At 35.2% G+C, this 57,671-nt stretch carries 44 protein-coding genes (2 of these 44 running past the window's edge); 16 read left to right on the top strand and 28 right to left on the bottom strand.

The features are described 5' to 3' along the window. The 4 genes from Q5N69_RS08150 to Q5N69_RS08135 all read right to left on the bottom strand — a co-directional run. On the bottom strand, positions 1–2,809 hold the 5' portion of the coding sequence (locus Q5N69_RS08150; protein ID WP_304368377.1) for an efflux RND transporter permease subunit. The gene continues 332 nt to the left of window position 1, outside the view; the window shows 2,809 of its 3,141 coding nt (coding positions 1–2,809); it begins with the start codon at positions 2,807–2,809; its stop codon lies off the left edge, out of view. Positions 2,810–2,826: 17 nt separating this feature from the next. After that, the gene (locus tag Q5N69_RS08145; RefSeq protein ID WP_304368376.1) at positions 2,827–4,383 is read right to left on the bottom strand and encodes an efflux RND transporter periplasmic adaptor subunit; all 1,557 of its coding nucleotides are present in this window, start codon (positions 4,381–4,383) and stop codon (positions 2,827–2,829) included. Next, the gene (locus Q5N69_RS08140; RefSeq protein ID WP_304368375.1) at positions 4,383–5,858 is read right to left on the bottom strand and encodes a TolC family protein; all 1,476 of its coding nucleotides are present in this window, start codon (positions 5,856–5,858) and stop codon (positions 4,383–4,385) included. Before Q5N69_RS08140 ends, Q5N69_RS08145 begins: the two co-directional genes overlap by 1 nt. A 138-nt stretch (positions 5,859–5,996) precedes the next feature. Then, positions 5,997–6,401: a CopL family metal-binding regulatory protein gene (locus Q5N69_RS08135; RefSeq protein ID WP_304368374.1), complete on the bottom strand. Its 405-nt coding sequence runs from the start codon at positions 6,399–6,401 to the stop codon at positions 5,997–5,999. 288 nt (positions 6,402–6,689) lie between these two features. On the opposite strand from Q5N69_RS08135, the gene Q5N69_RS08130 reads away from it, so the two are divergent. Continuing rightward, positions 6,690–7,883 carry a hypothetical protein gene (locus Q5N69_RS08130; protein ID WP_304368373.1) on the top strand — a complete coding sequence of 398 codons (1,194 nt, stop codon included), beginning with the start codon at positions 6,690–6,692 and terminating at the stop codon, positions 7,881–7,883. 35 nt (positions 7,884–7,918) lie between these two features. After that, positions 7,919–9,388: a hypothetical protein gene (locus Q5N69_RS08125; RefSeq protein ID WP_304368371.1), complete on the top strand. Its 1,470-nt coding sequence runs from the start codon at positions 7,919–7,921 to the stop codon at positions 9,386–9,388. A 282-nt stretch (positions 9,389–9,670) separates the two neighbouring features. Here the strand turns inward: Q5N69_RS08125 and Q5N69_RS08120 are convergent, their stop codons facing one another. The 6 genes from Q5N69_RS08120 to Q5N69_RS08095 all read right to left on the bottom strand — a co-directional run bounded on the left by Q5N69_RS08120 (position 9,671) and on the right by Q5N69_RS08095 (position 15,019). Beyond that, a complete protein-coding gene (locus Q5N69_RS08120) occupies positions 9,671–10,138 on the bottom strand; it encodes a prepilin-type N-terminal cleavage/methylation domain-containing protein (protein WP_304368370.1) in 468 nt (155 codons plus the stop codon). 187 nt (positions 10,139–10,325) lie between these two features. Next, entirely contained in the window at positions 10,326–10,652 is a 327-nt protein-coding gene (locus Q5N69_RS08115) for a hypothetical protein (RefSeq protein ID WP_304368369.1), read from the bottom strand. A 128-nt stretch (positions 10,653–10,780) separates the two neighbouring features. Further along, positions 10,781–11,812, bottom strand: coding sequence for a porin (locus Q5N69_RS08110; protein ID WP_304368368.1), 1,032 nt, complete (start codon positions 11,810–11,812; stop codon positions 10,781–10,783). 283 nt (positions 11,813–12,095) lie between these two features. Next, positions 12,096–13,376, bottom strand: a complete 1,281-nt coding sequence (locus Q5N69_RS08105) for a TRAP transporter large permease subunit (RefSeq protein WP_304368367.1) — start codon at positions 13,374–13,376, stop codon at positions 12,096–12,098. After that, positions 13,376–13,894 carry a TRAP transporter small permease subunit gene (locus tag Q5N69_RS08100; protein WP_304368366.1) on the bottom strand — a complete coding sequence of 173 codons (519 nt, stop codon included), beginning with the start codon at positions 13,892–13,894 and terminating at the stop codon, positions 13,376–13,378. The genes Q5N69_RS08105 and Q5N69_RS08100 overlap by 1 nt, the downstream gene beginning before the upstream one ends. A 63-nt stretch (positions 13,895–13,957) precedes the next feature. Further along, positions 13,958–15,019, bottom strand: coding sequence for a TRAP transporter substrate-binding protein (locus Q5N69_RS08095; RefSeq protein ID WP_304368384.1), 1,062 nt, complete (start codon positions 15,017–15,019; stop codon positions 13,958–13,960). 329 nt (positions 15,020–15,348) lie between these two features. On the opposite strand from Q5N69_RS08095, the gene Q5N69_RS08090 reads away from it, so the two are divergent. Both Q5N69_RS08090 and Q5N69_RS08085 read left to right on the top strand, forming a co-directional pair. Further along, entirely contained in the window at positions 15,349–16,704 is a 1,356-nt protein-coding gene (locus Q5N69_RS08090) for a cache domain-containing protein (protein WP_304368365.1), read from the top strand. Next, complete coding sequence (locus tag Q5N69_RS08085; protein ID WP_304368364.1) at positions 16,694–17,344, top strand: response regulator transcription factor; 651 nt, start codon at positions 16,694–16,696, stop codon at positions 17,342–17,344. Before Q5N69_RS08090 ends, Q5N69_RS08085 begins: the two co-directional genes overlap by 11 nt. A 664-nt stretch (positions 17,345–18,008) precedes the next feature. Here the strand turns inward: Q5N69_RS08085 and Q5N69_RS08080 are convergent. Further along, the gene (locus Q5N69_RS08080; RefSeq protein ID WP_304368363.1) at positions 18,009–18,998 is read right to left on the bottom strand and encodes a GGDEF domain-containing protein; all 990 of its coding nucleotides are present in this window, start codon (positions 18,996–18,998) and stop codon (positions 18,009–18,011) included. Positions 18,999–19,544: 546 nt separating this feature from the next. On the opposite strand from Q5N69_RS08080, the gene Q5N69_RS08075 reads away from it, so the two are divergent. After that, complete coding sequence (locus tag Q5N69_RS08075; RefSeq protein ID WP_304368361.1) at positions 19,545–20,504, top strand: DnaJ C-terminal domain-containing protein; 960 nt, start codon at positions 19,545–19,547, stop codon at positions 20,502–20,504. 47 nt (positions 20,505–20,551) lie between these two features. Here the strand turns inward: Q5N69_RS08075 and Q5N69_RS08070 are convergent, their stop codons facing one another. After that, positions 20,552–21,154 (bottom strand): DNA-J related domain-containing protein, encoded by a 603-nt coding sequence (locus tag Q5N69_RS08070; protein ID WP_304368360.1) that lies wholly within the window; start codon positions 21,152–21,154, stop codon positions 20,552–20,554. Positions 21,155–21,191: 37 nt separating this feature from the next. Continuing rightward, the gene (locus Q5N69_RS08065) at positions 21,192–21,995 is read right to left on the bottom strand and encodes a Crp/Fnr family transcriptional regulator (RefSeq protein ID WP_304368359.1); all 804 of its coding nucleotides are present in this window, start codon (positions 21,993–21,995) and stop codon (positions 21,192–21,194) included. Positions 21,996–22,350: 355 nt separating this feature from the next. On the opposite strand from Q5N69_RS08065, the gene dnaK reads away from it, so the two are divergent. The 3 genes from dnaK (at position 22,351) to Q5N69_RS08050 (ending at position 26,859) form a co-directional block, all read left to right on the top strand. Next, positions 22,351–24,228: a molecular chaperone DnaK gene (gene dnaK, locus Q5N69_RS08060; RefSeq protein ID WP_304368358.1), complete on the top strand. Its 1,878-nt coding sequence runs from the start codon at positions 22,351–22,353 to the stop codon at positions 24,226–24,228. Positions 24,229–24,975: 747 nt separating this feature from the next. Then, positions 24,976–25,836: a TIGR00730 family Rossman fold protein gene (locus Q5N69_RS08055; protein WP_304368357.1), complete on the top strand. Its 861-nt coding sequence runs from the start codon at positions 24,976–24,978 to the stop codon at positions 25,834–25,836. Positions 25,837–25,860: 24 nt separating this feature from the next. Next, positions 25,861–26,859, top strand: a complete 999-nt coding sequence (locus tag Q5N69_RS08050; RefSeq protein WP_304368356.1) for a 2-hydroxyacid dehydrogenase — start codon at positions 25,861–25,863, stop codon at positions 26,857–26,859. A 115-nt stretch (positions 26,860–26,974) separates the two neighbouring features. On the opposite strand, the gene Q5N69_RS08045 is transcribed toward Q5N69_RS08050, so the two are convergent. From Q5N69_RS08045 to Q5N69_RS08035, 3 genes are read right to left on the bottom strand one after another with little or no spacing between them, the layout of a single operon-like run. Further along, positions 26,975–27,658, bottom strand: a complete 684-nt coding sequence (locus Q5N69_RS08045; protein ID WP_304368355.1) for an SCO family protein — start codon at positions 27,656–27,658, stop codon at positions 26,975–26,977. Continuing rightward, complete coding sequence (locus Q5N69_RS08040; RefSeq protein WP_304368354.1) at positions 27,627–28,328, bottom strand: toxin-antitoxin system YwqK family antitoxin; 702 nt, start codon at positions 28,326–28,328, stop codon at positions 27,627–27,629. Before Q5N69_RS08040 ends, Q5N69_RS08045 begins: the two co-directional genes overlap by 32 nt. Next, a complete protein-coding gene (locus tag Q5N69_RS08035) occupies positions 28,315–29,139 on the bottom strand; it encodes a YHYH protein (RefSeq protein ID WP_304368353.1) in 825 nt (274 codons plus the stop codon). The genes Q5N69_RS08040 and Q5N69_RS08035 overlap by 14 nt, the downstream gene beginning before the upstream one ends. A gap of 345 nt (positions 29,140–29,484) precedes the next feature. Between Q5N69_RS08035 and Q5N69_RS08030 the strand changes: the two genes are divergently transcribed. After that, complete coding sequence (locus tag Q5N69_RS08030) at positions 29,485–31,035, top strand: cryptochrome/photolyase family protein (protein ID WP_304368352.1); 1,551 nt, start codon at positions 29,485–29,487, stop codon at positions 31,033–31,035. A 188-nt stretch (positions 31,036–31,223) separates the two neighbouring features. Continuing rightward, positions 31,224–31,469 carry a TIGR03643 family protein gene (locus Q5N69_RS08025; protein ID WP_304368351.1) on the top strand — a complete coding sequence of 82 codons (246 nt, stop codon included), beginning with the start codon at positions 31,224–31,226 and terminating at the stop codon, positions 31,467–31,469. A 95-nt stretch (positions 31,470–31,564) separates the two neighbouring features. On the opposite strand, the gene Q5N69_RS08020 is transcribed toward Q5N69_RS08025, so the two are convergent. Next, on the bottom strand, positions 31,565–32,692 hold the full coding sequence (locus Q5N69_RS08020) for a YbfB/YjiJ family MFS transporter (RefSeq protein ID WP_304368350.1): 1,128 nt from the start codon (positions 32,690–32,692) through the stop codon (positions 31,565–31,567). 454 nt (positions 32,693–33,146) lie between these two features. Further along, positions 33,147–35,525: a phosphoenolpyruvate synthase gene (gene ppsA, locus Q5N69_RS08015; RefSeq protein ID WP_304368349.1), complete on the bottom strand. Its 2,379-nt coding sequence runs from the start codon at positions 35,523–35,525 to the stop codon at positions 33,147–33,149. 236 nt (positions 35,526–35,761) lie between these two features. On the opposite strand from ppsA, the gene Q5N69_RS08010 reads away from it, so the two are divergent. After that, complete coding sequence (locus tag Q5N69_RS08010) at positions 35,762–36,571, top strand: pyruvate, water dikinase regulatory protein (RefSeq protein WP_304368348.1); 810 nt, start codon at positions 35,762–35,764, stop codon at positions 36,569–36,571. A gap of 117 nt (positions 36,572–36,688) precedes the next feature. On the opposite strand, the gene Q5N69_RS08005 is transcribed toward Q5N69_RS08010, so the two are convergent. Continuing rightward, on the bottom strand, positions 36,689–39,445 hold the full coding sequence (locus Q5N69_RS08005) for a methyl-accepting chemotaxis protein (RefSeq protein ID WP_304368347.1): 2,757 nt from the start codon (positions 39,443–39,445) through the stop codon (positions 36,689–36,691). A gap of 350 nt (positions 39,446–39,795) precedes the next feature. Between Q5N69_RS08005 and Q5N69_RS08000 the strand changes: the two genes are divergently transcribed. Next, entirely contained in the window at positions 39,796–41,016 is a 1,221-nt protein-coding gene (locus Q5N69_RS08000) for an endonuclease/exonuclease/phosphatase family protein (RefSeq protein WP_304368383.1), read from the top strand. 65 nt (positions 41,017–41,081) lie between these two features. On the opposite strand, the gene Q5N69_RS07995 is transcribed toward Q5N69_RS08000, so the two are convergent. Continuing rightward, positions 41,082–42,605 carry a DEAD/DEAH box helicase gene (locus Q5N69_RS07995; protein ID WP_304368346.1) on the bottom strand — a complete coding sequence of 508 codons (1,524 nt, stop codon included), beginning with the start codon at positions 42,603–42,605 and terminating at the stop codon, positions 41,082–41,084. A 785-nt stretch (positions 42,606–43,390) separates the two neighbouring features. Between Q5N69_RS07995 and Q5N69_RS07990 the strand changes: the two genes are divergently transcribed. Both Q5N69_RS07990 and Q5N69_RS07985 read left to right on the top strand, forming a co-directional pair. Further along, on the top strand, positions 43,391–44,551 hold the full coding sequence (locus Q5N69_RS07990) for a polysaccharide lyase family 7 protein (RefSeq protein WP_304368345.1): 1,161 nt from the start codon (positions 43,391–43,393) through the stop codon (positions 44,549–44,551). 883 nt (positions 44,552–45,434) lie between these two features. Then, entirely contained in the window at positions 45,435–46,595 is a 1,161-nt protein-coding gene (locus Q5N69_RS07985) for a polysaccharide lyase family 7 protein (RefSeq protein ID WP_304368344.1), read from the top strand. 171 nt (positions 46,596–46,766) lie between these two features. Here the strand turns inward: Q5N69_RS07985 and Q5N69_RS07980 are convergent, their stop codons facing one another. The 5 genes from Q5N69_RS07980 to zapE form a co-directional block, all read right to left on the bottom strand. After that, entirely contained in the window at positions 46,767–47,378 is a 612-nt protein-coding gene (locus Q5N69_RS07980) for a trimeric intracellular cation channel family protein (protein ID WP_304368343.1), read from the bottom strand. Between the two features lie 525 nt (positions 47,379–47,903). Further along, a complete protein-coding gene (locus Q5N69_RS07975; RefSeq protein ID WP_304368342.1) occupies positions 47,904–48,761 on the bottom strand; it encodes an RNA polymerase factor sigma-32 in 858 nt (285 codons plus the stop codon). A gap of 2 nt (positions 48,762–48,763) precedes the next feature. Next, positions 48,764–48,958 (bottom strand): hypothetical protein, encoded by a 195-nt coding sequence (locus Q5N69_RS07970; protein WP_304368341.1) that lies wholly within the window; start codon positions 48,956–48,958, stop codon positions 48,764–48,766. 127 nt (positions 48,959–49,085) lie between these two features. Next, positions 49,086–49,571, bottom strand: coding sequence for an Hsp20 family protein (locus Q5N69_RS07965; protein ID WP_304368340.1), 486 nt, complete (start codon positions 49,569–49,571; stop codon positions 49,086–49,088). Positions 49,572–49,726: 155 nt separating this feature from the next. Further along, positions 49,727–50,953 carry a cell division protein ZapE gene (gene zapE, locus Q5N69_RS07960; RefSeq protein ID WP_304368339.1) on the bottom strand — a complete coding sequence of 409 codons (1,227 nt, stop codon included), beginning with the start codon at positions 50,951–50,953 and terminating at the stop codon, positions 49,727–49,729. 184 nt (positions 50,954–51,137) lie between these two features. On the opposite strand from zapE, the gene Q5N69_RS07955 reads away from it, so the two are divergent. Further along, the gene (locus Q5N69_RS07955) at positions 51,138–51,743 is read left to right on the top strand and encodes a peptidylprolyl isomerase (RefSeq protein ID WP_304368338.1); all 606 of its coding nucleotides are present in this window, start codon (positions 51,138–51,140) and stop codon (positions 51,741–51,743) included. A 127-nt stretch (positions 51,744–51,870) separates the two neighbouring features. Here the strand turns inward: Q5N69_RS07955 and Q5N69_RS07950 are convergent, their stop codons facing one another. From Q5N69_RS07950 to Q5N69_RS07940, 3 genes are all read right to left on the bottom strand, one after another. Then, positions 51,871–54,003: a TonB-dependent siderophore receptor gene (locus tag Q5N69_RS07950; RefSeq protein ID WP_304368337.1), complete on the bottom strand. Its 2,133-nt coding sequence runs from the start codon at positions 54,001–54,003 to the stop codon at positions 51,871–51,873. Positions 54,004–54,317: 314 nt separating this feature from the next. Continuing rightward, positions 54,318–56,291, bottom strand: a complete 1,974-nt coding sequence (locus Q5N69_RS07945) for a hypothetical protein (protein ID WP_304368336.1) — start codon at positions 56,289–56,291, stop codon at positions 54,318–54,320. A 212-nt stretch (positions 56,292–56,503) separates the two neighbouring features. Next, positions 56,504–57,049 (bottom strand): hypothetical protein, encoded by a 546-nt coding sequence (locus Q5N69_RS07940; protein WP_304368335.1) that lies wholly within the window; start codon positions 57,047–57,049, stop codon positions 56,504–56,506. A gap of 438 nt (positions 57,050–57,487) precedes the next feature. Here Q5N69_RS07940 and Q5N69_RS07935 point away from each other — a divergent pair, with 438 nt between their 5' ends. Continuing rightward, positions 57,488–57,671, top strand: the 5' portion of a protein-coding gene (locus tag Q5N69_RS07935) for a hypothetical protein (protein WP_304368334.1). 50 nt of this gene lie beyond the right edge of the window; the window shows 184 of its 234 coding nt (coding positions 1–184); it begins with the start codon at positions 57,488–57,490; its stop codon lies off the right edge, out of view.

Below are 57,671 nucleotides of genomic sequence, written 5' to 3'. Positions count from 1 at the left end.
CAACAGCGACACCTGCTAAGGCAATAAAACCAACGCCAACAGCTACCGAAAAGTTAAAGCCCTCAAGGTACATTAACCAAATACTGCCTACCATGGCTAAAGGTAAAGTCCCCATGATCATCGCGACTTCAATCACATTTCTAAAGTTTAAATATAGTAAGATGATAATAATGAATAAGGTTAATGGCACAACGTAAGCTAACTTAGCTTTAGCGCGCTCCATATATTCATACTGGCCTGCCCATGCAATTGAATAACCTGCTGGAAGTTTTAGTTTATCTGCAACAACTTGCTGAGCAGCTTCAACATAAGTACCTATATCGACACCTTCTATATCAACAAACGACCAACCGTTTAAACGTGCATTTTCAGATTTGATCCCTGGCGGTCCATCTTCAATAAAGACATTAGCTACATCGCCTAATGAAATACGCTGCCCTGTAGGTGTAACAATAGGCAACAAAGATATTTGCTCTGGTGAATCACGGTAATCTTGAGGATAACGTAAATTTACAGGATAACGCTCTAGCCCTTCAACTGTGTTTGTTACATTAATACCGCCAATAGCTGTTGATATAACTTGCTGTATCTCCGCTATATTTAACCCATAACGTGCAGCCTTCGCACGTTGAATATCAATTTTCACATAACGTCCGCCAGCAACACGCTCTGAATAAACGGATGCCGTACCAGGTACATCTTTAAGAATAACTTCTAGCTGCTTCCCTATATCTTGAATAACAGAAAGATCTGCCCCTGCCACTTTGATCCCAACAGGTGTTTTGATGCCTGTGGCTAACATATCAATTCGGGTTTTTATTGGCATAACCCAAGCATTAGTCACGCCGGGGAATTTAACGAGTGCGTCTAATTCTGCTTTCAAACTTTCAGGAGTAACGCCAGCTCTCCATTGATCTTGCGGTTTAAACTGAATGAAGGTTTCGATCATAGTTAATGGTGCAGGATCTGTAGCTGTTTCTGCCCGTCCCATTTTACCAAATACAGTTTTCACTTCTGGTACTGTTTTGATCAATTTATCCGTTTGTTGTAATAGATGTCGAGCTTGCCCGATAGATATTCCAGGATACGTTGTTGGCATATACATTAAATCGCCTTCATCGAGCGGTGGAATAAATTCACTGCCAATTTTATTTAGTGGATATATTCCAATAGCCAGTACAACCAAGGCTGCTAATAAAGTGATTTTAGGAAAACGTAACACAGTTTTTAAAGCTGGCATATAAAGATAGGTTAGAAATCTATTTACTGGATTTTTATGCTCCGGTAATACTTTTCCGCGAATAAAGTAGCCCATAAGAACAGGAACTAAAGTAATAGCTAATGCAGCAGAAGCAGCCATGGCATAAGTTTTAGTAAAAGCTAATGGCGCAAACATTCGCCCTTCTTGTGCTTCTAAGGTAAAAACTGGGATAAAACTAACAGTAATGATCATCAAACTGAAAAATAATGCAGGTCCAACTTCACTGGCTGAATCAATAACCACTTGCCAGCGGTTTTCATTGGTTAATTTTTTCCCTTGGGATGTTAGCTTTTCCATATGCTTATGCATGTTTTCTATCATAACGATTGCACCATCTATCATGGCACCAATCGCAATCGCAATACCACCAAGCGACATAATGTTAGCGTTAAGCCCTTGAAAATGCATAACGATAAAAGCTGTTAAAATTCCCACAGGTAAACTTACAATAGCAACCAAAGATGAACGCACATGAAACAGAAAAACAATACAAACTAAAGCGACAACACCAAACTCTTCTAGCAGTTTGAAACCTAAGTTATTTACCGCACGTTCAATCAACGCTGAACGATCGTAAACAGGAATAATTTCAATGCCTTCAGGGAGGCCTTTTTTAAGTTCTTCAAGTTTTGCTTTTACGCGATTAATTACTTGTTGAGCATTTTCACCAAAGCGCATAACCACAATACCGCCAACAGTTTCGCCTTCACCATTAAGTTCGGCAATACCTCGACGCATTTGTGGACCTGTGCCAATATCGGCGACATCTTTTAACTGCAAAGGTGTACCATTTTCGTTAACACCTAAGGGAATATTTTCTAGATCATCAATACTTTTTAAATAACCTGTAGCTCGCACCATGTATTCGGCTTCAGCCATCTCGATAACTGAAGCCCCAATTTCTTGATTGCCTTGTTGAATAGCCCTTTGAATATGAGAAAGCGGAATACCAAAAGCGCGTAGCTTTTCAGGATCAACATTGACTTGATATTGTTTAACCATACCACCTAAAGCGGTGACTTCTGATACACCTGAAAGGGTTTGTAACTCATATTTTAAAAACCAATCTTGTAAACTACGTAGCTCGCTTAAATCGTGTTGCCCTGTTTTATCGATAAGGGCATATAAATAAACCCAGCCTACACCTGTGGCATCAGGGCCTAATTGAGATTTAGCATTACTGGGTAAATTAGGTACAACCTGACTTAAATATTCAAGTACGCGTGAGCGAGCCCAATATAAGTCGGTATCTTCATCAAAAATCACATAAACATACGAATCACCGAAAAAAGAATAACCTCGCACAGTAACAGCACCAGGTACTGACAACATAGCGGTAGTCATAGGATAAGTGACTTGCTCTTCCACCACTTGAGGTGCTTGGCCTGGATAACTTGTTTTTATTATGACTTGTACATCAGACAAGTCTGGCAAGGCATCAATCGGCGTTTTATTAACAGAATATAACCCTGCAGCCACCAATAAACAGGTTGCTAGTAAAACAAAAAATCGGTTTCCAACGGACCAACGAATTATAGAAGCAATCATAAATATAAACTCCTAAATTAGTGGTTTGAATGATCAATGACAGTATTGTCATTAGACATTTGCTGATCAAGCATTTCAGTATCAGATACATCAATGTCTATAACCTGATAACCTCCTGTTACTTTTTTACTTATTTTAACGCGAACATGTCGACCTTCTGTTAGCTGAGAAAAATCTACCGCATCTATAGCCGTAAAATCCATGGTCATTTCTGGCCAGCTCCATTCAGGGATAGGATCATGAATTAGGGTTAACATTCTATGATCAGCCATAGTGCTTTCTACTTCAGCGTTTACCCAAACGGATGATAATTCTGGAGTTTCTTCTTCAATGTTTTCAGGTTCCATACGTTTAAAATCAGAAGTTTTACTTGATTCAGAATCCAATAAGAATTGAGCTGAACTTACAACATTCTCACCTTCAGCTAAGCCTTCTAATATTTCAACGCTGTTTTCATTATAGCGCCCTACCTTAACTTCAATAGACTTGTAGTTACCTTCGCCTAATGCAAGAACAACACGATTTTGTGTGCCTGTTCTGATCAGTGCTTCTTTCGGGATAAGTAGCGCACTTTCATTACCAGAGGTTTGAATGGTGATTTGTCCAAACATGTTAGGTTTAAGTTCGTTGTTGGTATTATCAAATCGTAAACGTGCAATTGATGTTCTAGTTTTAGGGTTGAGCATGGGATGTATGTGTTCGATTTTTCCTTGCCACTGTTTATTAGGTAAATAATCTAACGTCATCACAACATCATTACCCATAGCGAGTAACGAAGATTGACGTTCGAATACTTCTGCTTTTACCCACACTTGGCTCAAATCGATAATTGATAACATCATGGTTTCAGGTTTAACAAATACACCTTCTCTAACACTTAAACTTTCAACAACACCACTTTGTATTGCATAGAAAGTTACATTCTGTTGAATTTTTCGTGTAGCACGTAACTTTTCAATTGCTTGTTGGGGTAAATATAATGCTGCTAAACGATTTTGAGCTGCACTAATAAGTCGATTATTCTTACGATCTAACGCCAGTAAGAATTCTTCTTGTGCATTTACTAATTCAGGAGAATAAATATCGTACAGAGCTTGCCCTTTTGTTACTTGATCGCCTACGGCTGAGACATAAAGCTTTTCAATCCAACCTTGTACACGAGAATGAACATTAACCAATTGTTCTTCGTTGTAAGTGACATAACCAACGGTATTAATCACTGTGTTTAAAGGTTTTATTTCTGCTTTAGCAACTCTTACACCTAAGTTATTTTCAACATTGGAAGAAATGCGAATTGTACCAGCACCTTCATCAGGACCTGAGCCGTCGTCATCATAAACAGGAACAAGATCCATCCCCATTGGTGACTTACCAGGTTTATCTTTTCTATAGTTTGCATCCATTGGTGCAACCCAATAAATAGGTTCTTTTGAGTCTTTAGTACTACTCGACATTTCATGGCTAGCTGATTGAGTAGGCATAATAAAATGATAAGCAACAAAACTTATTATGCTACCTAAAACTAACCCAATAATAACGCCAGCTTTCATTCGTGTATTTTTACTATTAGTCATTATCTTTCTCCCCAAATAGTTCTAGATTGTGAACTATTGGCCATACTTTTCTGGTTTTCGTAGCGAGTCGATTTAACACTGGCAACTTTAACACTACCAACAAACAAGTAATTTAACTCAAGATGTATCTTCTGCTCTTCTACATTAAGGGATAGATCTTCAATTTCAGTATTCAATACGGCAATCCTTGAACGAACAACTTCAGAAAAATCACCATCATTATTTGTATAAGCTGCTAATGCGGCCTCTACTTGATCATGCATTTGCGGAAGCAATTTTGTTTTATATAAATGTTGTCTGGTTTTAAGGCGCAGCAATCGAGCTTTCGCGCTAGCAAAGCTACCAATAAATTGTTTTAACATTAAAAGCTTTTCTGTTTTAACGGCTTCAGTTTGGTGAATAGCTGACTTTACTTCTTTATCCTGCTTATTCTCGGTGAATAAAGGTAAATCGAAAGTAACACCTACTGAAAATAAATCAGCTCGGCTGCGCCCATCAAAATCATCCGCACGGTAGCCATAACTTGCGTTAACTCCCCACTCTGGTTTGTATTTTTGTTTTGCTAACGAAATACCTGTTCTACTCGCATCAACCTTTTTTTCAATAGCAATTATAGAAGGATGATTAATAAACAAAGCAACAACTTGATTAGGTTTAAGGGGATCACTTTGATAGATAACCTCATGGTTAAGTAAATCGATATCTGGAAGCTGAGGGCTCAAATTAAAATGAGACAGAGCTAAGTCCGCAATGATTGAATCATAAGAAGTATCTGTAATGTCGTTTGAGTTACCCGAATCACTTTCTTGAGATAAGTTAACCAACCATTGCGATAACAAGCCATCAAAACTGCTTTTTTGTTGATGAAGAATATCTAATCTATCGTCTAAGCGTGTTAACTCTAATTGTGCTCTAACAATATCTTGTTGTCTGGTTTTACCTAACGCTGAAGAGTAACTTGCTTCGCTAATTTGTACTAACTGCTCAAAAAGCTTCCTGTTGGTTTCTATTAAAGTAATGCTCTCTTGTACTCGAAAAGCATCTAGCCATAAGCTACCTACCGTAACCGCTACCTGAGATTTTCTATTTTCTCTTTGATAAGGGTACATTTCACTTTCAGTTTTTAGCTGGTCACTTTTGATTTTTAAGCTATCGCCACGAGGAAAAACTTGCGATATCCCCACTTGCGCTTGCGTCATCGCTTCTTGAGAGAAATCAAAACCATTAACAGGCAAATTCGCCATGTTAATGGAGATTTTAGGATCAGGTAATGACGTTGCCGCCTGACTCATATATTCAATAGAACGTTGCTGATTTACATTACCCGTTAACCAAGGATCGTTAGCTTGCGCGGTACTGATCGCTTTGTTGAAAGATAAAGCCTTCTGCGTTGTATTACTGAATGGTTTTGTGGCATTAGCATGGAAAAAAGTAAAAGCTAAAAGCCCATTTAACATTAATTTATTGATAAACATAACCGCCCCAATAGGGATAAAAAGTTTAGTTCATAAGGTTATTTTGAAATGGTTATAGAGAGTAAACCGAGATCAAAAAGCCAAATACAGAGATAAAATAGTTTAGTGAGCCAAATTTTGGACACACTGAGTCTGTAGTTAACTTAGTATAGGAGGTCGATATAAAGAGGTTGGGAGCTGACTTTGAATTTGAACAGGTATAGCGTAAATTTTTGCAGCGATATCGATAACGACATCATTATTTATATTTTGGTGGATTGAGAATAAAGGTGAACAACCGCTGGTAAAACAATTACAAAAACTATCACAGCAATCGTCATCTTTAGATTCCGGCTCATTACTCGTACCATTTCCCATCGTATGTTGGCTATGGTCCATCATTGACATGTTAGTACTTTGATCTGAGCTTTGTTGCTGATGCATGCTCTTCATATTTTCCATACTCATCATATGATAAGACATAACAGTAGACGCCATTGCCTGACCGAAAAAGGTCAAACAGATAAGCAATACCATTAATGTTTTAGAAAAGTGTTGGAACACAAGTCACCAAGAAATAATTTAATTGATGTAATGATACATTAAAATTCTAGTGATTCAATGCAGATAACTGATTAGAGTTTACAAAAATCAATTTTCCCTTCTAATAAAACAACTAACTTACCATCATATTAATTATCACAGAGTTGTGATTCATTTAATTCATAACCGTGTCTTTTTCGTGACGAATTCGTGATAACTAATCCATAGAATTTACCTAGATAAAAAAAATGATGAAATAAAAAACACATATAAATTTCAATCTAACTTACATTTGAAAAGGTAAATAGTATGTACAAAAAATTTAATAAGACGCTAGCTAGTCTTTTTGTAATATCAAGCTTATGCGCTGCCGTAGCAATAGCAGAAGAGTCAGGTGATGATGAAGTAAGACCTTCACCTCCTTCTATAGGTACAGATATTCCAGTGACTTACTTTGGTCCGCCACCGTCAAGTGTAGAACCAGAACTTATTGGCCCAGTACAACTTTTACGTTCTGGAGTGTTAGATGAAGATGCTGGCACCATAACCATGCCACTTTATTACGGTAAATTAAAAGAAACAGGTGAAGCTGTTTGGTATGTCATAACAGATACTACCGATGCAGAAGTAGCTGTTGCTCTTGGTGTTAACCATGCAGGTAAATTAGCTTTTGCTGATAACTCTCGTTCTGCTCGTATTGCTGAAACCGATGTTGATGGCACCTTAATGTTCCATTGGGGAGCTGTAGACTTTTCACCAGAGCGTATTGTTACACCGGGTGAATTACCGAATGCATTCCCACCTGCTGCTTTTCAACCAGGTTCTGTTGGCGACGAACTATATTCGCCATTAGTTAAAATTATTAGTGCTGGGGATCATATATACAACGCCCCAATGATTGCATTTAACACACCAGCAGAAGATTTAGATTTTTGTGATACAACACCTGATTATTCATTAGTACACGATAAAGTTGTTCATATTTGCCCTGAAGAAGGCACAGTTACACTAGCATTAACACCTGGTTTTAGTTTTGCTAAACCTGTTTTATACCTTTCAACAGATACAAACGACCCATTACCAGCAGCACTTGAAGGCGCAACTTATGCACCAGGTTTAAGAGATGTAGCCGTTGGTGCTGATGATTCACTATTTAGTGCAGTTGAACGTATTTTCGGTTTTGTTAATGGACCGGTTAACCTTGAAGAAGGAGTAACTAATCCACAACGTCAAGGTTTTGAAAGTGCGCTTAGAGGTGAAGGCGATACCTTAAACGTATTAGGTGGAATTCCTACTGTTGCGACAGATTATAGCCCTCTTTGGGATCTTAACTTAGGTGAATGGAGCCAAGCAGCTATTGATAGAGGATATGTTTCTCGATTAACTGAAGAATTTCAAATTTTAGGCCTAGTTGAACGTGGCTTTATTACCGGCCCTGGTGGAGCTCCTTATGGTTCGACAGGATTTATTATTAACTGTCCAATTGTTCACCGCTTTCTGTAGCACGCAACGAAACTAACAAATTAAGGTTTATTATTATGAAAATTACTACTCAAAAATTACTATTAGTGACAGCAATGTCAATTGCCTTGTCAGCATGTAATGGAGACGATGGTAGCGTTGGTGCTCAAGGTCCTGCAGGCCCAGCAGGTCAAGACCTAACCTTACCTGAGCCTTCAGAAATCACCATTGAATTTGGTGGACGCTTAGCTCAAGATTTCGCTGATGCAACTGAATCTAGTACAAATGCATTTGAATTAGTTGCTGGCACTCCTGCTGAATTTGAAGAAGATGAAGACGATGTTGCACCGGGTCCACCTTCAGTAGGTGCTGATATTCCTGTAACTTACTTTGGTCCTGCGCCATCTGATAGCAACCCAAGACTTATTGGTCCTGTTCAATTGTTAACAGCAGGAACGGTTGATACAGAGGCAGAAACAGCAACGGTTACATTACCTCTTTATAAAGGGCGTTTGGCATCGGGTGGTTCGAAAGATGGTCAAGAGTTTTGGTATGTTGTAACTGATACATCTGATCGTGATAATGCTGCGGCATTAGGTTTAAACTTCAGTGAGAAATTAGCATTTACAGATGTATCTGGTTCTTCTGATAGTTTTCAACCTTCAGCTGTTCGTCGTGGTTTTTATGACAACGAAGGCGTACTAGTTGTTGAAGGTGGAGCGGTTGACTTTTCTCCTGTAAGAAGCACAAATGCAGGATCAACTGATACGTCTGGCACTAATAATTTACTTGCAGATCTAGCATTTACTCCAGGCGCTATAGGTACTGATGTAGGTGATGAAAACGGTTTTTATAGCCCATTAGTTAAAATAGAAAATGCACGTAACCATATTTATAATGCACCTATGGTGTCATTTAATACTACTGATGAGCAATTATCTGCTTACTGTGACGGTATACCTGACGACCAATTAGTTGCAGCACGTGAAATACTTCATGATGGTGTTGTTGCTATTTGTCCTGGTGATGATGGCGAAGCTGGCACTGTAACATTAGAGTTAACTTTAGGCTTTAGTTTTGGTCGTCCAGTATTGTATTTATCAACGGATGCATCTGCGGATATTGCTGCTACTCTTGAAGGCGCAATTTTTGCTCCTGCATTAGCAAATATACCTGTAGGCGCTGATGATTCACTATTTAGTGGTGTTGAGCGTATCTTTGGTTTTACTAACGGTCCTGTTAACGATGCGAGTGGTCAAGTAAGTCCACAACGTCAAGGTTTTAACAGTGCTATTCTTGGTGAAGGTGTTCCTTTAAACATTCTTGGTGGTATACCTACCATTGCTACAGATTATAGTCCGCTTTGGGATTTAAACTTAGGCGAATGGACACAAGAAGCTGTTGATCAAGGATACCGCTCTAGAATGACAGAAGAGTTTGCAATTCTAGGCATGGTTGAACGAGGCTTTGTAACAGGTCCAGGTGGTACGCCTTATGGCTCTACCGGAATAATTATTAATTGCCCTATCGTACAACGCTTATTATAAATTAAGATAGAATAACAAAACGCCATTTGAGTGATCAGATGGCGTTTTTTTTGTATGTAAAGAACCTGAGTTCGGTTTAATAAAGATAAGCAAACAAAGTGAGTATAGAGGGTTAGAAAACGATTAGACTAGAGAAAATATTAAGCTGTGTATGTAGCTTAGTGCTTTAACTTAGTAACCAAGTTAAACTTTGGAGTATCTGAATTCCTATATTAAATTCTAATGATTCAATTAACTTATCCCCAGTAAAAACCCAGTCGAACCAAACACAACTTACCATATCTAATCAGTACAACCCGATATAGTAATATCTGGTCGCTCACCTTGCACAGCTCTCGTGTAAATAAGCTTACAGACGTCAGCGCTTGCTATTTCACTTACGGTCAAATCTTCTGTAGTACTTGTTCTGGTAAAAGTAATCGCGGGATCAGAACCAGAAAGTTTCCAGTCATCATCATTAAGATCAAGCAGTAATTTTAAATTGGTTTGGGTAGCGAAAGGATAACCGTACCGAATTCTTATACCTGATGGCAGGGTTTCATCAGCAAAGTCGCCGGCCTGATTAATTTTGGCTTTAGCAAAAGTCAACGAAGAAGCAGTTTCTAAAGCTGATTTAAGCCCATTCATTGCAGCTTGTTGAGCGTCATCTTGTAGGTTTATAAATTTAGGTAAAGCGACAGCAGATAAAATGCCAAGGATAGCTATTACAACAACTAATTCAATTAAGGTAAACCCTGAGTGTTTTTTCATATAAAACCGTAACCTTTACTACTTTAATTTTAAGAAATTGAGATTTTAAAGTCTTAGTTTTTTAAAATCAATTTAACTCCTGTATAAATCAAAATAAAAAACTGGCTAGTCGCTAAGCTTGATCCTTTCTAAAATACAAAAGAAAAAGAGAGAATATTCAAATGATGACGAGTTTTTTATCAATATATTATTGGTTAACTTCTTTATATTCTAACCATAATAAAAATTCTTGGTATTCTGAGGTATTATTTTCTTTATGTTGCTTCCAGTTTTTAAATAGGCCAAATTCTTCTTTCTTCGACATATCCGCAACGGTAGCTTTAACGTGACTTTTTTGTTCTATGATTTCTTTGTTAGCTTGTTCTTTTGGCTTAAGGTTATCTGTTTTTAATAACGTAAAAGCCCCTTTTTTACCTGTGAAAAGTCCTGGTTCCTTCTCCATTTCATTATCAGCTAATGCGCCAAAGCTTGTTGTTAATAATGTAATCACAATACATATCGTATATTTCATCATATTTTCTCCAAATAATAACTAGGAATTATTGAATATCTGAGATTAAATTTTTCAATAAAAGATCAAAATATTCAAAAACTCCTAAAGAATAGCATGTAAGACACAATACTATTCTTAATTAGTAATGATTAAAACTTAACTAAACCACCTAAAACTAAAGCATTAAATGATTCTTGATCATCTGTATCGCCTTTAGTTGCTTGCGCCCATAATTGAACACCGGTTAAAGGTTTAAAGTTATAGGCTAACGTTGTACGTGTATGATCTGGACCAGACACACCAGAACCATCTTCTGAACTATAGTTACCCATGCTAATACTTACTGCATGTTTATCTTTTGTATAACCTAGCTTCCAGTTAATGAATTCTCTTTTGCTGTCATCTACTTGATCAGCTTCACCATAAGTTGCAGTAAAGTTAACACCTGATGAATGTTTGTAACCAGCAAGAACTCCTCGACCTTCAGTAGCACCAAAGAAACCAGCAGTACCGTTTTCATCAATATCCGCTTGTGGATCTTCATCACGGTCAACATCACCGTAATCAACATTCCAAACATTTACGCGCCAGCCATTCGCCACATATTTAATGGCAACTTCGTAACCACTCGCTTCACTCATTTGAGCGTAGAATTTAGCACCTTCTAAAAAAGTAGGTGACTCATAAATAATACGCTCATTAAAGATAGATTGAGCTTGTACAAATGGTGTTTGGCTGTCAGTAGCAGGGCCACGACGGCTAGCACCAAAACGTTGGCTCATGCCTAATGGATCAGACCACCAAGTGCCTGATTGATCGACATCAGAAATAATCCAAGTAATACCAGCACCAGTACCTAGTTTTACTTTACCAAAATCACCAGCAACAGATAATTCTTGAATACGAGTTCGAGAGTTACCTTCTGCATGAAGGATACTAGAAACCCCTTCATCTAAACCAACTTCTAATTGAGCGCCAAACTTCAAATTTCCATAATCAAATGTACCTTTAAAACCGAAATTTGATTCTGCAAATTCATGACGACCAAAATATACATCTTTCGACGTATCATCTTTTAGCATATTGTAAGTAATTCGACCGTAAACCGACACATCAGCGATAGCTGAATTCGCCACAAATAAAGTACTTCCAATGGCTAAAAATAGAGCTGTTTTCTTCATTATTATATTCCCCAGTTTATGTTATTAGGGTTTATTGAGCTTTCATAGTTAGATTTTATTCAATTTTTAAACGAGTTAAACCACGACGTGGGCTTTATTTTTTAATAAAGCGCACACCAATAAGCATGCTTTTTAAATGAACCTAACGGCAGCATGTGTTTAACATTTAGCGTAAGTTCGAGTAACTAACTTCTCTAACTTACGCTGTACTATCTAAATGCTAAACACCTTGCTGTAAAACTAATCAGGAAAGATCAACAACCCTAGTTTATGTTATTTTTTATTATGTGAAGATAAAGTATTCAGGCAAAAATAAAACCAGTGCTAGAACCATTATCTGCATTAGGATAAAAGGAATTACACCTTTATATATTGTTGTTGTTTTAAGTGTGGGTGGAGCTACGCCTTTTAGATAAAAGAGACTAAAACCAAAGGGCGGTGTTAAAAAAGATGTCTGTAAATTCATTGAAATTAAGATAGCAAACCACACTAAGTCAATTTCTAAAACCATAGCCACAGGTACCAAAATCGGTACAACTAAAAAGGCTATTTCAATGAAATCAATAAAGAATCCTAAAATTAATATCGCTAACATAGACATCAACAAGAATGTCCATTTATCACCTGGTAAATCTAAGAAGAACTCTTCAACAATGTATTCACTACCTGAATAGCTAAACACCATAGAGAATGCTGTTGCACCAATAAGTACAGCGAAGATCATTGACGTTACTTTTACAGTTTCTTTCGATACATCATTTAACTTTTTGAAAGAAAAACTACGATAAAAAACAGCTAAAATAACTGAGCCTAATGCACCAATGGCAGAAGATTCTGTCGGTGTAGCAATACCAGAAAAGATTGAACCTAAAACTGTTACGATAAGTAATAATGGTGGCACAATATCTTTTGTCGCTTGTACTAATAGTTCAGCTTTACTTTCTGTGATCTCCATAGGAGGACAGTATTCAGGTTTAAATTTACCTAAAACCAAAATATAAATGGTGTAAACAACAATTAGTAACATACCTGGAAGTACAGCAGCTTTAAATAAATCACCAACAGGAACACCCATTACATCGCCAAGGATAATCAAGATAATTGATGGCGGGATAATTTGACCTAACGTACCCGATGCACAAATCACACCTGCAGCCGTAGGTTCATGGTATTTATTTTTAAGCATTACAGGTAAAGAAATAACACCCATTGCTACAACACTTGCACCAACAACACCTGTAGACGCCGCTAATAAAGCACCAACAATAATCGTTGAAATAGCAACACCGCCGGCAATACTGCCAAAGAGTTTTGCTGAAGATTCAAGTAAGCGTTCAGCCAACCCTGTTTTTTGCAGCACAATCCCCATAAAAACGAACATAGGAATTGCCATCAAGGTGGTATTTTCCATTACGCCCATAATTCGATATGGCATAAATGAAAATAGATCTGAGCCTAAAGCAAGCACACCGACTAAAACTGATACACCAGCAAAAGTAAATGCTACAGAATAGCCAAAGAATAAAAACAGTAAAGCGACTACAAATAAAATCAAACCCGTCATTATTTCTCTCCTTTTTCTGGAACAAGAGTTGAAAGGCTTTTAATTTGAGTTAGTACTACATATAAAAGACAAATGAGTAAATAAATAGATGAAACAGGAATAACACTTCGGATAATCCAGCGATGAGGTAATCCACCCGGATCTGCACTGCCTTCACCCATAGTGTAGGCTTCTAGCGCGTAGTCCCAGCTGAAATATAAAATTAAAAGCGTAAACGGCAAGGCAAACAGTAAAGAGCCTACAATATTGATAATAGCTTGTGTTTTTTTAGATAGTTGATCGTAAATAACATCAACTCTTACATGACCATCTTCTTTTAATGTGTAACCAATACCGAACATGAACATAGCAGCATAAAGATGCCATTCAAGTTCTTGCATAGCAATACTTACATCGTTAAAAAAGTAACGCATTACAACATCGTAAAATACGTTAAGGATCATCAGGATCATTAATAAACTGCAGAGCGAACCAACAGCATTAATAAATTTTCTAAGAATATTTAATAAGGTTTGCATAATAATAACCTCCATAACTACTTACTTAAGGAAAGTAAGTAGTTATAGATATTGAGGGATGTACTACTTAGCGCTGAAGCTGTCTAAGTAGGCACGGTCTGAGAAGTCTGTCCAAGCACGCGCTTGTTCTTGGTAGCTTTTGATAGAATCTAAAATCTCTTGAGTTTTAGGATCTTTGCTAGCAAATTCAGCAAGTAATTCACTGTTAGCAACTTTGATTGCGTCCATTACTGGTTTAGGGAATGTACGCATTTTCACGTTAGGAAAATCTTTTCTGATGGTTGCTAAGTTCTTACCACTTTCATGAGTTGATTGCGTATACATGTCGTATGCCGCTAACTTCATTGCTGCAACTAAGATTTTTTGTAAATCTTCAGGTAATTTATCGTAAGCTTTCTGGTTTACCATAAACTGAAGTTCAGTTGCAGGCTCATGCCAGCCAGTATAGTAGTATGGAGCTATTTTGTGGAAACCCATACGTAAATCTAGTGATGGACCAACCCACTCTAACGCATCAATCGTATTACGTTCTAATGCAGTGTATAGCTCACCTGATGGGATGTTAGTAGGTTTAGCACCTAACTTAGCCAATACTTCACCAGCAAAACCTGGGATACGCATTTTTAAACCTTGAAGATCTTCAACACTGTTGATTTCTTTACGGAACCAACCGCCCATTTGGTTACCTGTGTTACCACCTGGGAACGACATAATGCCGTACTTGTCGTAAACTGACTTCATTAACTCCATACCGCCGCCATGGTAGAACCAAGCGTACTGTTCAGAAGTTGTCATACCGAAAGGAACTGTTGTAAAGAACATAGTGTTGAAGTCTTTACCTTTCCAATAATATGATGCTGAATGACCCATTTGATATTGGCCATTTTTAACAAAATCGAATATACCAAAAGCAGACTTGTGCTTATTGGCAGAATCGATACGAATAGTGAAACGACCGTTAGATAATTCTTTTACTAACTTCGCCATATTTTTTGGTGCATCACCGAATATTGGGAAATTAGGACCCCATGTTTCAGCTAATCGCCATCTAACTTTTTCGTCACCAGCAGCATTTACCAGCCCAGAAAATGCAACCGATGCTACTAACAACGCTTTTATAATCATTGATTTTGACATTGTAACCTTCCCCATTTTGCGCTTATCGCGCTTATTAAAGTTCCTATACTGTCGCAAAAGAGAGACATTTTAACTATTCGTACAAACACTTACCTACCTACCTACTAATACGATCTATACTAGGTATAAATACGTAGGTATTGTCTGCACAGTAGCAATATCTCTCAATATTTGTGATTATAGTCGATTATACCGAATACGAACGGTTATATTTCATTCAATTATAATAACCAGTAAAATATCCCACAGGTTGTTAACAAAGGCAAATCATGACGCTACCACTACGACTCTTATATATCGCCGTTTTTCAGGTAATTTTGACTTCAGTAATCACCTATTATCTAGTTTCTAATGAATACCGAGAGCTCTCAGTTAAAACCGTAAAGGCCCTTGAAAGTTTCTTAATAAAGCAAAAAGAACAAGAACTTAAGAACTACACGTCTATTGCTCTTACTTCTGTAGAACACATGTATCCTAGCGACAAAAGCAACGACAATAAAGTTAAAGGTGTAGTGGCAGATATTGTGGAAAATATGCTTTATAACGGAGATGATGGCTACTTCTTTATTTACGACGTACACGGAAATAATGTTGTTCATCCTAAACAGCCTAACCGAGTGGGTAAAAGCTGGTGGGATTTAAGAGACAGCAATGGCGAAATGATCATTCAAGTTTTGATCAAAAATGCTCAAAAAGGTGGCGATTTTTATCGATATAACTGGTCCAAACCATCTGAAGGCCAGCAATCAGAAAAAATGGGTTACTCAACCATGATAGAACGTTGGGATTGGATGATAGGTACTGGTGTCTATTTAGATGATGTATATAAACAGCTAAATGAAACTCAAAACGAAATTAATCGACACATCAACAGAACTAAAAAAATCATTTTAGTAGTAGCTTTATCTTCAATCTTCTTTATTTTTATCTTTGGTTTTGCTGTTAACCTTAGCCATAAAAGAAAAGCTGAAGAAAAAATAAATGAGCTTAGTCAAAGAGTTATCGACGTTCAAGAAGAAGAAAACCGCCATATATCAAGAGAGCTTCACGATGGAATTATTCAAATATTAGTTTCTATAAAATATTCTTTGGAAGCCACCCGACTTTCACTACTTAAAAACAAACAAGAAAAACCAGAACCACTCACTCATGCAGAAAAAAACCTCACTTTTGCGATTCAAGAAGTGCGAAGAATTTCTCATCACATGCACCCTCAAGTATTAGATGAACTAGGATTATCTGTTGCTATCGAATCTATAGCGCAAGATTTCTCAAAACGTACAGGCGTAGAAATACAGGTATTTAAACCTTCGTTAAGAAAATTATTACCCGACTTTATCAATACAACCCTATTTAGAGTGGTTCAAGAAACATTAACGAATATTCAAAAACACGCCGAAGCCAAAAGTGTTATTATAAGTTTATCAATACAGGATGACTGGCTAACCCTAACAATAAAAGATGATGGTAAAGGCTTTGATATTCAGAACAACAATACTTCTTATGAAGGTATTGGCTTAAGAAATTTAGCTGAAAGAGTTCAATATCACAAAGGTGAATTTAATATAAAATCATCGAAAAAAGGCACACTTATTACCGTTAAAATACCAACAGCCAGTTTTGTAAATCATTTCAACGAAGCAACAATAAGAACGAAAAACGATGATAGATAATAATAATTCAAAAATTTCTGTCATGCTTGTTGATGATCACCCTATGGTACAAGGTGGTTTAACAGCATGTTTAGCATTTTATGACGATATAGAAATAGTTGGGGCTACAGATGACGGGGCAGAAGCTTTAAGTAAAGCAAAAGAATTAAAGCCTGATGTGATCATTATGGACGTTAGTATGCCGAAAATGAACGGTATAGATGCCACTGAAATTATATCAGAACAACTTCCCGATACGCGCGTACTAATATTTAGCATGCACGACAGACCTGAGTTTGTTAGAAGCGCAATTGATGCGGGTGCAAGCGGTTATGTATTAAAAGACACCTCATCTGAAGAAGTGTATTTTGCAATAAAAGCCGTAGCTAAAGGCAATACACACTTTAGTAGCTCTATATCTAAAATGTTAATTGAAAACCCGATGAAAGCTGATAACGAAAAACTCACCACACGTGAGCAAGTTATTCTTTCACATGTCGCTAGTGGTTTATCAAGTAAAGAAGTCGCCCGAAAGTTAGATATTAGCTTTAGAACCGTTGATGCTCATCGCAGAAACATAAAAACAAAACTAAAAATAGAAACCTTAGCTGAATTAGTAAGATACGCAGTTAATCATGGGTTAATTGAAAAGAATAAGTAACCTAGATTCAGGATAAGCAATTATGCCTAACATTACCTCAACTCGGGTTAATGGATTTAATAACCCATTGATTTATTGAAGTATCTTTTAGCTTTATCAAGATTAAAAACATAAAAGGCCTTAATTCTCTCTCAATGATGAAATTTATGTGATTATCAAGGCGTTTTTATAAACCAATAGCTGGCTATTGGGCGTAAAAATACGTTTTTTTTATTCCTGATAAAAACCAAGTACCTGCATCCATGCAGGCAACGCAGATAGGCGCTTAAATAGCATTATTGAGTAAAATAGCTTAACCCGAGCTGAGGTTAATATTGTTATTTAATCGTTTACTTGGATGTTTTTCTTGCTAATAACCAGCTATTAATCAAGAAAAACACCTTGTTATACAATTAGCGTCTAACATTATCGGATGAACTAAGTTCTATGTTAGATAATTAACGACATCAGAACACTGTGCAACAGCTTCCTTACTGTTTTTATTATCTGATTCAGAACATCTTCTAATAATATTTTAGCCAAGTTATTCCATGCTAATGCATCAGATAGAACAATGTCCCCGTTAAATGCATTTCACCATATTGATCGTCTTAGCTAATGTAAGAGATATCATTCTGAATAAGCTTATAAGGCATAGATTTCACAACTTTTTAATTTAAAAGCTTTAAGATGTTTGCATTTTAAACGTACATTTAGTGGCATACATATCTTTATCTGCTTGGTTTATAAAATCATCAGGAGATAAGTAGCCCTCAGCGCCTGTTTCAGCGTAACCAATACTCATAGTAAGCTTATCTAATTCTTTATGTACTTCTTCTTTTAATCTTTTTCCATAACTATTCTTTGCTTGTTCTATCGTGCAATTAGGGAAAATAATACAGAACTCATCTCCGCCATATCTAAAAGAATGATCCTCTGTTCGAGTAATATTTTTAATAATTTTAGCCACAGTTAAGAGTATTTCATTGCCCTTTTGGTGACCTTGAGTGTCATTTATTTTCTTAAAATCATTTAGGTCTATATAAGCTATAGTAACCGACTCACCACGACGTTCTGCACTGTACAAAACAGAAACAAGAATATCATTTAAATTTCTTATATTTAACAACCCAGTTAGTGGGTCTCTTGTAACTTGCTCTTGTAATCTAGTTATAACCGCTTCACTTTTAGACTCGTAAACATAAACCATCGTCCAGATAGCTATCACACACAATCCAAAATTAGCCATCACAATCCATTGTACATCTGAGTTAAGTTGCCATACCAAACGACCAAGAAAACCTAAACCAATAAATACACTTATTGTTGTTAATATTGTTCCGAGTTTACGCCCTAAAAGTAAATAAGAGATAATCGGAAAAATAAATAGCCATGCAAATAAACCATTCTCGTAACTAGAAAAATAAATACCATATAAAACAAGGAAATAAAAAGTACATAAATAGATTAAAGACCAGCGTTTTAAATGTATTGTGGTTGAAACAATACTCAGAATATAAGACCAGAAAAATGCTACAACAGCTTCCATCATGGCGAAAGAGTGCCAGCCACTTATCCAATTTTTTATAGCAAAAAATGTTGCAGAAAAAATAGTGACTACCAACAATATACGTAAAGCGAATCGCCTGTAGTCGTAGTTATCTTGTTTGATCATTCAAATTTACCGTTATTATTAGTTTGATTTTTCTAAATCATCTTTAATGAAATCAATTAAACAGAAGGTAAATTCCCTTATTATTTAAATACGTCTATGTTTGTATTAAAGATATATTGTGCATATATATAATTTGTAAAACCCTTGGTAATACAAATCAATTTAAATATAGATGATATACAGAAATAATAACTCATTATCTTGTTAAGAAATTATTATATTAAATGTATTTCTAACTGATCTGAGTATAAACAAAACCCTTTGCATTTTAGTGTTAGTATTAAGCATAGCTGACAAAGTTAAAATTGTTTATTGAAAAATATGATTATTTTGTTATTTCTGAATAAAAACAGAATTAATGAAACACTGGTTATAATTTATATAAAGTGTCACATAACTGACATTCATAATTTTTAATTGTTCTATAATAATGCCATCCCATTGGACTATATAAATACCACACGGCATTTTATTTAATCCCTTTTTACTCTATTAATCCTAAGTCTGTAATCCCTAACTTAAACGTTAGTTATACAGGAGGTTATCGTGAATTATAAAGATTACTACAAAATAATGAACGTTGATAAAACAGCGTCTCAAGATGAAATTAAAACATCTTATCGTAAACTCGCACGAAAATTTCATCCTGATGTAAGCAAAGAAAAGGATGCTGAAAGTCGTTTTAAAGATATCAACGAAGCTTACGAAGTACTGCGCGATAAAGAAAAGCGAGCAGCTTACGACCAACTTGGTAGCAATTGGAAATCAGGACAATCAGGCTTTACACCTCCACCTAGTTGGCAAGATCAATATGGCCGAAGTAATGGTGGATACAGTGCTGGCGGCACAGCTGGAGGTCAAGGCGATTTTAGTGACTTCTTTGAATCATTATTTGGTAGTGGCTTTGCTGGAAATCCTGGAGCCACAAGAGGCAGAGGTTCATATCAGAAAAAAGGACAAGACAGCAGCGCCAAGATAATGATTGATATTCAAGACTCTTATACCGGAGCAAGCCGCAACTTTAGTTTGAGTGATCAAATGGTGAACCAGAACAGACAATCAGCACCAAAAGATCGTACCTTAAAGATTAATATTCCTAAAGGTATAAAAGCAGGACAAAAAATCCGCTTGAAAAATCAAGGTGGTCCTAGTGTCGGTGGAGCCGAAAATGGTGACTTATATATTGAAATTGGCTTTAACCCTAATCTATTGTATGAAGTTGACGGAGCAAATATTACCACTGAAGTCAGCATTAGTCCGTGGCAAGCAGCTTTAGGTGACAAAGTAAAAGTACCAACACCAACAGGCGTTATCGATTTAAGCTTACCTAAATTAAGTAACAGTGGTAGTAAAATGCGCTTAAAAGGTCGTGGCTTACCTTGCAAAGTAGCGGGTGATTTTTTTGTAAAACTAAAAATAGTATTACCAAAAAGCTTGTCAGCAGAAGAAGAAAAACTGTATGAATCTTTAAAAGCCTTAGCTACAGAAAATAAAGTAGAGGCTTAACAAAAGCAGGTACTTAGTTTTAACTTAGCTCCTGAATTACAGAGGTTTTATAAAAGCTGATCTAACACAGTTTTAGCTTGGCGAATTTTAGTAAACATTTCAGCGCAACCACCTTTATCAGGATGATGTTTCTGAGCGAGGTGCTTGTACTGAGCTTTAATCATTTTTGCATCGGCATCAGTTGGAAGGTCTAACACAGCAAGTGCTTCTTTCTTGTTATCTTGTGCTAAATATTTTTGCCAAAAAGATTTAAGTAAATCATTAATTTCATCTTCTTGTGTTTCAAAATAATGTTTTGAATTTAAGTAATAACTTTCAAGTGGATCAATTGTTTCAAGCGCTAGCTTTTCTTCATTATTTATACTTTTTGATGCTACTAATGGTAAACGTTGTATCCTCACTAATTGTATATCGAGTACAAATGTCTGCTTATCCCGATACTCTCTTCTTAAGTGATATAAAACATGCATACAAAGAAAATGTGCGCTAAATAAATCTTTTGATTCAGCTAATGAGAAATCGGCGAACGGGGTAATTTTATTATCTTGCAGATGTTTAATCAGTTGATGTTCGTTTGTTTGAGGAAAATCATTTAAAAATCGATCTATTGCATCAAGTAAAGGGGCTAAATAAGGATTTAAACTATTCATGTAAATATTAGATCCTGTAGGTAAAATCTTATCGTCCTTACCTTGTATTTGTTGGTTTATTTGAACCATTATTAGGTTTTAGATTAGAGATTGCAGTATTAGCGAGATTGTGAGTATATTTTGCTTCTTTTTCCAAAGCTTCTAAATCTTTAATAATTAACTGATTACGCTTTTTATCAATCGTGTCTTGCTTCTTCCATAACTGTAGTTGTTTATTAATAACCTGTCTAACAGATCCCGTCATTCGTGCTAAGGTTTCGTCGTTTAAACCATTCACTAAATGGTGTTTATGCTCTTCTTCTTTCGCGCCGGCATAAAACTTGATTTTATTTATATGTTCCAAAATAATTCGACTTAAACGTGTAGGCACATCATGTAAAATTAAATTACTCGCTTGATGCTCTTTCTCACGCATCTTTTGTGCTAAATAGGGCATAAACTGCTGATTAAATTCTGGATAAGTCCATAACCAATGACGCATAGTCGATAACTTTACCGAAAGCAGTTTTACTGTATTTAACGGTGAAATAATCACATTATGGGGCTGATCATCTAATAACACCATTAAATCAAAACAGTCGCCTGCATAAAGCATATCTAATGTGGCTTCACGACCTGTTTCAGGATTCGCTTGTTTGATTTCTAATTGCCCTTCTATCATCACAAAAAAGCGTTTTGTTAGAATATCTGAATTAATATACTCGCCTTTGTTCCATTCATTTAATTGAAATTCTTGCTGAAAATCTTCAATTAACTTTTCAGGTAAGTCTGCAAAAATATTCGCTTGTTTAACTAATACAGGACTCGCTTTTTGAGGAAGGTGATTAACATCTTTATTCATAGATAAAAGGATTTAAGCCATAACATAAACACATTTTTTTATTCTACCTAGTTGTCGCTATATAGCAAAAGCTAAAACAAAACTGAGTCCCCCACTGCTACCTATCTCTCCAACTATTTAATTCAAAATAATAAAACTAAATGACACCAACTGTCATATTTGTGACAGAAGCATTTATCCGTCTCCCCTATTATAGCTCCACTAACCAAGCAACCTTGTATAAAGCACTTAGAAATTAAAAGTTTTATACAAGGTTGTTTAACGGAGTAAACAGCTGACATGGACATAACCATAAAGCCCCTCCACTTTTATTAAATGCTTTTTATTAAGCTCTGTTAAGTAATAGGAAATTATTATGACTAAGATTATTGGTATTGATTTAGGTACAACAAACTCATGTGTTGCAGTAATGGAAGGCGGTAAAGCACGAATTATTGAGAATGCTGAAGGTAGCCGCACAACACCTTCAATTGTTGCTTATGCTAACGGCGAAACATTAGCCGGCCAACCAGCAAAAAGACAAGCAGTTACAAACGCAGACAACACTTTATTTGCAATTAAACGCTTAATCGGACGTAAGTTTGATGACAAAGAAGTACAAAAAGATATTAAGTTAGCACCTTACAAAATCGTAAAAGCTGACAACGGTGACGCTTGGGTTGAAGTAAATGGTAAAGCATTATCACCACAAGAAGTATCAGCTCAAATTTTACGTAAATTGAAAAAAGATGCCGAAGCTTATTTAGGTGAAACGGTTACCGAAGCAGTCATTACAGTACCCGCTTATTTTAACGATTCGCAACGTCAAGCAACTAAAGACGCAGGTAAAATTGCAGGTCTTAATGTTAAACGTATTATTAACGAACCAACAGCTGCAGCACTCGCTTATGGCGTTGATAAAAACAGTAAAGCCGACCAAAAGGTTGTGGTTTACGATTTAGGTGGTGGTACATTTGATGTATCAATTATCGAAATATCGAATGTAGATGGTGAAAAACAATTTGAAGTATTAGCAACCAATGGCGATACCTTTTTAGGTGGTGAAGATTTTGATTTACGTTTAATTAATTATCTTGCTGATGAGTTTAAAAAGGAAAGTGGTATAGATGTTCATCAAGATTCTTTAGCGTTACAACGTATTAAAGAAGCAGCTGAGAAAGCAAAGATTGAATTATCTTCTGCCTTACAAACTGATGTCAACTTGCCTTACATCACAGCCGATGCAAGTGGGCCTAAACATTTAAATGTGAAAGTAACTCGCGCTAAATTGGAGTCATTAGTTGAAGATTTAGTTAAAAGTACTATTGCACCATGTGAGCAGGCTTTAAAAGATGCGGGGTTAAGTAAAGGTGACATTAGCGAAGTTATTCTGGTAGGTGGTCAAACACGTATGCCGAAAGTACAAGAAGCAGTTCAAAGCTTCTTTGGTAAAGAACCACGTAAAGATGTAAACCCAGATGAAGCGGTGGCGATAGGTGCGGCAATTCAATCGGGAGTATTATCTGGCACTGTAAATGATGTGCTATTGCTGGATGTAACACCATTATCTTTAGGTATTGAAACCTTAGGTGGCGTTATGACTAAGTTGATTGAGAAAAACACTACAATACCAACTCGTGCATCTGAAACCTTCTCAACAGCTGAAGATAACCAAGCTGCCGTAACGGTTCATGTGTTACAAGGTCAACGTGAAATGGCAACAGATAATAAATCGTTAGGTCAATTTAACTTAACGGATATTAAACAAGGACCACGTGGTTCAGTGCAAGTTGAAGTCACTTTTGATATTGATGCTGATGGTATTTTAAATGTTTCTGCTAAAGACAAAGCAACAGGTAAAGAGCAAAGCATTAAAATTACTGCAGCGAGCGGTTTAACCGAAGATGAAATTAATAACATGGTGAATGATGCTGAAAAACATGCCACTGAAGACAAGAAAAAACGTGAGCTAGTTGAACAGCGTAACCAAGCGGATCAATTAATTCATACTGTTGAAACGTCGATGGCTAGCTTAGCTGAAGATCAACAAACAGAACTTAAAACCTTAATTGAGCAACTTAAAATGGCGGTTAATGGCAGTGACAAAGAAGCAATCGTTATGCGTCAAAAGGCATTAGAAGAGGCTTATAGTAAAGTTACACAAGCTCAGTCTCAGCAAGACTATAATGCTGATGACAGTGCAAGTAACGACGATGTTATAGATGCTGACTTTGAAGATGTTAGCAACGCTTAATGGGTGGAAATTTGAGTAAGTACTGATTTATATTAACCTCAACTCGGGATAATGAATGTCATAACATTAAATAAAAAGAGTTACTTATCAATAAATTAAATAACCATCAGAGTACTTTACATGTAATATGATGACTCAATATTGATAGTTTTATGCCTAGCAAGGCGGATTTGTCTACCCAATAGCTGGCTATTGGTAACAAATACACAGTTTTTTTATTCCCGATAAAAACTAAGTACCTACATCCATGTAGGCAACGATGTTAGGCTTAAAAATAACTTATTGAGTGACTTTGCTTATCCCGAGCTGAGGTATACTAGTATACATTCATCAACAAAGTGCCAAACTCTTAATCGGGTTTGGCACTTTTTTCATTAAAATTTACAATTAAAAAATTAATATTTCAGCTAGTGATAAAAAATAACTCATACTTATTTCACAAGTATTTAATGTGACTCTAATATTATATAACTACTTGTTTATTAATCTAATATGGAAAGAACACTTGAGATGTGCCGCTCCCATATTATTCTCAATCGTATGTTGTTACTTGCATTACAGTTCAATATTTTTCAAAGGAAAACGTTATACAAAATAAAACATACTCAATTCAGAGCAACCTACCCCATAATCGAATACACTGGATATTAATGAAAGAGTTAAACAGAGCTCTACCCTAAATTCATATTACTTTACTAGGTCGTTGACCTTTTGAGATAAATATTTATAGCGAGATAATTTTTTAGTATGGACAAAAAAGACTTAACACCTGCACAGCAATTAGATACACAAAGACAAGCTATAATGGATAACGAATCTTATCGTTTAGCCTACACAGATAATGATTTTATTTTACGCGATGACTTAAAAGCAGTACGCCTACAATTAGAAATGTTAAAAGCAGATCTAATTCAAAAAGAACAACAAATTGAATCTACAGTTGTTATTTTTGGTGGCGCTCGAATTCTTGAAGAACATAAGGCAAAACTCGCTTTTGAAGAAGCCAGTCAAATATTATCTGAAGATCCAGAATCAGCTGAAAAACAGCAAAAAAAGAAACTGGCCGAAAACGCAATAAAACATAGTTATTACTATAATGAAGCAAGAATACTGGGTAAAAAAATCACAGAGTTATCTTTAAAATATGAAGGTAAGCAATTCGTTGTTGTTACTGGTGGTGGTCCAGGAGCTATGGAAGCAGCCAATCGTGGAGCTGCTGATGTTGGTGGTAAAAGTATAGGGTTAAATATAGTGCTGCCTTTTGAGCAAAAACCTAATCCGTATATTACTCCGGAATTATGTTTTCAATTTGATCATTTTGCTATACGAAAAATGCATTTTATTAAACGCGCTAAAGGCTTAATAGCTTTCCCAGGTGGTTTTGGCACACTTGACGAGCTATTTGAAACACTTACCTTAATACAAACGAAAAAGATAAAACCTTTACCTATTGTATTAGTTGGTAAAGATTATTGGAGTAAATTAATTAATTTCGAATTTTTGGTGGAACAAGGTGCAATAGCAGAAAAAGATCTGAATATCTTTCATATTGTAGACACTGCAATAGAGGCTTATGAATACTTAGAGCAACATTGGCCTAAAGCGTAACCATTTTAATAGGATTGAAATAACATGAAAATATGTATGTTTAGCAGTAAAGCTTATGATGAAAAATTTTTCAGCTTGAATAACTCAAACACTTCAGAACAACTAGATATTTCATACTTTTCATCTCATTTAAATGAAGAAACAGTCTACATGGCAGAGGGGTTTGACGTGGTTTGCTGCTTTGTAAACGATAACCTCAACGCCAATGTTCTCAAAACATTAAAAAAACAAGGCATACAACTCGTTGCATTACGTTGTGCAGGATTTAACAATGTCGATTTAAAAACAGCAAAAGAGCTCAGCTTACCCGTGTGTAGAGTGCCTGAATATTCACCTTACGCGGTTGCAGAACATACATGTGCTTTAGTTTTAGATCTTAATCGTAATATCCACAGAGCACATAATCGCATCAGAGAAAATGACTATTCGCTAGATGGTCTTTTAGGTTTTGATTTACATAGCAAAACCGTTGGTGTTGTTGGCGCAGGGAAAATAGGACGCGCTTTTATCAATATAATTAATGGATTTGGCTGTAACGTATTGGTATATGATCCAATGCTAAGAGAAACGAATACTGATAATAACTTCACACAAGTTACATTCGATGAGCTTTTAATGCAGTCAGATATCATATCTTTACACTGCCCGTTAACCACAGATACTCAGCATCTTATCAATACGCAGGCAATTAATAAGATGAAACCCAATGTTATGCTCATTAATACCAGTCGTGGTGCTTTGGTAGACACCGTTGCGATCATAAAAGCGCTAAAATTAAAGCAGATTGGTTATTTAGGTATTGATGTTTATGAAGAAGAAAGTGAGATCTTCTTTGAAGACTTATCAGATACTTTTATTCAAGACGATGTGTTTGCGCGATTACAAACCTTCCCTAATGTTACTATCACAGGGCATCAAGCATTTTTCACCAAAGAAGCATTAAATAAAATAGCGCAAACAACAATAAGTAACATACAAAATTACTTATTAGGTAAACCTGAAGATTCAAACCTTGTTTCTTAATGCTATTTAAATTGCTTTAACTAACACTAAATAAGAGAAGGCCTTAATAAGAAATTATTAAGGCCTTATAATACAAAAATCATTTCAATGTAGATTTACTCTCAACTGAATAAAACTAGTTTAATGCTTTTTTTCGTTCTTCATCTAATACTTTAATATCGCTCAATAAATGATTAACCGACACTTTATTTAAGCCGTTATAAATACCACGAATATGGCGATGAGAATCCACCAGAACTAAATTTTCGGTATGCAAGAAATCATTATTACTCACAAATTCACCTAAATCTTCATTGGCAAAATAATCATTACGAGCGGCCGCATAAATATCATCACGCTCTCCGGTAATTAAATGCCATTTACCTGATTTAACACCATGCATTTCAGCATACTCTTGCAATACTTCAACAGTATCGTTACCTGGTTGAATAGAATGAGAGATAATTGCTACATTGTCATTATCTGCAAAAACTTCTTGTACTTGAGACAACTGTGAGCGCATTTTAGGGCAAATACCGGGGCAAGTTGTAAAAAAGAAACTGGCTACATAAACCTTGTTGTCAAAATCACTTGAAGTAACATATTCACCCTGTTGATTTAACCATTTAAAATCAGATATTTTATGAAAATCTTTTAGTTCAGGGCTATTAGGAGTTAACCACTGTGGCGTAAAGTTTGCTGAATTATAATAAGGTAATGTTAATACTTTATCTTGTTCAAAGGCTTGTACATTTAACGCCAGCAACAAACTAGCGACAGCAATACTGTTACGACTTATCTTTTTTAGCAAGTTTTTCATCTTCTAACTCCACACACATATTTGCTCGTTTTAAACCGAAAATTCGACCATTAACATATTCATAATTACTATATAGTTTTCCATTACGCCGCCAAGCTTGCTGTAAGCCAACTTCTTTACCTTGCTCGTAATGCATTTTCTTAAATACCTCACCTGTGGCATACCATTGCAGAGTATCGCCGTGCACTTTACCATTGAGAAATGGACTTACTGAACGCAAATGCCCATTACTCCACCAGCTAGTGGTAACACCATTCACTATGCCTTTAGAATATTCAGAGTTAAAACTCATTTTTCCATTGGGAAACCATTGTTTCAAAAAGCCATGACGTAAACCGGATTGATAACTAGATAGCTTAGCTAATTGTCCAGACGGATAATATGTCGCAACTTCACCAGTAAAAGGCGCACCTTTATATAATCGCAACCCTGTGGTTTTAGATATCACGATGTCTTTTTTATTCACTCTAAGCGCGTTCGTTTGCACTTGTTCATTAGCTAAAGTGGCAGTAGCAGCAAACAATTTAATAGCTTCTGCTTCAGGTATTTTAGGTTGAGCTGTCTGAGCAACTTCTTCAGTTAAAAACGGCAAAGAAGATGCTTCACAAAGGGAACAAAAAACACTGCTTATGGAAATAATAAACAGTGTCTGTAATTTAGTTAATTGCACTAGCTGTACCTTGGTAATCACCAGGGAAAAGAATGTAATAGTTGTTTAAATATAATTCATTTTGAATATGGTAATGATATTCAGCATCTTGCGTAAATTGCGTAGTACTTGTGTGCCCGCCTGATTCATCTAAATCTGTTGGGTAGTCACCTGTTGAATTACATTTACGACCATATAGGAAAAAACCATCAGAAATTACACCAATAAGATTACTGTCATCTTCTGAAAAAGAAATAGGTTCTAAGTGATAATGAAAGCTTTGTGGTCCTGTATGCGCACCATTAAAATCTAAACTGCCAACAGCGTTATCTAATGGAATACCGGGGCCTTCTTCATCATTGTAAATAACAGAACCACTTACCGCGATACCTATGGCACCAAGACCTGTAGCAGAACTAGAAGATGCTTTTTCAGGGCTGTTAGCAACAGTTAACGTATAAGTTCCTACAAAATCATCAATATTACCTGGAGCCATTTGCTCATAAGAAGTTACTGTTGGTTCAACAAATAGCTCATGATCAGAAGACCAATAAGGTGATGTATGATTAGGTAAACCATTAGTTTCTATAATAACGTTATCACCACTAAGTACTACCTCAACATTTTCACTATCAAACTCATAATAAGCGCTGTGCAATATTCCCGTTGTTAACGGCGTATCTGTGTCAGTGTCTGTATCTGTTCCAGTATCAACTTCTGTGTCTACCTCAGTTTCGCTTGCTGTATCAGTATCATCACTACCGCTGTTACAGGCTGCTAAACCAAGACAAGAAAGAATCAATAACAAGTTAATGGTTTTAAATGATTTCATAATCGACCTTTTTTATAAAAAATAATTTAGTGGTTAATCTTATTGATAATGATTTTAAACATAAAATGTGCAAACAAAGTGTAAATATAAAGAATATAGGTTACTCAGCGATTTTCTTTAGCTTTAAGTAAGTGAACTTAAAAGGTAACAAAGCCATTTTTTTTACAAGTTTGGAAGGAGAATGAACAGTATAGAAACGCTAATAAACATATAAAAAACACATAAAAAACACATAAAAATTGATCGAAAGGTTGTTGATTTAAGTATTGAATGGAAAGAACTAATGTGCACTTTGGTATCTTTAAAAATAGATAGAGACATGCCAACGTAAAAATAAGGTTAACAATGAAAGATAAACACCTCAGACTTATTTTAGGTGATCAACTTAATCCTAGACATACTTGGTTTGACACAATAAGTGACGATGTTATTTACGTAATAGCAGAACTTCATCAAGAAGCCACTTATACCAAGCATCATATAAAGAAAATTACGGCTTTTTTCGCGGCGATGGAAGACTTTGCCAAATATCTGAAGTCAAAAGGTCATCAGGTATGTTATTTAACATTAGATGATACTGAACAATATCAAACAATTAATCAGTTAATTACCGAGTTAACAGAGAAATATGCCTGCGAAACATTTACTTACCAGCAACCTGATGAGTATAGACTGCGTGTACAATTAGCTAAATTGTCAGAGCAACTTAAATTACCTGTTTGTGAAATAGATACAGAGCATTTTCTATTAACATTTAATGAAATACCCAAACATTTTACGGCACAAAGCCATGTAAGAATGGAAGGGTTTTATCGCAATATGCGTAAACAGTTTTCTATATTGATGCAAGGCGGTAAACCTGAAGGCGGAGCCTGGAACTTTGATTCAAACAATCGTCAATCATTCAAAAAAACAGACCTTAAATTAATCCCTAAACCACTCATATTCGATAACCCCGCTGAGAGTTACTTAAAACGAATAGAAAAACACAAGATTAACACCATGGGCAATTCTTCTGTAAATGTCGACTACCCTATAAATCGCCAGCAATCACTAACACTGCTCGATTTCTTTTGTAAAAATCAGTTACCTAATTTTGGTAATTTTCAAGATGCCATGACGCAAGCATCGCCCTACGCTTGGAGTTTATATCATTCTCGTTTAAGTTTTTCGCTCAACTGTAAAATGATTAGTCCTAAAGAAGTTATTGAAACTGCACTAAGTGCTTACCGAATATCAGAAGGCGCTATAACACTTAACCAGATAGAAGGCTTTATAAGACAAATACTAGGCTGGAGAGAATATGTAAGAGGCATGTATTGGATCAATATGCCTAATTACGCTCAACAAAACTTTTTCAATGCGCAGCGCGATTTACCTAAGTGGTTTTGGGATGGTAATACTGATATGAATTGTTTGAAGCATGCAATATCACAATCTCTTGAACATGCTTACGCACACCACATCCAACGCTTAATGATCACTGGAAACTTTTCCTTACTTGCTGGAATAGCACCAGACCAAGTAGATGAATGGTACCTAGGGATATATATAGACGCTATTGAATGGGTTGAACTACCCAATACTCGTAGCATGGCATTATTTGCTGACGGTGGTTGGGTTGCCACAAAACCATATTCAGCTAGCGGTAACTACGTTAATAAAATGAGTGATTACTGTAAAAGCTGTCGCTATAACGTAAAAGAAAAGCTAGGTGACTCTGCCTGTCCATTGAATAGCCTGTACTGGAACTTTATTGGGGAAAACTACGATAAGCTTTCAACGAATCCAAGAATGAGCTTTCCCGTTCGTAATTGGGATAAAATGCAAGACGATCAAAAAATAGAAATTAAAGAAAAAGCGACTCAGCTGCTCAATAACATAGAGCATTTATAAACACCTAAACTTCTTTCGTGTAAAAGCCTAATTAAATTTAACCCTGAAAGATAAACAGACCCTAGGCATTTTTATTATTTTCATACTGATCTTTATTATTGTGCACCTCGTATTTCTCATCAATACGTTGAAAAACTCTAGGTTAGAATTCAAAAATAGGATGGTATTTATGTTATTAAGCCAAGAAGATGAGTCAAGAAGATGAGTCAAGAATTATAGAAATGGCTTGGGAAGATAGAACGCCCTTTGAAGCGATTGATCTGCAGTTTAAAATGCAAGAGCCTGATGTCATAAAGTTTATGCGAAATAAGTTAAAACCTAGAAGCTTCAAAACATGGCGAGAAAGAGTTAGCGGTCGTAATACAAAACATCTCAAGCTAAGAAGTAAAGAGATCACACGAGGTTACTGCCCTACACAATACAAAAACCGTTAATAAAAAACATCATAACGCCTAATGATTTATTGTAATAATTTAGGCATATATGATGTTAATTTTAAGTATTGTTCTTTGAAAGCTAAATACCTATTTTAAATATTTGGCTTCAAATGCTTTAATTTACAGTTAGCAAAAACAAGTAATAATATGCCAATAAAAACAATAAATGCGGTTAAGTACAATGCAGGGCTATAACTGTTAAAATATTCAATAAAGGCAATACAATATAACGGCGCTACTATTTGTCCTAAGCCATAAGCCGCTGTAATTGCGCCCATAATAAATACTGGGTTTTTATTCGCTAATTGCCCACCATAGTTCATAAACAAAGCGACTAAACCTATAAAAGTTGCACCGAAAAATATTCCACTAAGTAGATTAAGATAAATATTTGAAGAGAATGTTGGAATTAAAATACCAACTATTTGTAGCAGCATAGCCGCTATCATTATATTAATACTGCCAAACCTATGAGCCAATCGCATCCATAGAATACTCGCTGGAATACCAGCAATACCTACAGCTAACCAAGTGTAACCACCGTAACCTTGTAACCCATCTAATGAATTAACAATATCAGGTAAAAAAGTCGCTTGCACCACCATACCAACGCCTTCGGTAAAGTAAGCTAAAATAAGTACAATAACTAAAGGTGAAAACAAAGTTTTATCAAACTTATGCTTAACAATATTCGCTTTGGGCTCTTTATCAAATGACAAAATATAAGCAGAGTACGCTGAAAAGAACACACCAAAGAAAGCCAATACCAACCAAGCATCTTGCCAATTCCCATCGAAATAAAACACAGCACGCATTAGTAAATCGGTAATAACAATTGAAAAGCCTAAACCACTAAAATGAATACCCATGGCTTTAGTTTTGTTGGTATTTTTTAGCTTTAACATAACAATGGCAGATCCAACGACAAGCGCCATAGCGGCTCCAAAGCCAGCTAAATACCTTGCAACAGCCCAAACTATATTATTTTCGCTAATACCTAAAAGTAACGAGGTAATAACACATAAAACTAAACCTATTTTGAAAAATCTAACCTTGCTATGAATGTCTTTAATAAAAATAGAAAATAACGAACCCGATAAGTACCCAGCATAATTAATAGATGCCAAAATCCCCGCAAAAGAAATAGTAATAAAATCATCAAGCATTGGGGGTAATAACGAAGTAAAAACGAAACGTGCAACGCCTACTCCTACTGTCAAAGCTAGAATTCCAGCCAGTAAAATTGATGTATTGTTATTTCTGTCGAACAAAAACATAGTTGATTCTAATCAAGAATAAGTAATATTTTTCCATCGTATAACTATTAGTAAACAAAGGACAAATCATTAAAGGTTATTAATGCTATAGGGAGTTGATATAGCAAGATTAATAAAAGCCAACAAGATAACGATTTAGTCTGAATTAAAATAAATTATAAGAATATTTATCAATACTGAAAGATATTAATTATTAAGGTGAGTCGTTTTTGAAAAGGAAGTTTTCTTTTTTATTAGAACGATAGTGGGGGGATTTAATTTATATCCAGTCATTAATTTTGAATAAGAGATTACAAAGAATGATGCAATAACAATACAGCTTCCATTGTTATTACTAAGCGCTTAACTCATTTAAAAATAAGTTAAGCGCATTACAGACTAAATAAAGACTATATAATTAGCCTTTACTATGCTCTTCGGCTAAATATAACCACGTTGGTATTACCGTATCAGGGTTCAACGATACGCTATCAATCCCCTGTTCTACTAACCATGCCGCAAAGTCTTTGTGATCACTTGGGCCTTGACCACAAATTCCCACATACTTACCTCTCGCCTTACAGGCTTTAATTGCCATAGCTAACAAGACTTTAATTGCAGGATTACGCTCATCAAATAGATGGGCAATCAAACCTGAATCTCGATCTAAACCTAGTGTTAACTGAGTTAAATCGTTAGAGCCAATTGAAAAACCATCAAAATGATCTAAAAACTGATCTGCAAGTAAGGCGTTTGAAGGTAATTCACACATCATAATCACTCGTAAACCATTCTCGCCACGTTTTAAACCGTGCTCAGCAAGAATGTCGATAACTTGTGTTGCTTCTTCAAGCGTACGAACAAATGGGATCATTACTTCTACATTAGTTAAGCCCATATCATTACGAACGCGTTTAATCGCTTCACACTCTAAAGCAAAACAATCACGGAAATCTTTAGATATATAACGCGCAGCTCCACGGTAGCCAATCATTGGATTTTCTTCTTCTGGCTCGTACTCTTCCCCACCGACTAAATTAGCATATTCGTTAGACTTGAAGTCAGACATACGAACAATCACTTTTTCAGGAGAATAAGCCGCAGCTAAAGTAGAAATACCTTCAGTTAACTTAGCAATGTAGAATTCTACAGGGCTATCGTAACCCGCGATAATATCGGTAATTTCTTCTTTTAAATCTTCAGATTGCGTATCAAAATTAATAAGCGCTTTAGGATGCACACCAATCATTTTGTTAATAATAAATTCTAAACGTGCTAAACCAATACCTGAATGAGGTAAGCGAGCAAAAGCAAATGCACGATCTGGGTTACCAACATTCATCATAACTTTTAATGGTAATTCAGGCATTTTATCAACTTCAGAAGTATTTACTTTAAAGTCTAACTGACCTTCATAAATAAAGCCGGTGTCACCTTCAGCACATGAAACTGTAATTTTGTCGCCATTAGCTATCTTACTGGTTGCGTCACCACAACCTACAACAGCTGGAATACCCATTTCTCGAGCAATAATCGCAGCATGACATGTGCGACCACCACGATTAGTCACAATCGCAGAAGCACGTTTCATGATAGGTTCCCAATCAGGATCAGTCATGTCGGTAACTAAAACATCGCCTGGTTGAATCATGTCCATTTCAGCTAAAGATGAAAGCACTTTAGCTTCGCCACTACCAATTTTTTGACCTATAGAACGGCCTTCACATACAACTTTTGCAGTTTCTTGTAACTGAAATTGTTCTATTACATTAGTGTTTTCACGACTACGTACAGTTTCAGGACGTGCTTGAACAATATAAAGTTTACCGTCTAAGCCGTCTTTAGCCCATTCTATATCCATAGGACGTTGATAATGCTTTTCAATAATTACCGCTTGTTTAGCCAACTCCATTACTTCGTCGTCAGTTAATGAGAAACGATTTGATTGTGCTTCATCTACATCAACAATCTCAACTTGTTTACCGTGTTCAGGATTATCGGCATAAATCATCTTTATAGCTTTACTACCAATATTACGACGCACAACCGCTGGTTTTCCTTTAGCTAACGTTGGTTTATGTACATAGAATTCGTCAGGGTTAACAGCACCTTGAACCACCATTTCACCCAGACCTAAGCTTGAAGTAACAAATACCACATCTTCAAAACCAGACTCAGTATCGATAGAAAACATAACACCACTTGATGCAATGTCACTTCTAACCATACGTTGAATACCAGCTGAAAGCGCCACACCACGGTGATCGTAACCTTGGTGAACTCGGTATGAAATAGCACGGTCGTTGAATAACGAAGCAAAAACATGCTTAATAGCAATCATTACAGCGTCAAGACCACGTACATTTAAGAAGGTTTCTTGTTGACCAGCAAAAGAAGCATCAGGCATATCTTCTGCAGTTGCTGAAGATCGAACAGCAAAAGAAGCTTCGCTTGAAAATTCACCGGCAAGTTTATCGTAAGACAATTCAATGTCGGCTTGCATTTGAGGTAAGAAAGGCGTGTCAATAATCCATTGACGAATAGTTGCACCACACTCGCCAAGCGCATTAAGATCGCCTACATCGAGAGTGTCTAGAAGTTTATAAATTTTGTCGTTCAAACCGCTTTGCTCTAAAAACTCGTTAAAAGCAAACGAAGTAGTAGCAAAACCACCGGGTACCTGCACGCCAACATTGGCTAGGTTAGAAATCATTTCACCTAATGATGCATTTTTACCGCCTACGCGATCAACATCATTCATTCCAAGTTCTTCATACCAAAGTACATATTCTTGCACGACAACATCTCCAAAATTATTTAAAAAGTGTATAATTAAGTTATTTTATGTATTTAAAAATACCGACATAACATATCTTAGGTATAAACTTTCAACGATACAAGTACTTTTATATATAAAAATACTATAAATCCAAATTTAAATAATAATGATTGATGTTTCTAGAGTAAATATTCTACACTGTGAATTTATAAATGGGAACCCCTTTAGTAAACTTTCACCAATAGGAACAAAAAATGAGATCGGCTTTTTATATTTCAGACGGAACAGCAATAACTTCAGAAGTATTTGGACATGCGCTGCTATCCCTTTTCCCTACTGAGTTTGAACATCACACTATTTCATTTGTTGAAAATACAGAACAAGCTTTGCTTGCGAGAGATAAAATTAACAAGGCAAGTAAGCGCGCAGGTGAGCTACCGCTGGTTTTCCATACCTTTGTGAACCCTGAGATAAGAGAGATTATTGATGGCTGTGATGCCGTAATTTATAACTTTCTTGAGCACTTTATACCGCCTCTTGAAAAAGAGTTGGGCATAAAAGCGAATCCTCAACCTCACAGAACACATAGCATTCATGAAAAGAGTTACGACAACAGAATAGATGCAGTTAATTTTGCATTGGCGAATGACGACGGAACAAACATCAGTAACTACGAACATGCCGATGTTATTTTAGTAGGAGTATCACGCTCAGGAAAAACGCCATCAGCGCTATATTTAGCCTTACAATATGGCATAAAGGCAGCAAATTACCCTTTTATCGACGAAGATATGGAACACTTAAAGATCCCTGAGTTTTTAAGAAAGTTCAAAAAGAAAATTTTTGGTTTAACCATTGATGCCGACCGTTTAATGGATATTAGGAATAACCGTATATCAAACAGTAAATATGCATCAGCACGTCAATGTAGAATGGAGCTGAGAGAAGTTGAGAAGCTTTATAAGAAAGAAAAAATTCCATTTATTAATACTACAAAATTTTCTGTTGAAGAGATCACCGCAAAAATACTGTCTGAAATGAAGTTACGACGCCGTAAGTATTAATCATTAGCTAGCTACTTGAATCATCATTAAACAATATTCATAAAAAAGGACGCCTTGAGGCGCCCTAAATACTTATAAAAAACCATAACTCAATGGCAGTGACTAAACACTCGTTATTTAAGTTTTAAACACCGCTACCTCATTTTCTAAGTTTGTCGCTAATGAGGCTAACTCTGTACTTGATTCGGCAATATTTTCTGTCGACATACTAGTTTCAGCTACACCTATATTAAGAGTTTCTACATTATCGAGTATCATTTTAACAACAACCGATTGTTCTTCAGCAGCTGTAGCTATTTGAATACTTAAGTCACTTATCTGATTCATTTCTTCACTAATAACTTTGTTAAGCTCATTAACTTCTTGTGCATGAGATTTAACTATATTCGCTTGCACAACACTATTCGCCATTACCTCTACTGAAGAATTAGCGCCAGCCATAATAGTATTAACCATATCGTTTATTTCTTGTGTAGAGTCTTGAGTTCGTTGTGCCAGCTGTCTTACTTCATCAGCAACAACAGCAAAACCTCTACCCTGCTCCCCTGCACGAGCAGCTTCTATAGCTGCATTCAAAGCAAGAAGATTTGTTTGGTCTGCAATACCTTTTATAACCTCTAAAACTTTAACTACCTGATTAAAGTCTGAGCGTACTTTTTGAACACTTTGTTCAGAGTTTTGTATTTTATCTGTCATGGCTAAAATAGCATTATAGGTATCATTAATTTTATTGGTACTGTCGATTATCTTTGATTGAATATCTGAAACTGCAGAAGAAGTAGTAGAGGCACTTTGAGCAACATCATCTACCGTTATCCCCATTTCTTGCATTGCGGTGTTGAGCTGATCAGATGCTAAACTCTGGTCTGATAATGTTCGATTAGTTTGTTCAGTAATGGTCGCTAACTCTTCGGATGTACTTGATTGCTGTGATGCAACCATTCCTATGTTGTTAACTATATTTGATAAATTATCTATCATTTTTTGGATAGATACTTGTAACTGGCCTACTTCATCATTAGATGTTTTAATTACTTTAATCGTTAAATCACCTTCAGCAACATACTGTGCTGCTTCAGAAACCATAATAATAGGTGTAGCAATTCTTTTAGCGAAAAATATACCTATAGTAGCAATAATCAATACAAATATAATCATGAGAATAATCATAAAATTTGTATTTTTATTAATAGAAGCAAAAGCTTCAGGTTCATCTATTTCAGATAAAATAGCCCAGCTGAAGTTATCAAAATCAATGCGATCAAAAGATGACAAAACCGGGTTACCGTTATAATCAATAACAATGTCAGTCCCGCTCTTTCCAGCTAGCGCATCTCTAGCTGCTTTTGTATCAACACCGTTTTTCTCTACACTCCCAGCAAAACTGGCTTTAACTGTATGCCCTTCTGGATCTAAAAATGAATCACTTCTCATTTTCAAATCCATTCCTACAAGATAACTTTCACCTGTTTCTCCCATTCCTTCTCGTACACCCATTATATTTTGTATACCTTCAAGGGGTAATTGCAGGGCAATATAAAGAGATACCTTTCCATCAGACCCCATTATAGGTTGGCCAATAAAGGAAGCTGGTTCATTGTTACTAGGAGCGTAAGGTGCAAAATCAACAAATCCATACTCTCCACTATCTTTTAACTGAGTAATTAATTTACCCAGGTTAGATGATGAGTATTTTCCATTTAGAATATTAGTTTGATAATCGGCTTCTTGTGCTGCCGTGTAGAATATATAGCCATCAGTATTAATAAGAAATAAATCATAATAGCCGTATTGTTTTATATAACTTTTATAAAACTCTTCATTTTCAAGCGTTGTTGGGTTAAATGCTTCACCAACATCAATTTCAGAAATAATAGCCCAACGAACCCCTTCTGCTATATCAATATAATCCCAACTACTTACAACAGGGTTATTATTATAGTCATTAATGACATAGGTATCTTTATTACCTGAAAGCGCCTTGTTTACTGCTATTGTTTCAACTTTATTATTATTAACGAACGACGCTTTTACTGAATACTCTTCAGGGTTAAGATAAGAGTCTGAGCGCATTAAATTTTGAGGCCCTACAAGGTAAGATTCACCGGACTCTCCCATACCTTCACGATTACCCAGAATACTATTGATCTTTTCTAAAGGTTGCTGAAAAGCAATATAACCCATACGCTTACCATTGACTGAAATCGGCTTTACTGAGAATGCTGCAGGGTCGTTATTACTTGGGGCATAAGGCTTAAAATCACCAAATTGAATATCGTTAGACTTACTTTGTTTGGCTAAAGTAAAAGCCTTATTAAATGAGCTATCATTCAAATATTTAGGAATGTTTTTTCCTAAATCACTCTCACGCGTTACAGAATAAATAATGGTACCGTTATTACTAATGATAAAAAAATCATACCAGCCAAAATAATTAAGGAGTGGTTTATATGAAACATCATATTCATCAAGTAAAGATTTCCATTTGGGTTTATCCGTAAAACTTGCCAATAAAGAATTTAAGTTTGAATGCAACTCTGTTTGCTTCGCAAGTAAATCAAGTTGAGCTTTATTATTAGATAAATAGTCACTTAACTGGGATTTTTTTACAGAATTAATAGCAGATAATGTTAAGTAACTTTGCTTTCTCATCGTACTCGCAATATCGACTAATACCCCCATATCTCCTTTTCTTTCTGCAAAATACGTTTCGATAGATTGTTTTTTTATTTGGTTAATAGCAGTTAATTGGTTATAAACCTTATGAGATACATCTTCAGAATTATTAATTGTTGCTACTACACTAATTATAATTGAGGGAATGAGGCCAATAACCATTAAAAGCAACATAATTTTAGTTTTCAAACTTTCCATTTTGAACATACTTTATAAACCATTTTAGTTAGTAACTTTACTGTATAATTAAAAGTTTAGACGTAATTCTTATTTTTACAATAATATCAAATAAATAAAATGACTTAGCTTTATGTCTTTTATATATTATTACCTAATTGAAAATCTAACGATTCTTCGTTTTTTAAACATAATGACTAAAACGAATACTTTATTAAAAATGATTTATTCATATTTATAAATAAACAATAAGGTATAATGGCCTCTTATTGTTTATTCGAGCTAACATCATCAATCATAGAGACAAAACAGAAACACATAAGAAACTCTCGCCACTAGATGGGAAAGCTTCAAACCTACCTGCATCAGAAATAAATACTCAACTAAAAATTGCTACCTTCAATTTATTTAATTACCTAGAGCCACCGAATGCTTATTATGATTTTGATCGTATTTATAGCGCTGAACAATGGGCAAAAAAGCAAAATTGGATAAGCGCATACTTAAAAGAATACCAGCCTGATATTATTGGTTTCCAAGAAGTCTTTAGCCCTGAATCGCTTAAAGACTTAGTCGCCGAGCAAGGTTATAAATATTTTGCAGTAGTTGATGAACCTGAAGTAATTGATGACTTTATTTATCGTAGCCCAGTTGTAGCTATCGCTTCACGCTTTCCAATAAGTGAAATAGCCACAGTAAAACCTAACCTTGAATTGGCACAAACATTAGGACTGACTAACGAATTTTCTTTTAGTCGAAAAGTTATTCGGGCAACAGTTGATGTACCACACATAGGTAACAGTGATTGTTATGTTGTGCATTTTAAATCTAAACGCTCAATGTTGAGTATTGAAGAACAAGAAAATAATTGGTCGCAAGAAAAATCCATTATAGAAAGCTTAAAAGCAAATATTGCGGGTGGTTGGGGCTCAACGATTCAACGTGGTAGTGAAGCAACATTATTAATGATTGAAATGATCGAAAGACGTGAGTCCACAAATAATCCTATGGTACTCATGGGCGATTTTAATAATACCTTAGCCGATGGTGTTTTAAGTCACCTACTCACCCATGATTTACGTTTTGTTTCATCAATAGATAAAGATGCCTACCTTGCCAAATACTGTTTAAAAGATGCTTGGGATTTGTTTGAAGCGTTCATTCATAACGAATACATGAATGAGAATGTTGCACACAACACTGAAGACAGTCCTATTACAGATGTAACTACTGAAACTCCAAAGGTTACTGAAAACATTAATATAATTGAGAACACCGAAAAGGTTGAAACAACTGATGCTATCAAAAACTCAGAAGTAAAACGGATAAATAAATCGTTACTTGATGCCATTACCACTGATGCAAACCAACTAGCCCCAGCGAGAACACCTACTCATTACTATGGTGCTAGCAATTCAGTGCTCGATTATATTTTATTATCTTGTGAGTTTGATGCCAGTTATCACGATAGTCTTTTACAAGTAAGTGATTACCATACGTATGATAGGCATTTAATTAACCCTATATTTGATCGTGATGGTGAAAGTACAGATCATGGGGTTGTATCAGTGACTTTAACTTTGAGATCGTGAAGGATATATAAAATAAAACATAGCAAACAACAATTAACAAGAAACGCTATGCTTTAATAATAAACCTAAATAACCATATCCTTCATCGCTAACGCGGTAATTAAACTACTCACTCTGCCTAATAAGCCTTTAATAGTATTGTTTTGCGCGTGTAGTTCTTCAACTAACTTAGTTACGGTATCAACTAATGCATCACTATAAGCAAAGCCTATAAGAGCAACAAGTTTCACCATATTCGCTTGTTCTAGCATTTTGTGTTCATCGCCCTGCTGTTCATAAACACTGTTCACTAGTTCAATAGTACTAACAAGCTTTTCCATTCTTGGGCTTAGTCGTAGCAGTGCATCTGCACGTTTACTTTCTGTTCTTTCCACTTGCTCTTTAGTGACTATCACTCTTGGGCGAGGCTTCTTACGAGGAGATTTTTTCTTAACTAATTTTCGTTCGATAGAATCGCTATAACTAAACTCACCATCAACAAACTGACCAATATTAGTAACACTTAAACGCTCAGACATAATAGCAGCCGACTTAGCTGTTTTACGTGTAAAATCGCGGTAATCTTCTGCAAAACCATGAGTTGAAATACATTGAGCTAAATCGAGTATCAATGCATCTTTTTTACCTTCACATGCACGTAAGCATCGTCCAATGATTTGTAGGTATAATCTTAAAATTTTAGTTGGTCTGGCGAGTACTACACAGTCGGTTTGAGGATCATCAAAGCCTATTGTTAACATAGACATATTGATAATTAATCTAACTTCATTAGATTTATACCTGCGAATACTTTCATCATTATCAGCGTTTGAACGCTTTGAATGTACGCGCTCATGCTTAACACCTAATAAATGAAAAGCATCAGATAACGCCTCTACATGATTGATAGAGTTAGCAAACAACATCACTTTACGACCTTGAGAAAGGGCATCATCAACGGTTTGTTGTGCTACTAACGAACAATGTTCTAATAAGATAAGGTCTAGGCCAGAAACGCTAAAATCACCACGATACATTTTGACAGAGCTGTAATCTATTTCTTGCGATAAGCTAGGTACTTTATAAACAGGTTTGGCTAACTCACCTGACTCAATCAATAATTTAGTCGTTGTTTCTTCGATAAGTTGCATCGAGCTGTCAATATAAACACCTAATCTATCAATTGGAGTTGCAGTAAGACCAATAATTAAATCCGGTGATAACTCTTCTCGCATAGAGATGTAAACGCCCCCCATACAACCAACATGATACTCATCGCGCAGTAATACGTCACATTGTATATTTAGGTGTTTTCTTCGAGTAAATGACTGCTCCATTATTAAGGTTACGTCACCACCAGCAACATATTTGTAGCCAGACTTAACCACACTAACCGTTAAACCATTAACGGTTAGTGTATTTAATAATTGAGGGATTAATGCTGCATTACGTAAACTAACAACAACTTTTTTATCAGACATTGCTTGGCATAATTTAAGTATACAGATACTCTTACCGCCACCTGTTGGTAATGCAATAATCGAGTTAACTCCTGCACTAATTGCTTTTCGAATACTGTTTATTTGATAATCTTTTTCTAATATCTGCATACTACTCGAGCTTGATTTTAGCGTTAGTTTAGTTGAACACGTTTTGTATGATTAATATTTTATCACATCATTAACGTGGTTTTTGAAACATCTATTTTTATGCGGTAAAACTTTTGATCGTTTGGTCATTATAAGGGATGTTTTGCTCTTATCACTATAATACTCAGTTAATTTACTTTTAAAGGCTAATTAGTGTTTGTTTTTCATAATATGTCGATGCCTTTAAACACAAAGTTAAGAAAAAACATATCCGATAATATCTTGAGGATAGTCAAATACTAGTAAAATGACTTTTTGATGAAAAAAATATTACAAACAGTAAAGAATTGTAAAGATTCATTTAAATAAAAAGCCAACAGTTGGTAAACCAATTAATCATAAAAATTAAAATACGCAGTTTAATAAAAGTAAAAACCAACAAGAACTAAACAAATACTTTCATAGACTTACAAAACAAAAAACAAAGAAAATATTAAAAACCAACAAACACTCCCTACATAAAAAAATCATATAAAAACAAAATAACGATTACCAAAAAAACACAACAGGCCATACCAATAGGTAATACACCATATTGACAATTGGTAATCTTGAAATGCATAGTCTTAAGCATGTTTTAGCAAGATATAAAAACAAAAACATGGGTTATAAAGTTAACCTGATCAAGTTAAAACATAAACGTAATAACAAACTATCATACATAAATAAAAGACCAATATGCTTAATTCTGTTGTAAATCTATATTTATCACAGAAACGAAAATATTCGGTCAGGGAGATATATTAATGTTCAATAAAAAATCACTTATTCTTTTAACAACCCTTTCTGCAACATCTTGCCTAACTCAAGCAGCAACTATTAATAATGCAGGTTTTGAAAGTGGCTGGTCAAGTTGGGACGAGACAGATCCTGCATCAATTTCAGGTAATGCGTATCAAGGTTCTAGCTCTTTAAAAATAAGTGGCAGTCCGGGTCGTGTTTTCCAACTAGTTAATGTAGAAAAAAACACTGAATATACATTAAGTGCTTATGTTAAAGGAAAGGGGCTAATAGGTATTAATGACCTAAATGGTTTATTTAAAAATCAAAAGTTTGATGAGAGTAACTGGACTAAAATATCTCGAACTTTTACAAACGGTAACCAAACTTCTTTACAAGTTTTTGCAAAACACGATAACAGCTCTAGTGATGTTCGTTTTGATAACTTTGAACTTGTAGCAACTAATGACAGCTCTGGCGGTGGTTCTAGCAGTGGTGCTACTATTCCAAGCATTATTACTAACGGCAATTTATTTGATCTTGAAGGTGATGATCCACATCCATTAGTCAACAGCTCAACTTTAGTATTTGTACCTTTAGAAGCACAACATACTACCTCTAATGGCGGTGGTTGGCGTCATGAGTACAAAATAAAACCTAGTGAACGAAAAGCGATGCATGATACACAAGAGTCATTTTCTGCAAACTACAAAGTGGAAATGTCTGACGGTGGTAAAACTATTGTAGCGCAACACCATGGTAGTGACACTTCTACACTAATGAAAGTATATATTGCTGATTCTAATGAAGGCAATTTAATAGATAGTGTAGCAAGTAATGGTATTTTTGATGTGTACGTACGTATGCTGGGTGAAGGTGATTCTTCTGAGACTGTTTTCCCGTTAGGGACAATAAGAAGTGGTGAGTCATTTGACTTAACAATGACAAATGACGACGGTCGTGTAAGAGTTACCGGTTTAGGTCAAGTTGCAGATCTTACAGTAAAAGATGACAGCAGTGCTTACTTCAAGTTTGGTAACTACATACAATCTCAATACCCTGCTGGTGATAGAGATGACTGTGGTACACGAGGCGATTCAGAGTCTTTTGCTGATTGTTTTGATGAGATAGGTATTACAACATCCAAAATAACCTTAACTGATGTTAGCTACAGCAGTAATCATTAATAAAAGTAAATTCAATCGATTATTGTTTTGAATTTAAAATAAAACGCTAAGCTTTTAAGTTTAGCGTTTTTTATGTTAATTATTTAACTTTATTAAGTTCAGACCTTCTGTAATTGTTATTACTCACAATAACAATACCAAATAAACTTCTAGAGTAGCTCATTCTTTTAATCCTTCATATTCATATGTAATCTACAAATATAAAAAGCAGATTAATTCGGGAATTTATTGGTGTTACCTATATAATTCCAAAAAAATCACTCATATCTTGTTATTTAATTATTATCATTGCCTAATAATCACTCATAAAATCCTCACAAAAACCTGTATGACCAATAAAAATAAAAACATAAATTCAAACACGTAAAAAAATCAAAAAATCATTTATCACAAAGTTTTTTTGGTTAACCATTTATATATTAACGTTCATTTCCATCGATATAGATAATAAAAAACAATCTAGAAAACTATATAAACAAAGAAGAACAAATACATAAAACACTGAATACAAAGAATATAATTTAAAAAAATAAGCGGTCAGACCAAAACAACAATTAGAGCTTACAAATTAAAAGGCCATTTAGATAAACAACTCCTCATGAAATCAAAACTAAAACACAACTTACCAAAATAAAAAAACACCACTTACCAAAAACCTAAAAATAAACATTGACAATTGGTAAGTGACAAATGCATAGTCTTTCACGAGTTTCGATATCAAGTATAAATATGAACATGAAACATATGTTTAACTTAAATCAATTCGAAGCCATTAAAAATAGCGGTAAAACCATAATAAATAAAAAACCAATATTGCTCGTTCTGCATATAAAAACTAATTTTTTATGTAACAGAGAAAAATATTAGGTCGGGGATACAAAAAATGTTTAACAAAAAATCACTTGTTCTTTTAACAACACTTTCTGCAACAGCATGTCTTACTCAAGCAGCAAATATTAATAATGCCGGCTTTGAAAGTGGCTGGTCAAGCTGGGTAGAAAAAGAGCCAGCAGCTATTTCTCAAAGTGCGTATCAAGGTTCTAGTTCTTTAAAAATCAAAGGCAGTCCTGGTCGTGTTCATCAAGTTGTTAATGTAGAAAAAAATACGGAATATACTTTAACAGCTTATGTTAAAGGTAAAGGCCAAATAGGTATTAATGATAATAATGGTCTGTTTAAAAACAAAAAATTTAATGTGAGCAGTTGGACAAAAGTATCTAAAACTTTTACCACTAAAAATATAAATACATTACAAGTTTTTGCAAAACACGATAACAGTTCAAGTGATGTTCGTTTTGATAACTTTGAACTTGTAGCAACTAATGACAGTTCTGGTGGCGGAACTAGCAGTGGTGCTGACATCCCAAGTATTATTACAAACGGTAGCTTATTTGATCTTGAAGGAAGTGATCCACATCCATTAGTAAATGATTCAACACTAGTATTCGTACCTTTAGAAGCTCAACATACAACTTCTAATGGTGGCGGGTGGCGTCATGAGTACAAAATCAAACCTAGCGAACGAAAAGCGATGCACGATACAGACGAATCATTTTCTGCCAACTATAAAGTAGAAATGTCTGATGGTGGGAAAACTATCGTAGCACAACACCATGGTAGCGACACTTCTACCCTAATGAAGGTATATATTGCTGATTCTAATGAAAGCAAGCTTACTGATAGTGTTGCAAGCAATGGGATATTTGATGTTTATGTTCGTATGCGTGGTGAAAACGACTCTTCAGAAACAGTTTTTCCACTAGGTACAATAAGAAGTGGTGAATCATTTGATTTAACAATGACAAATGATAGAGGTCGCGTTAAAGTTTCAGCCCTAGGTAAAACGGCGGATCTTACAGTAAAAGATGATAGCAGTGCTTACTTCAAGTTTGGTAACTACATGCAATCACAATACCCAGGTGGCGACAGAGATGACTGTGGTACTCGTGGTGATTCAGAATCTTTTGCCGAGTGTTTTGATGAAATAGGTATTACAAAGTCTAAAATCACATTAACTGATGTTAGTTACTCTAGTAATCACTAATATCTATTAATGACTACCTGATGCTAATTCCAGAAAGTTAGCATCAGAATATAAGTAAAAGCAAAACCAATTATTGAATTGAAACAAAAACACTAAGTTCTTTAGGCTTAGTGTTTTTTTATTTCAAAGATTAAATTTAATAAGCAACACCCTACTCTATACCCTTATCATTTACTCATCTGTAAATTTGAATACATGTAAAGCCAGTTGCCATCTTATTGCCATTAATCTTAATACTAAAATAATAGTAAATGCGATTGCAGCACTCATCATGGGAGATAAATATGGGAGCAATAATACATACGCTGAACTACCCGCTATGGTACAAGCTGCGTAAAGCTCTTTTCTGAATATAAGTGGAATTTCATTCGCCAACACATCACGTATCATACCACCAAAACAACCAGTTATAGTCCCCATAATTACAGCGGTAAGTGGAGGTACACCAACACCTAATGCTTTTGCTGTACCCATCACTACAAATAACGCTAAACCAAAAGCATCAGCAATTTCTAAAGCTTTCTCAGGCAGTTTTTTAGAGCTATTGATCCATAATATAGCAACTAAACTCGAAAAAATAATCGCATAAATATAGCTGGGTTGACTCACCCAAAATACAGGTACACCTAATAAAAGATCTCTCACGGTTCCACCACCAATGGCTGTTACTGCAGCTAAAACAATAACACCTATGCCATCCATTCTTTTTTGGTAGGCAATAATAGCGCCAGACAATGCAAAAACTGCACATCCGATAAGATCAAACATCAGCAAGTAAGTCATTATGTATCTCTAATATTCTTTATTAAAAGTCCATTTTTTATTAACTAGGCTTTCAGCTAATAAAAATTAGGCAAGATTACCTTTAAACCGTTAGCTTTAAAACCTAACTTTTAAATTAATAACCTGAACTCGGTTTAAGGTATTTTTAATTTATTGAAATCATTACTAATAAAACTTAACTTATACTCTAGCTTGGTAATTTTTCTTTATTCAAGGAAAATTTCGTATCAATAGCTAGCCTATTGCAAGTAAATTTAAAGATGAAGCAAGTAAAAATAGCTGTTAGAGAAGAATATATTAAGCCGAGCTCAGGTTTAATATACTTTTTAGCTACCCTTGAATGGAGTGTGAAGGTTTATTTGATACATGAATGTTAACTGAAAAAAAACAAAATAAGCTCTCGCCATGCTATATGAAAAGAGCTTATCTACAGTTTAGGTTTTCATTCAGGTTTGTGCTTAAATTCAGGTTTAAGGTTAGATTGATGAGCTAAAAATCCGTCAACTTTAAAGTAAAAAACTACAGTTAATAAATATAATCAGCCATCTTTTTTCTTATCTTGATAATGGCTTTTTCTTCAACTTGTCGGATACGCTCTTGAGATACACCATATTTATCAGCAAAAACCTTATGAGGAACTTTCTTATCCGACAACCATCGGTTATTTAAAATATCTATGCTGCGTTCATCTAAGGTATTAACAATTTCTCTTATTTGTTGTAAAGATTTTTGCGTAAAATCATCCTGTATTAATTGAGTAGAGAAGGATTCACTTTTATCTTCTAGCAAACTGCTCATAAGCATAGAGCCAGACTCTTCATTATCATTTGTTGAAGCGTCAATATATACATCAGGTTGTGTTAACTGAACCTCCATATCGGTTACATCATCTTCACTAACATCAAGCTTACAAGCAACCTCCTTTATCTCTTGATTTGTTAACCATTCAGTTTTCGCTTTTAAGCGTCTTAAGTTATAAAAAAGTTTACGCTTTGCTTTTGTTGTTGCCGACTTTACCGAACGCCAATTGCGAAGTACAAACTCTTGTATTTCTGACTTAATATAATGCACAGCAAAAGTTGCGAGTCTTACCCCAAAGTTTAAACTAAACTTCTTTACCGACTTCATCAAGCCAACCGTTCCCTCTTGAACTAAATCTTCAATCGGTAAACCATAACCTTTATAACTTTTTGCTATGTAAGCAACAAAACGAAGATGAGACAAAACAATTTGTTGAGCTGCTTGCAGATCATTGTTGTTTTGGTAATTTACAAACAGAGTTCTTTCTTGCTCTTCGTTTAGTGCTGGAATGCTATTTACATGAGTTAAATATGATTGAAAACATCCCACATTAGCTAAGGCAGCTGGCAGTTGAATAGACATAGTTACCCCTCCTTATATTTTGGCTTATTGACTAAACTGAGCATACTTAAATTGTTGTGCTGATAATCGATTAACTGATACGAGCCTCCATTGGCTTTACTTTCTTTAATTATGGTTGACGTTGAAAAACCTATACCTAAAACAAGGGTTAATAAGATAAGTAATATTTTAAGCATAGGTCTCTTTTTTGAAGTCATGATATATCCTCATTTAAGCAATATAAAATAAGCTCAAATAATGCGCTTGAGAGAAATAGCACATATTCGTAAACTAATATTTTCAACAAGTTAAGGTAGAGGGTGTATTGCTACACCCTCTAATATATTAAGTAGCTTTATCCTCCTTTTTAGATTTTTGGCCTTCGTCAGCTTGATGCTCAATCGCTTTTGCATTTTGATTAATAGCAATAGATTTTGGCTTCATAGCTTCAGGTATTTCTTTCACTAAACTAATAGTGAGAAGACCATTAGAAAGATCGGCACTGGTTACTTCAACATAATCTGCTAGATTAAATTTACGTTCAAAAGATCGATTAGCAATACCGTGGTACAGATATTTTCGCTCGTCTTTAGCGTTTTTATTTCCTCGTACTGTTAGTACACCTTTTTCTACTTGAATATCCAGTTCTTCTTGAGAAAAACCGGCTAAAGCTAAAGTAATGCCGTACTGATTTTCGTCGAGAACTTCAATATTGTAAGGCGGATAAACGCTTGCAGATGTGTCGGATGTGAAAGCGTGATCAATTAACGATGCAAAACGATCAAAGCCAACACTGTTTCGGTAAAGTGGGGTTAAATCAAGTGAGTTCATAATATATCCTCCGTTAGAAGCAACATAAAAATAAAAACAAGTTTTGTGATTAAAGCTCTTTAAAAAGACATCTTTATCACAGTGATTTATTTAGGGTCAGTAGAAAGGAAAACAAGTACTTTTTTTATAAAAATTTAAAATATAAATATAAAGTTTTATATCTTATTTCTATATTCAAGTGATGCCATTTCTATCAGTCGACTTTTCGTACGTTCAAATTCAAACATTAATGAGCCACTATTATAAAGCTCGCTCTGTTGCACATAAGCCGTAATAAATAAATCAATTGCACAATCGTAACATTCGTCAACTAAAGCAATAAAGCGTCTCGCGGCATCATCCATAGGAGCTAACATTACCTCGCGTTCACCAGTTAAACCCGCTGAAACATTAATGTTTGACCCATTATCTTCTGTACCTCTGGCTTTTATGCGCTCATAAGATTGTCCGCTCATAGGAGGCACATTAAACAATAAAATAGTGGTGAACTGTTTGGCTAGTTCTATATAGTCGAAGTGGCTTCGTGGTCCTTCACATAGCTCTGTAAAATCAAAACAAATCACATGATTTTCGGTTTCAATATTTTTAGCGATATAAGTCATTTCTCTACCTAAAATATTGATGGTTTTTGCTTGTGCGACAATGTGATCTTCAACATCCTTAAGAGGAGTTTGAACAACCGCATCTGACTTCAAATCAAACCGAGTTAATAAACTTTGATGTAAAGCCACTTGCTCTTCAATAGATTGCTTGGCAGATAATTCAAAATAACTTTGATCATAAGTTAATGTTCGAAGACGGTGATCATGCTCACCTGCCAAATGTAATGTTTGCATATGTTGTTCAATAGCGGCAATCGCAGGGAGAAAACGTTCTCGTTGTAAACCGTTTCGATATAACTCGCTTGGTGCGCAATTACTTGTACTTACCACAATAATATTAAGGTCGAACATAAACTGCATCAAATTACCGAGTAACATCGCATCACCAATGTCAGATACAAAAAACTCATCAAAGCACAATACTCGATACTTACAACTAAATGCTTCAGCTATACGTTTTAAAGGTTCAGCCTGACCAGAAAGATCTTTAAGCTGGCGATGAACATCTTGCATAAAATGATGAAAATGCTGACGTTTACATAACGTATCTGGCAAGCTATTCACAAACAAATCCATTAAAAATGTTTTACCGCGCCCTACTTTTCCCCATAAATAAAGCCCTTTAATCGCAGTACGATAAATAACTTCTGTGTCTTCAGCTTCTATTGCTTCATATAAGTTTTGCAATAGTTCAACAGCTTGCTGTTGTGAATCGTCGAAGCTTATTTTATTAGCACTGATTAGGTTTTGATATTGTATGAAAGGAGAAGTATTTAGCATCGTTTAAGAATGTTATTTAGTTAGAATGAAGAACATGTGTATTCTAACGTAAAACACCATTTTGTTCAGAGATTGATATTATACAAATTGATGTATTTTCAATAAACTGAAGATAATATGTTATGTATGTAAAATACTACTCAATTAAACTAAGCTTTATTTCATTCTCATAAAAGGGTTCAACGTGCTCAGAATTTCTCTTATCATTCTTTCAATATTTATGTCTTTTCAACTGCTTGCTGCTGGTACAAAAGGTCAATACATTCAGCCAAACAACTTATCTCCCAAAGTACGAATAGAAACATCGATGGGAAATGTAGTGCTTCAACTCGATCGCTATCGCGCTAGAATTACCGTTGATAACTTTTTAGGTTATGTTGCTCGTGGCCAATACGATAAAACCTTAGTTCACCGCGTAGAAGAGGCTTACCTTATTCAAGCCGGTGGCTTTATGACAAACTACACTGAAATTGAACCCGACAAACCTATTTTTAATGAATCTGGTAACGGCTTAAAAAATAAAGACGGCACTATCACCATGGCCAAACAACTCAATGATGCCCATTCAGCGACGAGCCAATTTTTTATTAACCTAAATGATAATACTAATTTAGATCCAGGAAGAACATGGGGCTATGCGGTTTTTGGCGAAGTTATTGAAGGTTACGAAGTACTTGAAGCTATTTCAGAAGTTGAGGTTGGCTACAGCGAAGAATTGGGTTATCCAACGGTGCCGAAGAAAATGATCACTATTTTAAGAGTGGTTATTCTTGATGAAAAAAAAGAGTAATAAACTTTAGGTAAAAAAGCCCTAAACCTTATGTATAAAGTTTAGGGCTAATAATTATTTACCGTTAAATAATTATTTACCGTTAAATAATTATTTACGCCATGTTTAACAATTACTTAAGTAAACGTTAAAATTGGTAAGTTACACTTACACGCCCCGTGGTTGGAGCACCATAAAAACCAACATTCTTTAAACTGGTAATATATTTTTCATCAGTAATATTATCAATATTGGCTTGTAGGCTAAGTTTTTCTGATATATCCCAACGAGCAAAAGCATTAAGTAGTAAATATGAATCTTGTTTAACCGTTCCTGCCGCATTTTCAACTTTTGATTGCCACTTACCACCTAAACCAAAGGTCAATTCAGACATTTCAGGTAAGCTATAATCTAATGAAAACTTAACTAAATCTTTGGGTTCCCAAGCACTTGTATTTTCACCTAATTCATCTTCTATATCCAAGAAGGTGTAAGCAAAATAAGTATTCAAGTTTTCAGTAATATGACCCACAACTTCAAACTCAAAACCTTCAGTTTCCATTGTTGTGCCTTCATAATAATAATTACCCGTAGTGTTCAAACCAGCAAAAACAGATACATTTTCTTGCTCTGCACTAAATACTGAAAAAGTAGCAAGTAGGTTGTCATCAAACCATTGAGTTTTTACACCCACTTCATAGTTAGTGCCTTTACTTGGATCTAAAAAATGTCCATCAAAGTCTGTTTGCTCTTGCGGTTGATAAATGTCTGAGTAACCAATGTAAACATTAACATCTTCATTAATCGAGTAAGTTGCGGCAAGGTAAGGGCTAATTTCGCTTTCATTATTATCAACAGGTCCACCTTCATTATAGCCTTTACGGGTATAGTCAATCGCATTAAAACCAGCAATAACAAATAAGTCATCAGTTATGTTCACCTTAGTTGAGCCAAATATGCGTGTTAAGGTTACATCAAGTTCAGCGTATTTAACTTTCTCTGACCATTCAGGTTCTGGAATAGCGTCTGAGCTTGTTGAATATGGAAAAGCCGGAGTGAATAATACGGTATTGCCTGCATAATCAATATAAGGTGCTCCAGCTACAGCAGCATTAGTGTATGAAGTGTCTGTACTTTTAGATGTGCTTGCACCGAACATTACCTCATGCTGCCTACCCGCTAAATCGTATTTACCTTTAACCGTTACATCAAACAAGTTAGCACTAAACTCAGAATCATAACGTCCAGGAAGACCAACTAAACCTAAATTCGTTTGGCTGTTAAAAACACCCAGCGCATCATAAACATAAAACAACTTACTTTGATCATCTGAATCTTGTCTGTTGTAGGTCGTTTTAATTTCCCAATCATTATCAAATGTATAAGTATATTCGACAAAAAAGTTTGTATTAACAGTGTCCCACATCGTCCAATCTTGGGTCGGGCTTGTGCCTACATCAAAGTCAGCTTGTGTTCCATCAGAATAAGCTAATGGTAAACCACCCCACATAACACCGTCACTATTTGCATCTTGATGAGAAGCACCAAAAGCAATTGTTGAGTTATCACTTATTTGACCATCAACCACAACAGAGATAAATCCACGGTCATCTTCTAAAGCGTCAAGGTATGAATCAGCATCTTCTAAAACACCAACAACACGTGCAGCCCAACTTCCACTTTCGGTTAACAAGAAAGAATAATCAGCTTCAACGCGTTTTAAACCATACGAACCAACAGATACACCTACTTCACCTTCATTTTCATTGGTTGGACGTTTACGAACATAATTAATCGTACCAGCTGAGTTACCTACACCCGTTAATTGACCGTTGGCACCACGAATTATTTCAATATCTTCATAGCCGTAACTCTCTACAGCGCCAGTAACAAGACCCCAACCATTAGGTAGGCCAATACCGTCTATTTGAGTGCTTTTAATATCGAAACCACGTGATGTATAGCGAGTACGGTTAGTTTCACCTTGCTCTACCGTTATACCCGTTGCCATTTGAAGAGCATCATTAACACTTGTAGCAGCAAAGTTCTTAATTTGTTCAGAGCTAATTACACTGATTGATTGAGGTGTTTCATTTAATTCTAGTGTTAAGCCTGTAGCGCCTTTGCTTACACGGTCTTGGCGTACACCTAAAATTAAAATCTGTTCAACGTCTTTATCAGACTTCTCAATGTTTTTTTCTGACTCCATTGCATTCACTGAACTTGACAAACCCATAGCCAAAGTAAGCGACGACAATACAAAAAAATGCGTAGACTTCATGTTTAAATACCCTTGCGTTAATAATATGTAAATAATTTTTGAAAGCATTATACATAGAAATAATTCAAATGATAATGATTATCAAAAGCATTTATATAATCAAATAAGAACTATTAGTATTAATGTATATGCAGGGAGATGATATTTATAAATACACAGAAAACACTTAAGGGCTTAAGTGTTTATACACTGCTTTAACAGTAACATTTTAAGGTAGAGGTATTAAAATCGAATATTTATTAAGTAGATAATTAATATAAGTATATGAGTGCTTATATCTTAAGGTTTTTGGATTAAAATTAGATCATTGAAGCTTATAATTTTTTCTCCATAAAAAAGTTTACCTTATTTAATTCAACATTATATTCACGCTTTAGTTTTTCATTGTTTTCAAGCTTGTCTAAATCACCAATAAGTGTAATTAATTTATCGTGTGAATGATGGTTAGTTGTTTTAAAGTCTTCTGGTTCACCCTCGTCTGCAACTCGTTCTCGTTTGTTCATATCATGACTATTCTCATTAGTCTCAAGCCATATATCATCAATTAGGCGCACTTTACTTTCAGACATTTGGTTTTCAGTACGTTCCATCATCAGTTCATACTGACCCGGATTTTTACCTTCTCGATAAAGCTTTTGATCAATATTAACTTCATGTGTTTGATCTAATCCAACCAACTCATCATTTTGTATGGCTGCGCCGATTTGGTAGCTTTCAGTCTTATCATAATAATCAGGACGGCTTAGTTGATAATCAAAATGAGTATTTGCTGTCTTACTTTGATTAACTTTGAATAATTTTCCTGACTGATGCTCCTGCGTTTCTTGGCTTAGATCTATGGTGGTTTTAGGATTGATTTTTTGTCCAACAATAGCGAAAGAGAAGCTCGAATCAAAGTCTGCTAATTTAGAGATACCAGCGCCTAATGTATCTCTTACATCCTCACTCACATCACTTCCTACTCCAGTACTTACATCAGTTTTAAGGCCTTGATAACGAGAATCATGAGTGATCATATTATCAACTAAGTCAGCCACCATATTACGGCTATTGAGAAATTGATTAGCTGCTGTCGACTCTATTTGACTGTAGCGCTCTGCCGCTGAAGACATACTCGAAAAAGCCTCTTTAAATAATTCAAAACCCTCGCGTATATTGGTATCAGTACTTTTACCAAACGTAGAAGATTTACCTTCCATAGTACTATGAGTGCGGCTGTCTTCAAGATTAGCATCAAGTGCCGATAAATATTGCTGCATTTGAGTAACATCACTACCACCAAATGCTGACATAGCGACAGAAAAGTCGACAACTTGTGAGCCATTTTTTGATTCAAAATCAAAGTTCTGTTGATGAGCAACATGATCAAACTGATAACTCAAATCAATCGTTCTTGCAGAAGCGTTACTTCCAGTATTTGTAGAAAGAGATAAATCAAAATCAGATAATTGCTGATGGTTAATATCAGACAAAAAATCTAAACTCATATCCGCCTGATTTTCCCCTCTAAATGGATTAAAACTATTCTCGCTGACCTTAAAAAATTCATCTGCCATTGCACCAACACCAGACATAACCTGTGTTAACGCTTTATGCTCAGCTTCAGACAACTCACCTTCTACTTGATAAGTAAAACTTAATTCGTTAGCCGAATGATCTACGTTTTTATCGTATCCTTGAGACGAATTAAAGGTTATACGAATAGTATCACCTTCTTTAGTTTTTACAGATAATTCAAAAACGTAGCTGCCATCATCTGGGTTGTTTAAATTACTGATATCATTACTATAAGCACCTAAAACGTGATCAACACGTTGTTGGCTAGTAGCTAAAAACGACTTTTGTTCATGCCCTAATTGGCCTAAGTCAGATAAAATATCACTGGTATTTGCGTAGGCCTGATGAACATTTTTTACTGAATGATTAAAACGCTCTATCAACTTGTCGCTACTCTCATTATTAAGTAACCCTTCCTGCTGACTTGTTAGTACAGTACGTATAGCTAATTCTTCACTTGAAGGCTTATAATCGAAAGCTTTTACGCTGTTTAGTGTCGTGTTTGAAGTAGTCTCTGATATGGTAAAAATAGATGTGATCTGTTGCTGAAGGAGTTGATCCAACTCTTTATCGCCAAGTGACTGTTTTTTTAGCTGTAGATCATTCAGGGCTTGAACCATTTCAGGCTCAATATTTTTAAGTTCGTTGCTTAAGGTATGTGTGATATTTTGATTTAGCTGGGCAAGCGAATTTATTAAGTCTGTTTGACTCGATGAAATATTGTTGTTCATGATTATCCTTAACCTTAAATCCACATAACATTTGTATCGGATAATCCTGCAAAAGCTTTAGCCTAATAGATATGTTTTTAGTATTTAATGAACGAGGAAAGTGATAATACTTTTAAAATGTAATTTTGAAACATGGAAAGAATAAGATAGAACCGAAATGAAAGGAAATCATTGCTGATCTCCTTTAAAGAGTTAACGACTACTAAAAAAAATTATTGAGCAAAGGTTACCGAACCATCAATTATCTCAAAGGTATTTTGACCATATGCAGGTAACGAAGGACAATTGTTAATAACGCCTCTCAGTACCATAAAGCTTCCTGCTTCTACATCAGCATAAATACCACTACCACCAACAATATTTAAGATTTCTTCAACCTCAAAAGGCGTTGAGCCCGTACCGTTTTGACATGTTGGATCACCAGCAAAAATTGTCGTAATAGAGTCATGCTCTGTATATAAAACACCTGTACGGTTATTATTAACAAATGAATGCGTTAATGTGAAGTCAGGATTTAAAACACCTTTAATAACTCCGTCTAGTACAAGTCCAAGTCTATTAAACCTAGAAGTTCTGTGATGCCAACTACCTCTATTAGTCATTAAAACAGCTCTAAATTTACCTAATTGCTCAGTTTGGCTAACAGAAAATGTTTCTGCAGAGCCACGCACTACATCGTAAGTTTGAGTTGAATTATGTGCTAAAGCAGCAAAACTAGTTAAAGATAACAAAGCCGCACTAATAAGAGTTTTTTTCATAATAATATTCCTTTAATTTTATTAGGGGCTTTTTTTTCGAGATTAAATCCGTTCTAAATTGAATAAAATTTAATCATGAAAGGTCAACAGCCCCTATAATCCATTTGATTTTTATTTTAATGTTAATTTTTATCTTTGTTTATAAAGTGTACATTGTATGCAAACCTCTAAAAACAAAGAAAAATATCACAAGGTTTAACGAGTAACAATAGATAAAAGCCAATTAACTCAATTATTACAAAGCGTTACAACACACTTAACAATATTGGCTCTTTCCTGCATTAATCCAATTACCCGTAGCACCTGAGATACAAGGCTTAAGCGTAATAGGTTTATTCAATATTTCCACTGAGTTATTGATTAATTTACTGAAATTTTCCAAGACTTTGCTCTTTCTATTACATATAAGATTATTATTTTTAATAAAGGAGATCGTATATGCCAAGGTTATTGATAAAAATGCTAACAGGAGCATTACTTATTATAGGTTTCAGCGCTCAAGCACTCGAAATTGAAGATTTAGGTGATGGCTTATATCGCTTTATAGACGACAGACATCGCTCTGTATTCTTGATCACACCACAAGGTGCTATTGTTACTAATCCACTTAATAAAAAAGCCG

This window comes from Pseudocolwellia sp. AS88, assembly GCF_030551755.1.
In the GTDB taxonomy this organism is placed as follows: Bacteria; Pseudomonadota; Gammaproteobacteria; order Enterobacterales; family Alteromonadaceae; genus Pseudocolwellia.
This window is presented reverse-complemented; position numbering and strand designations above follow the sequence as displayed.

What these genes read in the sequence shown, in the direction of transcription:
- Q5N69_RS07995 (WP_304368346.1), bottom strand. Translation starts at nt 42,605, where the DNA reads ATGCAGATATTAGAAAAAGATTATCAAATAAACAGTATTCGAAAAGCA.
- Q5N69_RS08130 (WP_304368373.1), top strand. Translation starts at nt 6,690, where the DNA reads ATGTACAAAAAATTTAATAAGACGCTAGCTAGTCTTTTTGTAATATCA.
- Q5N69_RS08065 (WP_304368359.1), bottom strand. Translation starts at nt 21,995, where the DNA reads ATGAATAAAGATGTTAATCACCTTCCTCAAAAAGCGAGTCCTGTATTA.
- Q5N69_RS08105 (WP_304368367.1), bottom strand. Translation starts at nt 13,376, where the DNA reads ATGACGGGTTTGATTTTATTTGTAGTCGCTTTACTGTTTTTATTCTTT.
- Q5N69_RS08095 (WP_304368384.1), bottom strand. Translation starts at nt 15,019, where the DNA reads ATGATTATAAAAGCGTTGTTAGTAGCATCGGTTGCATTTTCTGGGCTG.
- Q5N69_RS08110 (WP_304368368.1), bottom strand. Translation starts at nt 11,812, where the DNA reads ATGAAGAAAACAGCTCTATTTTTAGCCATTGGAAGTACTTTATTTGTG.
- dnaK (WP_304368358.1), top strand. Translation starts at nt 22,351, where the DNA reads ATGACTAAGATTATTGGTATTGATTTAGGTACAACAAACTCATGTGTT.
- Q5N69_RS07980 (WP_304368343.1), bottom strand. Translation starts at nt 47,378, where the DNA reads ATGACTTACTTGCTGATGTTTGATCTTATCGGATGTGCAGTTTTTGCA.
- Q5N69_RS08080 (WP_304368363.1), bottom strand. Translation starts at nt 18,998, where the DNA reads ATGATCAAACAAGATAACTACGACTACAGGCGATTCGCTTTACGTATA.
- Q5N69_RS08030 (WP_304368352.1), top strand. Translation starts at nt 29,485, where the DNA reads ATGAAAGATAAACACCTCAGACTTATTTTAGGTGATCAACTTAATCCT.
- Q5N69_RS08145 (WP_304368376.1), bottom strand. Translation starts at nt 4,383, where the DNA reads ATGACTAATAGTAAAAATACACGAATGAAAGCTGGCGTTATTATTGGG.
- Q5N69_RS08120 (WP_304368370.1), bottom strand. Translation starts at nt 10,138, where the DNA reads ATGAAAAAACACTCAGGGTTTACCTTAATTGAATTAGTTGTTGTAATA.
- Q5N69_RS08005 (WP_304368347.1), bottom strand. Translation starts at nt 39,445, where the DNA reads ATGGAAAGTTTGAAAACTAAAATTATGTTGCTTTTAATGGTTATTGGC.
- Q5N69_RS07970 (WP_304368341.1), bottom strand. Translation starts at nt 48,958, where the DNA reads ATGACTTCAAAAAAGAGACCTATGCTTAAAATATTACTTATCTTATTA.
- Q5N69_RS08085 (WP_304368364.1), top strand. Translation starts at nt 16,694, where the DNA reads ATGATAGATAATAATAATTCAAAAATTTCTGTCATGCTTGTTGATGAT.
- Q5N69_RS08025 (WP_304368351.1), top strand. Translation starts at nt 31,224, where the DNA reads ATGAGTCAAGAAGATGAGTCAAGAATTATAGAAATGGCTTGGGAAGAT.
- Q5N69_RS07990 (WP_304368345.1), top strand. Translation starts at nt 43,391, where the DNA reads ATGTTCAATAAAAAATCACTTATTCTTTTAACAACCCTTTCTGCAACA.
- Q5N69_RS07940 (WP_304368335.1), bottom strand. Translation starts at nt 57,049, where the DNA reads ATGAAAAAAACTCTTATTAGTGCGGCTTTGTTATCTTTAACTAGTTTT.
- Q5N69_RS07950 (WP_304368337.1), bottom strand. Translation starts at nt 54,003, where the DNA reads ATGAAGTCTACGCATTTTTTTGTATTGTCGTCGCTTACTTTGGCTATG.
- Q5N69_RS07945 (WP_304368336.1), bottom strand. Translation starts at nt 56,291, where the DNA reads ATGAACAACAATATTTCATCGAGTCAAACAGACTTAATAAATTCGCTT.
- Q5N69_RS08070 (WP_304368360.1), bottom strand. Translation starts at nt 21,154, where the DNA reads ATGAATAGTTTAAATCCTTATTTAGCCCCTTTACTTGATGCAATAGAT.
- Q5N69_RS08045 (WP_304368355.1), bottom strand. Translation starts at nt 27,658, where the DNA reads ATGAAAAACTTGCTAAAAAAGATAAGTCGTAACAGTATTGCTGTCGCT.
- Q5N69_RS08050 (WP_304368356.1), top strand. Translation starts at nt 25,861, where the DNA reads ATGAAAATATGTATGTTTAGCAGTAAAGCTTATGATGAAAAATTTTTC.
- zapE (WP_304368339.1), bottom strand. Translation starts at nt 50,953, where the DNA reads ATGCTAAATACTTCTCCTTTCATACAATATCAAAACCTAATCAGTGCT.
- Q5N69_RS08125 (WP_304368371.1), top strand. Translation starts at nt 7,919, where the DNA reads ATGAAAATTACTACTCAAAAATTACTATTAGTGACAGCAATGTCAATT.
- Q5N69_RS07975 (WP_304368342.1), bottom strand. Translation starts at nt 48,761, where the DNA reads ATGTCTATTCAACTGCCAGCTGCCTTAGCTAATGTGGGATGTTTTCAA.
- Q5N69_RS08055 (WP_304368357.1), top strand. Translation starts at nt 24,976, where the DNA reads ATGGACAAAAAAGACTTAACACCTGCACAGCAATTAGATACACAAAGA.
- Q5N69_RS07965 (WP_304368340.1), bottom strand. Translation starts at nt 49,571, where the DNA reads ATGAACTCACTTGATTTAACCCCACTTTACCGAAACAGTGTTGGCTTT.
- Q5N69_RS08035 (WP_304368353.1), bottom strand. Translation starts at nt 29,139, where the DNA reads ATGAAATCATTTAAAACCATTAACTTGTTATTGATTCTTTCTTGTCTT.
- Q5N69_RS08115 (WP_304368369.1), bottom strand. Translation starts at nt 10,652, where the DNA reads ATGATGAAATATACGATATGTATTGTGATTACATTATTAACAACAAGC.
- Q5N69_RS08140 (WP_304368375.1), bottom strand. Translation starts at nt 5,858, where the DNA reads ATGTTTATCAATAAATTAATGTTAAATGGGCTTTTAGCTTTTACTTTT.
- Q5N69_RS07985 (WP_304368344.1), top strand. Translation starts at nt 45,435, where the DNA reads ATGTTTAACAAAAAATCACTTGTTCTTTTAACAACACTTTCTGCAACA.
- Q5N69_RS08100 (WP_304368366.1), bottom strand. Translation starts at nt 13,894, where the DNA reads ATGCAAACCTTATTAAATATTCTTAGAAAATTTATTAATGCTGTTGGT.
- Q5N69_RS08010 (WP_304368348.1), top strand. Translation starts at nt 35,762, where the DNA reads ATGAGATCGGCTTTTTATATTTCAGACGGAACAGCAATAACTTCAGAA.